Here is a 55,943-nt window from a genome sequence, read left to right on the forward strand (position 1 = left end):
CCTTGCCCTTGCGACCCAGCATGATCTCGGAAATCATCACCGGCAGCCCCACCAGCAAGGTGGCAATCACATAGACCAGCAGAAAACCGGCGCCGCCGTTCTCACCCGTCAGGTAGGGAAATTTCCAGATATTGCCCAGCCCGACGGCTGAACCCAGGGTGGCGGCAAGGACACCGAATTTACTGGTAAAGCCATCTCTGGCCTGGGGAAGGATTTGACTCATGCTTGTCTCACTGTGCGCATCATGCGAAGGATAACCCTGATTTTAGGGCAGGAATTTTCTGAGGATTAATCCGGCTTGCCAAGGTATTTTCGTGAAAAGAGCTGGTGAGAGCACAATTAGCCAAACTTAATTAAATGAACCGGCTATTTGATGAATAAAAAATGCCGCCTCAAGGGCGGCATTTTTGTCAAAGCTTAATCAAATCAAGCTTTGGCAATATCGTCCGGACCGATCTGGCCGATTTCGGCGACTTTTTTGTCAGCCAGCAGCCAGAGGGTGAACTTGTGCAGTTCCGGATGATGAGCCAGTGCCACCAGGAAGGCACCACCTACTTCACGATAACCCAGTTCATAGTTCTTCAGGGTGGTCGGGGGAACGCCCAGCAGATCGGCAAACTTCGGACGGCTCAGACCGACCGCTTCACGGATCTGACGGATCTTCTTACCAACAGTTACGATATTTGAATTCATATTGTTCCATACTCCGTACGGCGGATTGACTCCACCTTTATTTTTCGCGACGACTCGTAGTCAAGTGTATCAGTTTTGAACGGACTCGTTATGGTCGAGCCTCTATCTTTAATCAGCGTCTTTCGACGACAACCCTTGCAAACATCGGGGATGGTAATCGCTCAACCGTCTCAGGTAAACAGTCTCGAAAAGAAACCTTTATTGTTGCTGCAGGAATAACTCGTATAATCCGCCAGCTATCCCTAAAGAGTAGGAACTCATGGCGCTCCCCGGCATAATCTCCTGTTTACACCCGGTTTCAACACCCGCAGAACTCACCCGCCAATTGATGCAAGGCCAGCAGACACGCGCCGAAGCCTTCTGGGTGCCTGCGACCATGCATGAGCAAGCAGCAGCGATTTTGACTGCGCTCGATGACAAGATCAGCCTGTTTCTGGAACGACCCGTAACAGGGCTGACCCTGCGCAGCCACGATGGCATCGTACAAGAAAAGGAGTATTTGCTGCTCGGTAACGGCCAGCGTCTTACCCTTGCCAACGAGCAGGGAGACGGGGGTCTGGTCCCCGCCAGCGGGCTTGCCGAAATGGCCAAATGGCTGGAGGCGGGACACCTCCATTTTTGCTGTTCAGCTGCGGTTCAGCCTGTGGCCAGGGCCATCCTCAACATTTGGCCCCTCGACCCTTACCTTGCACGTCATTTTTTGCACAGTTTTACACCCTTACTGTGCGAAGCAACCGAGGCCGATTATCTGGCGGTGTTCCAGGCGAGGGAATCTCCCTCCATGGCGCAACCTGACTGGGTTCAGGCCTATATGAAACTCGAAAAGAAGCTGCACAGAGCCTATTTGGATCACTAATTAATTTGGATAAACAGCCAGTTATCCACACGACATAATTTGCCATATGGATTATGTGTGAGCTTGATCATGTTTTGAAATCGGCATAGAGTGCGCCACGTCATCGGAATGACATCGGCTGTTCGTGAAGGGTTGAAGGCATTGCTTACGCTGCCGCCCGCTCGCTTGTGCACCAGGAATGTGTGCCTCCCGGATGGAACCGGGATCCCTGCCAGACTCAACGCTGTTGTTCGGCAGAGCCTGCAGCTTACATAAATTAAAAAGTGCGAAGCACGTGAACAACGTGCCATCTCAACGAGGATTTTTTATGATGAAAATGGCTCCTTCCCTGATCGCCATCGCTATGGCTACCATGGGCGCAACTGCAGCTCACGCCGCTGACGACATCTACTTCGGTGCCGGTGTCGGTGCTGCCCACTTCAACGGTCTGAACAAGATCGAAGGCGTGAACACTGGCGAAGAAGACGCGGCTGCTGCCAACGCCTTCGTTGGTTACAACTTCACCGAAAACTTCGGTACCGAATTCGGCTACCAGTACGCTGGCCGTGGCAACACCGATGGCAACCGTTACGAAAACCAGGGTGCCACCCTGTCCGGTATCGCTCGTCTGCCGCTGGGCGGCGACTTCTCTGCCTTCGCTGAAGGCGGCGCCTACTGGGCTCACACCGACGGCATGGGCACCAGCGATACCAAAGTATCCCCGCTGGCTGGCCTGGGCGTGACCTACAAGGTCAACGACGCACTGGATCTGCAAGCTCGCTACCGCTACATGTGGGACGTGGCTGACCTGCACGCCGGTGACGCTCCTGACGACGTACGCTACAAGTCCAACCAGAGCGTTGCGACCCTGGAAGCCGTATACCACCCGTTCCGTTCTTCCTACGTAGCGCCGGCGCCGGCTCCGGTTGTTGAAGAAGCTCCGGCTCCTGCTCCGCAGGTTGTTGAGAAGAACTTCGCCCTGAACTCCGACGTGCTGTTTGCCTTTGGCAAAGACAGCCTGAAGCCGGAAGGCGTTGCAGCCCTGAACGGTCTGTATCAGCAAATCGTTGAATTCCAGCCGAAAGATGGCAACGCTGTTGTCGTTGGTTACACCGACCGCATCGGTTCCGACGCTTACAACCAGAAGCTGTCCGAAGCCCGTGCCCGTACCGTTGCCAACTTCCTGGTCAGCAAGGGTATGGCTGCCAGCAAGGTTGCAGTAGAAGGTCGTGGCGAAGCCAACCCGGTTACTGGCACCAAGTGCTACGCCGTCAAGGCTAAAGCTCAGCTGATCTCCTGCCTGGCTCCGGATCGTCGCGTAGAAGTTCGCGTCTCTGGCGTACAAGAAGTTCAGCAATAATCTGACTCTGTTCAGATGATGCGAAAAGGGGATGCCACGGCATCCCCTTTTGCTTTTCCGCGTTCTATTGCTTGGCAGTGAACGCAACAAGACACGACACTTTCTGTCAAAGCACCAGCCCCGCCACACGCCCCGCTTTTTCGCTCAACCCCGCACTACCGCTGGATATCTGTACAGAAACTTGATCAAAGCGAGTCAAAAGAATACAGTAACCCCGCTTGTAAGGTATTGGATGAACTATTAAAAGTGCTTTTTGTCCGGTTAGTTGTCCATGAGGCCAAGACTTCATGAGTATCCAGGAACCGTCTCTTTTTTCATTCAAGCCAACCGTGGTTCACCATGGAGGTCGCAGCTGAATTGTCATTTGCGACCGGTATAACTGAAAGAGTGCGCAGTACGCCCTAGCACGGCAAACTCAACGAGGATAAAACGATGAAAATGAAAATGGCACCCACCCTGATTGCTCTGGCCATTGCGGCCATGGGAACTTCCACCGCTCAGGCCGCCAACGACTGGTACACAGGTATCGGCGCAGGTTGGGCTTATGGCCACGACCTGAACGACTTTGGCAAAGACGCTGACAAAGATGCCACCGCGCTCTCCCTGTTTGGCGGCTACAACTTCACCGAAAACTTCGGAGCCGAGCTGGGCTACCTCTACGCCGGCAAGGGTGGCGTCGATGGCGTTGACTTCAAGACCCAGGGTGCCACCCTGTCCGGTCTTGCCCGTCTGCCGCTGAACGACATCTTCTCCGTGTTTGCCGAAGGCGGTGCCTACTTCAACCACGTCAACGGCAACGGCAGCAGCGACAATGGCGCTGCGCCGCTGGCCGGTCTGGGCCTGACCGCCAAGCTCTCCGACCTGATCGATGTGCAAGCCCGCTACCGCTATATGTGGAACCTGGGTGATGAGCAGAAAACCTGGGAAACCAACATGAGCGTGGCCACCCTGGAACTGGTAATGCACCCGAACCGCACCTCTTATGTTGCGCCTGTCCCGGCACCGGCGCCCGAGCCGGTTCCTGAGCCCGTGGTCGTCGACAAAAACTTCGCCTTGAGCTCGGACGTGCTGTTTGCCTTTGGCAAATCCACCCTGAAACCGGAAGGGGTTGCCGCGTTGAATACCCTGTATCAGCAGATCGTCGACGTGCAGCCGAAAGATGGCAGCGCCGTGGTCGTCGGCTACACAGACCGCATCGGTTCTGACGCCTACAACCAGAAGCTGTCCGAAGCGCGCGCCCGCACCGTGGCCGACTTCCTGGTCGGCAAAGGTCTGCCTGCCGGCAAGGTCGCCATCGAAGGTCGTGGCGAAGCCAGCCCGGTCACCGGCACTCAATGCAACGGCATCAAGGCCAAGGCACAGCTGATCGCCTGCCTGGCCCCGGATCGTCGCGTGGAAGTGCGCGTCACCGGCGTACAGGAAGTGAAACAGTAAGTCACTCTGGTGGCAGATGAAGGAGGCCTGATGGCCTCCTTTTTTATTGTTTTGTGATCGCCGATCACCCTCCCCATTTTGTGACCTTGTCCCGTGCATTGCGATCCTGGATACCACCTAAGTGGTTAAAAACCCTGCATCGCCTATAAATAGTGGTGGTTGTACACAACAGGGCTGGAGCCCTGCGACACCAGACATCGACGAGGATACGCGATGAACATAAGAGTGAAACCTGTTTGGATTGCATTGGCATTGGCGACCACCGGGGTACAGGCTGCACCGGTCAACGACTGGTATGCCGGGGTTGGTGGCGGCTGGGCCATCGCCCACGATCTGGGTGATTTTGGCAAGGATGCGAGCAAGGACGCCACCGCGCTCTCCTTGTTTGGCGGCTACAACTTCACCGAGAACATGGGGGCAGAGCTTGGCTACCTGTCGACCGGTGACTGGGACGTGCAGGGCAACAACTTCAGCAGCCAGGGTGCCACCCTGTCAGTGATAGGCCGCTTGCCCCTTGGCGACATCTTCTCGGTATTTGCCGAGGGGGGAGGTTATCTCTATCACGTCAAGTCCATCAACGGCGGGGACGACAATCTGGCACCGCTGGCCGGCCTTGGCCTGACCGCCAAGCTGCACGACTGGGTCGATATCCAGGCGCGCTACCGCTACCTGGTCCGGGTCGGTGACGATCCCGACAACGATAAACTGAACAGCGGTACCCAGCGCTGGGTGAGCGACATCAGCACCGCCACCCTGGAGCTGGTGATCCACCCCAACCGCAGCAAACCGGTCGAGCCTGTCGCAGCCCCTGTGATCATCCCGCCGCCCCCGCCCGCTCCGGAGCCGGTGGATCAAACCTTCAACCTGAGCTCGGATGTATTGTTTGCGTTCGGCAAGGCAGAGCTCAAACCGGAGGGGATGCAGGCGCTGGAGTCGCTCTATCAGCAGATAATGGACGTCAAACCCAAAGATGGTAGCGCCGTGGTGATGGGTTACACCGACCGTATCGGCTCGGATACCAACAACCAGACGCTGTCGGAGGCTCGCGCAAGTACGGTCGCCAACTTCCTGATTGGCAAGGGCCTGCCCGCCGACAAGGTCAGCATTCAGGGCAATGGCGAGAGCAACCCGGTCACCGGCACTCAGTGTGATGCCATCAAGGCAAGGGCTGCACTCATTGACTGCCTGGGACCGGATCGCCGGGTAGAGGTCAGGGTCACCGGCACTCAAAGTGCCACCGAGGCGCCCGTCGCAGAGCCAACTGCGCAATAAGCCGCGTCCAGCAACGAAGATAGCAGCCAGACGTGTGAAAGGGGTACCGGACAGGGAAATCTGTGAAGGTGCACAAAAAAGGGATGCCGAAGCATCCCTTTTGCTTTTCCTCTGAGCGGAAGATCAGAAGGAGGTGCGGCGATAACGGCGGTATTCCGGTCGCCAGAAGTTGGCCTCGATGGCTTGCTCTATCACCTCGTCCGGGGTCTGCACCGCCTTGCCCTGCAGCATGGCGGTCTTGGCCACCATCTTGGCGATGTAGCGGGAAACCTTGTGAATGTCAGCCAGATCCGGCAGCAAGGAGCCCTCCTCCCCTTTCACCAGCGGTGAACACTCCGCCAGCGCGCGGCTGGCCGACATCAGCATGGCGTCGGTCACCCGGGTGGCACCGGAGGCGATAACGCCAAGGCCAATCCCCGGGAAGATGAAGGAGTTGTTGCACTGGGCGATGACATAGCGCTTGCCCTTGTGCTCCACCGGTGCAAACGGGCTGCCGGTGGCCACCAGCGCCTGACCGTCGGTCCAGCGGATCAAATCGGCCGGTGTCGCCTCTACCCGCGAGGTGGGGTTGGAGAGCGGGAAAATGATGGGGCGGGCACAGTGCTTGTGCATGGTCTTCACCACCTCTTCGGTAAACAGCCCCGGCTGGCCGGAGACGCCGATCAGGATGTCCGGATGACCGTGCTCCATCACCTCCAGCAGGGAGATGTTGTCCCCCACCGGCCAGTCTTTGATCCGCTCCACCGGCTGGGAGAGACGGCGCTGGAAGTCGAGCTGGTTGGGGATCTTGTCGGTGATGAGGCCGAAGCGGTCCACCATGAAGACCCGGCCACGGGCCTGGGCGTCGGTCAGCCCCTCAGCTTTCATCTGCGCCACTATCTGCTCGGCGATGCCACAACCTGCGCTGCCCGCCCCAAGGAAGGCAACCCGCTTCTCGGAGAGCTTGGCACCGGAAGCCTTGCAGGCGGCGATGAGGCTGCCGAGCGTCACGGCGGCGGTGCCCTGGATGTCGTCGTTGAAGCAGCAGAGCTCGTTCTTGTAGCGGTTGAGCAGCGGCATGGCGTTGTTCTGGGCGAAGTCCTCAAACTGCAGCAGTATGTCCGGCCAGCGGCGCTTGACCGCCTGAATGAAGGCGTCGACGAACTCGGCGTACTCTTCACCCGAGATACGCGGATTGCGCCAGCCCATGTAGAAGGGGTCATTCAGCAGCTGCTGGTTGTTGGTGCCCACATCCAGCACCACCGGCAGGCAGTAAGCCGGGGAGATGCCGCCGCAGGCGGTGTAGAGCGACAGCTTGCCGATGGGAATGCCCATGCCGCCGATGCCCTGATCGCCGAGACCCAGGATGCGCTCGCCGTCGGTGACCACGATCACCTTGACGTTCTGTTTGGTGGCGTTCTGCAACATATCATCGATCCTGTCCTTGTCCGGATAGGATATGAACAGGCCACGAGCGCGGCGGTAGATGTTGGAGAACTCCTCGCACGCCTTGCCCACGGTCGGGGTATAGATGACCGGCAGCATCTCAGTCAGGTGGTTATGCAGCAGACGGTAGAAGAGCGTCTCGTTGGTATCCTGGATGTTGCGCAGATAGATGTGCTTGTCCATGTCGTTGCCAAACGCCATGAACTGGCGGTAGGCGCGCTCGGCCTGCTCTTCGATGGTCTCGATATTCTGGGGCAGCAAGCCTTCGAGGTTGAAGTTGCTGCGCTCTTCGCTGGTGAAGGCGCTGCCCTTGTTGAGCAGCGGGGTCTCCAGCAGGGCCGGACCGGCATAGGGGATGTAGAGGGGACGTTTCTGGTTATTATCTTCAAACATGGATCGGGTACCTAAACGATGACCTGGACGAAGGAGTCCGCCGATCCTATGGGCTTGCGCCATTAATTTCAAAGAGTTTGCACATCCGTTGCAAAAGGTTTGCGACCCAGGCGACGAAAGGCGCCGGGGGTCAGACCAGTGAGTCGGCGAAAGCGGTTGGCAAAGTTGGCACCGTCGCTGTAACCGACCCGGCTGGCCAGCTCGCCGAGCGGCCAGTTGGTGTAGAGCAGCAGCTGGCGCGCCTTGTTCATTCTGAGTTCGGTCACCTTCGCCATGGGCCCCATGCCGAACACCTGCTGACAGAGCCGATGCAGATGGGGCACGGAGCAGGCCATCTGCCGGGCCAGCAGCGCCACGCTCCAGGGCTCGTCGAGACGCGCCTCCACCCGGCGAAACAGCGCCTGCAACCTCAGCTCCGGGGTGCCGCGCACCTCTCCCTGCAAGGTGCGTTCGAGCAGCGCCAGCAACAGGCTGAGCAGTTGGGGTTGCAAGGGTGAACGTACCCCCTCCCCCTGCATCAGGCTGAGCAGGTGATAGAGCTGATCCCCCTCATCCCCCTGCCAGATACGGTGCCCAAGCCGGTGCAGATGCTGCCAGCGCGGTACGTCGTCCAGCAGGATCCAGCTGGTGCTCCAGCGCACGCCGGTAAGCTTGAGGCCACCCGGCACGGCAGCGGGCAGGAAGATGAGCGATCCCGCCGGAATGGGCTGCTCCCCGCCATCGCTGAGCAGCGCCCCCCCCTCATCGTGGCTCACCATCAGGATGTGAAACTCGGGCCGGTTGCGACGAATAAGGTAGTGCTCCCGGATGTTCGAAAGCCCGGTCAGAAAGATGCCCGCCTCGCCGAGCAGGGGCAGCCCTTCACGACCCAGCATCCGCTCCTCGCAGGCCGGGGCGATTTCAAGACACTCGCTGACAAAAGCCATAACACCTCAATATGATAGTTTTGAACAAGAAACCCGAGAGAGGCTCACAGTGAAGTCGCTCGCCACTGCCCCTATCATACCCATGACAAACCTTGCTTTTCACATACCCGGTTAACATAAATGAATTATTGGCAAGCGATTTTAAAACAAACCACCGATCGCGAGTTCATGACGCGGCTGTGGCGGCTGGCCCTGCCAGTGTCGCTGCAATCCATGATGTTCTCCCTGCTCGGCCTCATCGATATCATGATGGTGAGCCAGCTTGGCACCACGGCTGTGGCGGCGGTCGGCTTGGGTAACCGGGTCTTCTTCTTCAATCTGCTGGTGATAGCGGGACTCTCGGGTGGCGTCTCGGTGTTGGCGGCACAATATTACGGTCGTGGCGAACTGGCCGGGGTGCGTCGCGCTCTGGCGCTGGCGCTGGTGGGCGCTCTGCTGGTGAGCCTGCCGTTTGCACTCGTCTACGTACTTGCACCGGGCAGCGTATTGAGCCTTGCCAGCCAGGAACCCGAACTGCGCGCCCTCGCCGACCAGTTTTTGATGATCACCGGCGCCACCATCCTCTGCACCGCCATCGTGGTGCCGCTGGAATCGGCGCTGCGTTCGGTGGGCAACGCGGCGGCGCCGACCCGCATTGGCATCATCGCCATCATTGCCAACGTCATCCTCAACTACACCCTCATCTTCGGCCATTTCGGTTTCGAGGCCATGGGGGTGGCAGGCTCGGCCTGGGGTACCACGATTTCACGACTGCTGCAGACAGCCCTGCTGTTGTGCTACGTGATGCGTCAGGAGCCCCGCCTCATTCCGCGCAGGCAGGACTGGTGGGATGCCTTTCGCCGCAAGGAAGTGGTGCGCTTCACCCTGATCGCCCTGCCGCTCTTGTTCCACGACGGGCTCTGGGCCTTTGGCATGCTGATCTACGGCTTTCTCTACGCCCACCTCGGCACCGACTCGCTGGCCATCATGACCACGCTGGGGACGCTCGAGAGCATCCTCATCTCTCTCTTCTTCGGACTGGCGGTAGCCTGTTCCACCCTGCTCGGCCACCGGCTCGGGGCCGAGGAGTACGAGACTGCCTGGCAGCACTCCCAGCTGTTCCTGCTGCTCGCTCCCATCGGCGCCCTGCTGGTAGGGATCGCGGTCTGGCTGTTGCAGACCCACCTGCTGCTGTGGGTCGGCAACCTGCCGAGCGAGTTGATGGGAGAGGCGGGTCAGGTGCTCGCCGTCATGTGTCTGGGCATGCTGCTCAAGGTGTTCAACATGGTGGGGATCATAGGGGTGCTGCGCTCGGGAGGGGATGTCAACTACAGCATCTTCATCGACATCGTCGGCATGTGGTGCATCGGCCTGCCGCTCGCCTGGGTAGCGGTCACCCAGCTTGGCTGGCCCCTCTCCTGGGTGGTGGCCGTGGTGCTGCTGGAAGAGCTCAGCAAGGTGCTGTTGGTGCAACACAGGATCCGCCAGCGCCGCTGGCTCAGAAATCTGGTGATAGGATAAAGGGGCGCGGGAAGGGGGAAAATGCGGGGTCATATCAATGACAGAAAATCCCCGTTTGCAGTATGCTGGCCCCCTCTTCAATCAGTGACAGGGTGCCGCTATGTGCAAGTGTTCAATGCCCCTGTCCCGTAGTCGTTTCAGGAGACGAGCATGCAACCACAGAAAGAGCTGATCACCGAAACTGCCCTGCTGGAGATGGCCAACGGCATCATCAAGAGCCACGAAGACTTCATCCACGGCATGCGCGCCGACTCGGTGGAGCAGAAGGGGGAGATTCTGGTGTTCAAGGGGGAGTTCTTCCTGGCCGAAGATGGCACCCCGACCGGCAAGACCATGGCGGTGTTCAACATGTTCAAGCTGCTGGCCCAGCAGCTCTCAGGCAAGTACCAGCTGAGCTGATCGCTCCCTTGCCAGTGACCACCAGATGCCGCCCTCAGGCGGCATCTGTCTTTGTGAGTGTGGGCAGTGCCTGCTTGTCGGCCAACTCCCCCACCACGCAGTTGCGTCCCGCCATCTTGGCCATGTAGAGACACTCGTCGGCCCGATTGAGCAGATCCTCTATGCTCTCGCCGCGCAGGGCCAGGGTCAGGCCGATACTCACTGTCACCTCCAGCAGCTCGTCGGAGGTGGGACTCTTCACCAACCGCGCTTCCACCGCCACCCGCAGTCGCTCGGCGACCCGCTTCGCCTGGGCCAGCTCGGCGCAGTTGGGCAGCAAGATGGCAAACTCCTCGCCGCCATACCGTCCCAGCACCATGCCGGGCTCCAGTTGCTCCGCCAGGGTCGCCGCCACCTCCTTGAGTACCGCATCCCCCGCCAGATGGCCGAAGGTGTCGTTGATGCGCTTGAAGCGGTCCAGATCCAGCAGCAGGACGGCAAAGGGCCTCTGCTTGCGGATCATGTTCATCCTGGCCTTCTCCAGCTGTTTCATCAGCAGGCGGCGGTTCATCATGCCGGTCAGCTCGTCGGTGGTGGACTCCCGGTAGAGCTGCAGCAGCATGTTGAGCTGACCACACTGAACCCAGCTGCTGGCCAGGGCAAACAGCACCAGCAGCCAGATTTGGTTGAGGGTCTGCACGCTCCAGAGCGGCTGCCCCACCAGCAGCCAGTTGCCCGCCAGCATGGTGACCAGAATGCCCCCCGCCAGTTGCAGGCCGAGGGAGAGCGGAATGGGGAAGATGGCAAACAGGCTGACGAGCAGATAGGGGAAGGCCATGTAGCCCGCCTGCAACTCCTGATCCGCGCCGAAACTGTGCAGGCAGATGAGGGAGAAGAGCATCATCACCGCCATCAGATAGCCCAGCGCCAGCTTCATGCGCTCGCGCCTGAAATGGATAAGGTAGGAGAAGGGGATGAGCGGGGAGAGGGCCAGCAGGCAGAAGACCCTGGCCTGCAGCAGCTCCTCGAACTGGGCGGAGGGCAAGGTCAGCCAGTCCACCACCGCCCAGGCGGGCAGGCCCACCATCAGCAGGCAGGTGAGCAAACGCAGACGTACCGTCATGAAGCCCATGCGGGTCAGGGTAAAATCTTCGGAGTGGGCACGGGCACTCCAGAACTCCGACAACTTCAGCATCCAGAGCCTCCAAATCGCAACAGAGGGCTCATTCTACGCCGCACGGGCTCAAAATCCTATGCAACCTGCGCCATTTCAGGGCGAGCACCGTCACACAAACCGGCGGATCATAATCGCCACGCGCAAACGTTTCAACCCGTGGGAAAATAAACCGGTTTCAGCCCGAATTAGCGCTGGTCAGCGCCATTTCAATCACTAAAATAGCGCCCAATTTTCTCCCCCCTCCCCCACACATTCGAGGTATTTATGGAACAGGCTGCCGCCGTCCGCGCAACCCCAGAGGCCCATCCACCCAGGCGAGCCCACAGCGAACTGGTCTACGGCATAGACGATGTCCCGCCCCTGCCCCAGACCCTGTTCGCCGCCCTGCAGCATATGCTCGCCATGTTTGTCGCCATCATTACCCCGCCCCTCATCATCGCCAATGCCCTCGGCCTCCCTGCCGCCGACACCCGTTATATCGTCTCCATGTCGCTGGTCATGTCCGGCATCGCCTCCTTCATCCAGACCCGCCGCTTCGGCCCCATCGGCTCCGGCCTGCTGTCGGTACAGGGGACCAGCTTCAACTTCCTCGGCCCCATCATCGCCTCCGGCCTCGCCCTCAAGCAGGCGGCCATGCCCACCGAGGATCTGCTGGGCACATTGTTCGGTACCATGCTGGTGGCCGCCCTCACCATGGTGGTGATGAGCCGCTTCCTCCATCTGGTCAAACGGGTGATCACCCCGCTGGTGACCGGCATAGTCGTGCTGCTGATTGGCCTGACCCTGATCAAGGTGGGCCTCATCAGCATGGGTGGCGGCTATGCTGCCCTCTCGGATGGCAGCTTCGCCAGCCACAGCAACCTCTTCCTCTCCCTGCTGGTCCTCGGCCTCATCGTGCTACTGCAACGCAGCCGCAATCCCTGGCTGCGCCTCTCCGCCATCATGATCGCCATGCTGGCGGGCTATGCCGTGGCCCTGCTGCTGGGCAAGGTCACGACTCCCACCTTCGACGGCCCGCTGGTGATGGTGCCGATCCCGCTCCACTACGGCCTCGGTTTTGACTGGCAGCTGTTCGTGCCGCTCGCCATCATCTTCGTGGTGACGGCGCTTGAGGCCATCGGCGACATGACCGCCACCTCGGACATCTCGGGCGAGCCGCTGGAAGGCCCTGTCTACATGGAACGCATCAAGGGCGGCGTGCTGGCCGACGGCGCCAACTCCATGCTGGCGGCCCTCTTCTCCACCTTCCCCATGTCCACCTTCGCCCAGAACAACGGCGTCATCCAGCTGACCGGGGTGGCCAGCCGTCACGTCGGCCTGTTCATCGCCGCCATGCTGGCCCTGCTCGGCCTGTTCCCGGCGGTAGCGAGCCTGGTGCAACAGATACCGGAACCCGTGCTGGGCGGTGCCACCATCGTCATGTTCGGCACCATAGCCGCCGCCGGCGTGCGCATCATCTCCCGCGAGGAGCTGGATCGCCGCGCTCTGATGATCCTGGCGGTGTCACTCGCCATGGGGCTGGGGGTTGCCCAGGTGCCGGAAGTGCTGCAGCACCTGCCGGAGCTGGCCAGAAGCGTGCTCTCCTACGGCGTCGCCACTGGCGGCCTCACCGCCATCGTCATGAACCTGCTGCTGCCCAAGCGCGAAGCGCGTCACTCCTGAGACGTCGCCTACCGATAGCAAATCCAAGCCCCGCACTGCGGGGCTTTACCTTGCCAGTCGCCACGGGTAGTGTGCTGGGCAGCCTTTTTTGAGGATGCCGCCATGCCCTATCGCCTGCTATCCCCCCTCCCCGACACCACTTCCCCCGCACAGATACTGGCGCAAGAACAGCACTGGCTGCGCGACTGTGCCCGTGACGGCCAGCCCCGTGCCCACCTCTGGCAGGCGCCCCAATGCCTGATTGTCACCCGCAAGGATACCCGGCTTCCCCATTACGAAGCCGCCTGCCAGCAACTTGCAGATGAAGGCTGGCCGGTTCATGTGCGCGACAGCGGTGGCACCGCCGTGCCCCACGGGGCGGGCATCCTCAATCTGTCGCTCATGCTGCCCCGCACCACCACAGATCTCGCCCACTACTACCGGCTGCTGGGGGCGCCCCTGCTGACCCTGCTGGCGGAGTACGGCCTTGAGGGAAACTATGACTTCGTGCCCGGTTCCTTCTGCGACGGCCAGTACAATCTGGTGATCGGGGGTCGCAAGATCACCGGCACCGCCCAGCGCTGGCTGGCACCGGGCCAGGATCACAACGGCGCCGTACTGGCCCAGGCCATGTTGCTGGTGGCGGGCGATGTGGATGAAGGTACGAAGATGGCGAGCCGCTTCTACGAGCTGGCGGGCGGGGAGCTGCGTTTTGTACCCGGCACCTCCACCACGCTGGCACAGCAGATCCATTGGCAGGGGAGTGAGAAATCCCTGGTAGATAACGTGCGAGGGCGGCTGGCACGACTGTTGACTGAGAGTCAAATACCTTCACCCTGACCCTCTCCCGGAGGGAGAGGGAAGGCACCATCCATGGCGCCATTTATAAAAAAGCCACGACTGCTGTCGTGGCTTTGCTTTTTTCAACGCGGATGAGGTCAGGCCATCTGCGACTGCGCCTCTGCTTCACCGTCCAGATCCCGGCTGAAGCAGTGGACTGCGGGACTCGGCGATCAAGCCATTGTGCCCCACAGAGGGTCAGGCCGTCTGCGGCTCGGGCTCGGACTCCGTATCCCGGTCCCGGCTGAAGTAGGCGCGGGTCTCGGCGATCACCACGTGACGCAGACCGATGAGGCCGATGAGGTTCGGCACCGCCATCAGACCGTTGACGATATCGGCCAGCAGCCAAATCATGTCCAGATGGAGGAAGGCGCCGCTCGCCACCAGCGCCAGATAGATGAAGCGGTAGGGCTTGATCGCTTTGACCCCGAACAGGTACTCGGTGCAGCGCTCGCCATAGTAGTTCCAGCCGAGGATGGTGGTGAAGGCGAAGAACAGCAGGCCGATGCTCACCAGATACTGGCCTATGTGAGCATCCAGTCCTTGCGCAAAGGCGGCACTGGTCATGGCCGCACCACTCAAGTCGCCACCCCATACCCCGGTCACCACCAGGGTCAGGCCGGTCATGGTGCAGATGATGATGGTGTCGATGAAGGTGCCGGTCATGGAGACCAACCCCTGCTCCACGCAGGAGTCCGTCTTGGCCGCTGCCGCTGCGATAGGCGCAGAACCCAGCCCCGACTCGTTGGAGAAGACCCCGCGCGCCACCCCGGACTGGATCGCCAGCATGATGCTGGCGCCGACGAAGCCGCCGGTCGCCGCATGGCCGGTGAAGGCACTCTCGATCACCAGCATGACGGCATCGGGCAAGGCGCTGGCGTTGTTCACCAGCACGCCGAGGCAGGCGACGATGTAGAAGATGGCCATGAAGGGCACCACCTTGCTCGACACGCTGGAGATGGACTGGATGCCCCCAAGGGTCACCAGCGCCACTACCAGGGTCAGCACCACGGCAGTCGCTTCACGGGGCACCGAGAAGGAGAGGCTCATGGCGTCGGAGATGGCATTGACCTGCGGGAAGGTACCGATCCCGAAGAAGGCCACGCCGATACCGAACAGGGCAAACAGCTTGGCGAGCGGCTTGGAACCGAGCCCCTTCTCCAGATAGTACATGGGGCCGCCCGCCATCTGGCCGTTGGCATCCTGCTCGCGGTATTTGACCGCCAGCAGGCACTCGGCGTACTTGGTGGCCATGCCGAACAGCGCCGCCATCCACATCCAGAACAGGGCACCTGGACCGCCGAGCTTGATGGCGGTGGCAACCCCGACTATGTTGCCGGTACCAATGGTGGCAGAGAGGGCGGTGCACAGGGCGCCGAAGCTGGAGACATCCCCCTGCTTGCCCTGCCCCTGATCGCGGCCAAAGACCAGTCGCAGGGCGAGCGGCAAGCGCACAATCTGCAGCAGACCCAGACGCAAGGTGAGATAGATACCGGTCCCGACCAGCAGGATCAGCAGGGGCGGGCCCCAGATAAAACTATCGATGGCGGTTAACGCCGATTGAATTGATGACATGCATCCTCCTTAAAAAACAACGATTAAGGAGGAGAAGGATGATCTTCCCATAGGTGTCGCGATCGGCCAGAGGCGATCGGATGCGGGCCAAGCCCAGGTACAACCATCCCATCCCCTCTGTCCTTTTGCCTGAGAGTTTCCGGCGCCAGCCTACCCTTGCGGGTAGTCATGGTGCCTTGCTCCTTCGGCGCCCGATTTAACGGGTCTCTCCAGAGTATCGTCCAGTAGCAGTCCACACCGGTTGCCCGGTACCTGAAAGATTCACTTCTTCGGTGGATGGTCCCCCATCGCTCTCCTGCTACCTTCATCCGAACTAGTTTGGATTAGGAAGCGGGCATGTTAATCCAAAAAATGTGAGCTGTCTCCCACTCGGCCGGCCCGCTGCGCCACTTTTTTCCCACCTCGGCCACCACAAGGAGATATGTTATTTGTTCGTTAACTATCAATAGCTTAACGAAGCCACTTTGGGCGACCCTCGACAAGGTTGCGCTACCAGATCGCATATCAGGATGATCTTTCGTCTCGACCAAAAAAACTTGCCAACATATCCAATCAAAATGCTTGCACAGAAACGCAATAAGCAGATAATCCCGCGCATAACTAAGCACTTTGCGATGGAGTTATGCATTGTGTCTGGTTGGTCCCTCCGGACCGCTCGCCTGAGCCGGCCGTCGCCGGTTCAACCGCATATGGCTTGGGCATATCACGCCCCCTAAGGATGACCAAAAGAGAATGAACGAGACCCTGGTAGCACAAGATTACCGTCAGCTGGTTGAACAGTTCGGCTCCCCCCTGCTGCTGCTCGACAAGGCAGCCGTCCGCAAACAGTATCGGGCCCTGGCTGCCGCCCTGCCCGATGTGCGATTGCACTATGCACTCAAGCCCCTGCCCCACGAGGCAGTGGTCTCTGTCTTGAAGGAAGAGGGGGCCTGTTTCGATCTGGCCACCAATGGCGAAGTGGATCTGGTGCGCAGCCAAGGGGTTCGCCCGGGGCGCTGCATTCATACCCATCCCATCAAGCGCGACAGCGACATCCGCTATGCGCTCGAGTTCGGCTGCACCGTGTTTGTCTATGACAACCCGCTTGAGCTGGAGAAGTTCATTCCCTACAAGGACGAAGTCAAGCTGCTGCTGCGAGTCAGCTTCCCGAACCCGGAGACCAAGGTCGACCTTTCCAAGAAGTTCGGCTGCACCCCGGAGCAGGCACTGCCGCTGCTGCAACTGGCTCATGCCAAGGGCATCAAGGTCATGGGGCTGTCGTTCCACGTCGGCTCCCAGGTGCCCCACGCCCGTCGCCATGTGCAGGCCATCGATGCCTGCCGCGAGATCATGGAGCAGGCCTGGGAGCTGGGGCTCAAACCCTGGGTACTGGATATCGGCGGCGGTTTCCCGGTGGATTATGACGGGGGCGAATTCGACATAGACGGCTTCTGCGCCCCGATCCGCGAGGCGCTCGCCAAGCTGCCCGCCACCGTGCAAAAGATTGCCGAGCCAGGCCGCTTCATCAGCGCACCAGCCATGACCTCCGTCTCCAGCGTGATGGGCAAGGCCCACCGTGGCGACAAGATCTGGTACTACCTGGATGACGGCCTCTACGGCAGCTACAACGGTCAGCTTTATGACCACGTCACTTACCCGGTGAGCACCCCCTATGCCCACGGCGAGCTGCACAATGCGGTGCTCTCAGGCCCCACCTGCGACAGCGTGGACGTGATCCGCGAGGGCATCATGCTGCCGGATCTCGCCATCGGTGAGCTGGTGGTAGGCCGGGTGATGGGAGCCTACACCTGGGCCTCGGCTTCGACTTTCAACTTCTTTCCCAAGGCGAGCATCCTCATTCTGGACAGCGCCCAACAAGGGCAGAAGCTGGTGGCGGTCGCCTGATAGACGTTACGGACGAATGCAAAGAGGGGAAGCCATGGCTTCCCCTCTTTCATTTCATTCCTGCCGGAGTGGCTAGATGAACTGACTGGCCAGCAACCAGCCGGTGTAGGCCACGAAGCAGGCGAGCAGCAGACCCCCTTCCAGCCGGTTGATCCGCCCCTGCCCCTTGCGGCCCAGGCACATCAGCAGCAACAACAGGGTCAGCCCCATCATCACGCTCCAGTCACGGCTGAGTACCGCCGAGTCCACATCCAGGGGGGCTATGCCTGCGGCTATGCCCACCACCGCCAAGGTATTGAACAGGTTGGATCCCAGCACGTTGCCAAGGGCCAGATCGTGCTCCTTCTTCTTGATGGCCATCAGGGACGAGGCCAGCTCTGGCAGCGAAGTGCCCACCGCCACTATGGTCAGGCCGATCACCAGATCGCTGATACCAAATGCCTGGGCTATGGTCACTGCCCCCCACACCAGCAAACGGGAAGCCCCCACCAGCAGTACCAGTCCCACCAACAGCCAGAAGATGGCCTTCTTGAGCGGCATGGCCTCACTGTCTATCTCCACATTCACATCGGCATCCAGGGCATCGCCCTTGCCACTCATGCCGGCCCAGATCGACCAGGCCATGAGCACGATGAACACGGCACCAAGGATCAAGGCATCCATGCCGCCCAAATGTCCGTCGATCAGCAGGGCGCCGGAGAGCAGGGTAATGCCGAGCAGTATGGGGATCTCCTTGCGCACCACCTGGGAAGTCACCGCAATGGGGCTGATGAGGGCGGTCAGACCCAGGATCAGGGCGATATTGGTGATGTTGGAGCCATAGGCGTTACCGAGCGCGAGGCCGGGGTTGCCCTGGGAGGCCGCCAGCGCGGAGACCACCATCTCGGGGGCCGAAGTGCCAAAGCCGATGATCACCATGCCGATCAGCAGCGGCGGCATGCCGGCATAACGGGCGGTCGCGGCGGCACCGTCCACAAATTTATCCGCACTCCAGACCAGCAGCGCCAGTCCGGCAATCAGGGCAACAACAGCCAGGGTCATAACATCTCCATCCCATCGCCTGCAAACAACAGAGCCAGGCACAGTGCCTGGCTCTCTCCAGAAGTGGGCACAGTGTAACGGGCCGACTTCCCATTTCAAGGAAAAATCAAACAGCGATTAACATTTACAGCGCCGCCAACAGACTCCCGGCATCGGAGACCTCGAACTTGCCCGGCGCCTCCACGAACAACTGCTCGACCACGCCATCGTTGGCGATGAGGGCAAAGCGCTGAGCGCGAATACCACCGAAGGCCCCCGTCTCCTTGGCAAGGCCCAATGCCCGGGTCCAGCTGCCATCACCATCGGCCAGCATGGTGATGGCGTCGGCATTCTGGGCCGCCTGCCACGCCTTCATCACAAAAGCATCGTTGACCGACAGACAATAGAGGGCGTCGACGCCCTTGGCCTTGAACTGGTCGGCCAGCACCACATAACCGGGCAGGTGGGCGTTGGAGCAGGTAGGGGTAAAGGCGCCCGGCACGGCAAACAGCACGACCTTCTTGTCGGCAAACAGGGCCTGGCTATCCCGCACCTGTTTGCCTTCCTGGGTGATGAAAGTGAATTCGCCCGAAGGCAGGGGTTGGCCAATCGCTATCATGATCTCTCGTCCATGGTGAAGGTAGGGAGACACAGTTTACCCCAGCCCATGCGGGCGAAACACACCTCCATCAGCGTCGCCATTTGAACTAACCTTGAGCAGGATCAGCCGACCAAGGAGGCCTCATGCAGAACTATTACGATGGACTGGAAATTCGCCCTTCCGCCTTGCGAGAGCAGCAGCAACTGGATCAACTCAATCACCTGCTCACCCATATCAGCCAGTATTGCGCCGGTTACTCCAGCGCCTATCGCCAGCGTCGCCTGCAGGATCTGGGCGAGCTGACCACACTGCCCCTGCTCGACGCCGCCGAGCTGTTCGCCGCCCAGCAGGCCCATCCCCCCTTCGCCGGTCTCACCGGCCGCCCCGCCAGCCAGGCGCTGCGGGTCTTCGCCTGCCCGGGCCAGCTGGCCATTCCCGAATATGCCGGCGCCGACTGGTGGGGGGCAACGCGCGCCCTGTTTGCCGCCGGCTTCAAGGCAGGGGAAGTGCTGCTCAACGGTCACGATTACCACATCAGTCCCACCGCCTTCATCTTCGACAACGGCGCCCGTCAGCTGGGGGCGCCCGTGGTGCCTTGCGGCCCCCACGATACCCGGCGCCAGCTGGAGGCGCTGCAACGCTACGAGCCGACCGGTTTTGTCGGGCCGCTGGCGGCACTGCTGGATCTGCTGGAGGCGGCAGAGCGGGCCGAGATACCGAGTGACAGCCTGCGCTGCGCCCTGCTGTGCGAGGCCTCTCATCCAGATACTGCGCCGCTGCAGGCCGTTCACGGCATACGGGCGCTCAACTGCCTGCTGTTGCAGGATGCGGGGGTGATCGCCTACGAGAGCCAGCCAGGTCACGGCTTCATCGTCAACGAGAACTGTATCGTCGAGATCATCGATCTGGCCCGTGCCGAGCCGGTCATCGGCGACAGCGTCGGCCAGCTGGTGGTGACCCGGCTCGATCTGGAGTATCCCCTGTTGCGCCTCGTCACCGAATGGCAGGGTCATTGGCTGTCCGGGGCCAGTCCGTGCGGGCGCACCAACCGACGACTCAAGCTGGTATGACAATGCAAAACGGGCAGCCAGTGGCTGCCCGTTTTGCATGAGGAGACGAGAAGCGGTTTAACGCCTCGCCTGCCAGGTGGCGATGGCGAGCAGGGAGTCGGGCGTAAATTCTGCGGTGCGGGTGGCGATCTCGGCCTGGCTCATCCAGTGCACCTCGCTCACCTCTTCGGCCTGCAAGCGCAGCGGCCCCTGATAATGACAGCTGTAAAGACCACCCCAGACCCGGTAACCGTCCCCCTCGGCATAAAAGAGCCCAAAATCCTGCAGGGGGACACCCTGAATGCCCAGCTCCTCGGCCAGCTCGCGGCGGGCAGAGGGTTCCATCTGCTCGCCCGTGGTTACCACGCCACCGGCGCAGGCATCCAGCATGCCGGGACAGAAATCCTTGCTGAGGGTGCGACGCTGCACCAGGATGCGCTCCGCCTCGTCGAGTACCAGGATATAGCTTGCTCGGTGACAGAGGTTCTCCCGCCGCACCCTGGCCCGCTCGGCCACGCCGATCACCCGGTTATCCACATCCACCACATCCACCCATTCCACGTGCAGGCCCTTTCACTCATGTCGTTCAACTGCCCGCAGTATATCGGGGCAAGGGCTTGTCATGGCAGCACTTTTTCAACGCGCACCACCAGTTGTCCCTGCTTGACGATGCCAGAAAAAGGATTCATACAAACCTTTATCGATTGTCATATCAATGTCACTCGGCAACGGCATAGTGTGCCCTGTCCAAGCAACAGGTGTTTTGTGATGAAGGTGTTCAAGAACTTGTCTCCCCGCCAGATTGCCCGCCACATCAAGAGCTTCCATCACGGCAGCTTCATGGTGGAGGCTCTGGGGCGGTTCGAATTCAGCGGCGGAAAGATCAATCTGGAGAGCCTGACCTGCCGTCAGACCATGAGTCTGGCCCGGCAGATCAATCTGGAGGTTCGCGGCCTGCGTCATATCAGCCCGTTGCAGGGGTAACGTCCATCGTCCTTTCTGTTTGTAGTCTGCTTCTATACACGCCTTTGCCCGCAGCTTAGGGCGGGCCATTTTTCAGCGGTCGTTATCGTGCCGGGTCTGCGCTCAATGCTGCAGGATCTGGGAGAGGAACAGCTTGGTGCGCTCCGACTGGGGATGGTCGAAGAACTGATCCGGCACGTTCTCCTCGATGATCTGGCCACGGTCCATGAAGATCACCCGATCCGCCACCTGCTTGGCAAACCCCATCTCGTGCGTGACACAGAGCATGGTCATCCCCTCATGGGCCAGCTCCACCATGACATCCAGCACCTCGCGCACCATTTCGGGGTCCAGCGCCGAGGTCGGCTCGTCAAACAGCATGACCTGGGGGTTCATACAGAGGCTGCGGGCTATGGCCACCCGTTGCTGCTGACCGCCGGAGAGCTGCCCCGGGTACTTGAGCGCCTGCTCCGGGATCCTGACCCGGCGCAGGAAGGTCATGGCGATCTCCTCGGCCTCCCTGCGTGGCAGTTGCTTGACCCAGATGGGTGCCAGACAACAGTTTTCCAGCACCGTCAGGTGGGGAAAGAGATTGAAGTGCTGGAACACCATGCCCACCTCTTTGCGCACCATCTCTATGTTCTTGAGATCCGAGGTGAGCGCCGTGCCCTTGACCAGGATGTCGCCGCTCTGGTGCTCCTCTAGCCGGTTGATGCAGCGGATCATGGTGGACTTGCCCGAGCCGGAAGGGCCGCAGATGACTATCTTCTCTCCCTTGCCAACCTGCAGGTTGATGTTGCGCAGCACGTGAAAATCGCCGTACCACTTGTTGACGTCCTTGAGGGCAACCACAGGATCCATTGTCATTTTGAAGTCACTCCCGATATGGGTGGTTGTTCCATCTGCAGCATAGGCAACTCGTCATGCTGCGGGTGATTGGCGTCCTTGAGCACCGCCAGGGTATCCATTGTCATCTTGAAACCACTCCTAATGCTTGTGACCCGTGTTGAGCTTGTGCTCCAGATAGATGGAGTAACGGGACATGCCGAAACAGAACATCCAGAAGATCATGGCGATAAACACATAGGCCTCGGTGGAAAAGCCCAGCCAGGCCGGATCCGCCAGCGCCACCTTGGAAATGGCGAGCAAGTCGAACAGACCTATGATCAGCACCAGACTGGTGTCCTTGAACAAGGAGATAAAGGTATTCACCAGGGAGGGGATGGTGATCTTGAGTGCCTGCGGCATGATGATGAGGCCCATCACCTTCCAGTAGGAGAACCCCAGCGCCTCACCCGCCTCGTACTGCCCCTTGGGGATCGCCTGCAGCCCCCCTCGTACCACCTCCGCCACATAGGCGGCCTGGAACAAAATGATGCCGATGAGCGCCCTCAGCAGCTTGTCCAGTTCCACCTCGCTGGTCATGAACAGCGGCAGCATGACGGATGCCATGAACAGCACGGTAATGAGCGGCACCGCGCGCCAGAACTCGATATAGACGGTGGAGAGGCTGGCGATGACCGGCATGTGGGAGCGACGCCCCAACGCCAGCAGGATCCCGAATGGCAGGGCGACCGCTATGCCCACCACCGCCAGCACCAGGGTCAGCATCAAGCCGCCCCAGCGGTTGGTTTCCACCACCTCGAGACCGGCCCCGCCGTAGATCAGCAGAAAGGCGATGACGGGAAACACCAGCAGGGTAAAGAGCGCCAACCAGCCCTTGCGCGGGGTGCGTGGCCAGATCAGCAAGGCCAGCAGTGCGGCCAGCCCGACGAAGGCCAGGTTGATGCGCCAATACTGATCCCCGGGATAGAAACCATAGAGATATTGCCCCAGCCGGCTTTCGATGAAGATCCAGCAGGCACCGCTCGCAGTGCAGTCAGCACGGCTGCTTCCCTGCCAGCTGGCCGAGAACAGCGCCCAGTCCAACGCCGACCAGAGAGCCGGCAGCAACAGGTAGGCCAGCACCAGAGTCAGCAGGCCGTTCCACCAGTTGGGGAACAGGTTCTGCCTGAGCCAGGCGAGGACGCCCCGGCGGCGGTTGGGCGGCGGCAGCGCTTCTTGCAACTCGTTCACAAACATGGCAACTCCCTAGCGCTCGACCAGCGTCATTCTGCGGTTGTAGATGTTCATCAGGACTGACGTCGAGATGCTGATGATGAGATAGACGCCCATGGTCATGGCGATCACCTCGATGGCCTGCCCTGTCTGGTTGAGGGTGGTGCCCATGAACACAGAGACCAGATCCGGATAGCCGATGGCGGTGGCCAGCGAGGAGTTCTTGGTGAGGTTCAGGTACTGACTGGTCAGCGGCGGAATGATGACCCGCATCGCCTGAGGTATGACCACCAGCCGCAGGGTCTTGCTGGCTGACAACCCCAGCGCGGACGCGGCCTCCGTCTGCCCCTTGCTGATGGCCAGGATACCGGATCGCACTATCTCGGCGATGAAGGCCGCCGTGTAGATGGTCAACGCCAGCAGCAGGGCCGCCAGTTCGGGCAGCACGGTCAATCCGCCCCGGAAGTTGAACCCCTGCAAGGCCGGTATGCTCCAGGAGAGCGGACTCCCCGCCAGCAGGAAGCTCATGCAGGGAAGCAGGATCACCAGCCCTGCCGAGCAGCGCCAGACCGGGAATATCTTGCCGATCAACTCCTGGCGCCGACGCGACCAGCGCCGCAGACCCCAGCTCAGCAACAAGGCCAGCAGCAAGGCCCACAGCACATAGCCGAAGCCGTCCTCGAACAGGGGCTTGGGGAGATAAAGACCGCGCACATTGAGGAAGGCAAGATCACCCATCGCCACGCTTTGGCGCGGCGATGGCAGGGTACGCAGCACGGAGAAGTACCAGAAGAAGATCTGCAGCAGCAGCGGAATATTGCGAAAGGTTTCGATATAGACGGTGGCAATCTTGGCCACCAGCCAGTTGCTCGACAGGCGAGCGATCCCGAGCACGAAGCCAAGCAGAGTGGCAAACAGAATGCCGAGCATCGACACCAGCAGGGTATTGAGCAAGCCGACCACGAAGGTACGGCCGAAGGTGTAGGTTTCGTCGTAGGGGATCAGGCTCTGCAGTATGCCAAACCCGGCCGTGTTGCCCAGAAAATCGAAGCCTGTGGTGATGCCACGGGTCGCCAGATTGGTCAGGGCATTGTTGATGATGTAGAACAGGAACGCCATAACGGCCGCTATGGTCAGGCACTGGAAGATCAGCGCCCGCACCTTGGCGTCATACCACCAGCGGCCCTGTTCCTTCCTGTGGTTTGATGCGTGCAGCGCCATAAGGATGACTCCGACAAAGCCAGGGCAAGGGGAAAGTGGGGGGCCAAGCCCCCCGGGCGACTATCGACTCAGAAGCTGTTCACAATCTGTCGCGAGATCGCAGCGCAGGAACCGGAGTGTATGTAATACATGAGCACTCTTTACCCCACACAAGCGAGCAGCACATGAACCTTGATCACGGCCTCGCAGCAAGATTATGAACAGACTTAGCGGATGGGCGGGGCATACATCAGGCCGCCCTTGTTCCAGAGTGCGTTGATGCCGCGATCTATCTTGAGGGGCGAACCTATCCCCACGTTGCGATCGAACGACTCGCCATAGTTGCCGACCTGCTTGACGATGTTGTAGGCCCACTTGTCATCCAGCCCCAGCACGCTGCCCTTGGGCTCTTCCAGCCCCAGCAGACGGCGGATGTCCGGATTGGTGGATTTGAGCATCTCGTCCACATTGGCGCTGGTCACGCCAGCTTCCTCGGCATTGAGCATGGCGTAGAGACTCCAGCGCACCACCTTGAACCACTGATCATCCCCCTGCCGCACCGCCGGGCCCAGCGGCTCCTTGGAGATGACTTCAGGCAGCACCACGGCCTCATTCGGTTTGGTCAGCTTGATCTTGAGAGAGTAGAGCTGGGACTGATCCGAGGTCAGCACGTCGCAGCGACCCGCTTCGAACCCCTTGACGGTCTGATCCGAGGTATCGAACACCACAGGGGTATATTTCATGCCGCCGTTGGCACGGAAATAGTCCGCCAGGTTGAGCTCTGTCGTGGTTCCTGACTGGATGCAGACCGCAGCACCATCCAGCTCCTTGGCGCTCTTGACCCCGAGGGACTTGTTGATCAGAAAACCCTGGCCGTCGTAGTAGTTCACCCCGGCGAAGGTCAGGCCAAGCGAACCGTCCCGGGTCAGGGTCCAGGTGGTGTTGCGCGACAGCAGATCCACTTCCCCCGATTGCAAGGCGGTGAAGCGCTCCTTGGCGGTGAGAGAGACATATTTGACCTTGCCGGCATCCCCCAGCACGGCGGCGGCCACGGCGCGGCAGACGTCCACATCCAGACCCGTCCAGGTGCCCTTGGCATCCGGGTTGGAGAAACCGGGCAGCCCATCACCGACCCCGCACTGCACGAACCCCTTCTTCTTGACCGCATCCAGGGTGCCGTCTGCCCAGGCATTCGCTGCCGCCAGCGACAGCACTATCACCATACCCGCCTTGTGTATCTGCTTCATGTCACTCTTCCCTGTGGTTTGATTCAAACTGGCACCCAAACCCTGCAAGATGCCATAGCTTTTCCTGCTTTTTCGCAGCTTATCCAGCCAGTCAAAAACCTGTCAATCGGTGCAACCAAGCTCGTTTCTGGTGCAGCAGCACAAAATGTTCGAACGGGCCGATATACACCTTATGAATAAAAAATAGACCCTTGTCGACCAAATAGCATACTGAAATGGCCCGCCCATACCATGTGGATTATTTTTTCGGAAAAATGAGTCTGCACAATCATGGGGCAGCATATTGATTGTTAACCATTTCATTAGTATCGGTTTTTGACCAAACTGTCCGGTTCTGGACGGCGGAAGCCGGGCACAGGCATAGCGGCCAGAAACCCTTTATCAAAGAGCCTCTGGCCGGTCGGACAAGGGGATGAGAATGTGGGAAGGAGAGCGGATTCAGTCGCCGCGCGGGCCATTTTCGATGTCGGTGATGACGCCGTTGCGCACCGTGACGAAACGCATGAACTCGTTCTTGCCGAAGTTGTAGGTCCAGCGCTCGCCATATTTGACCTGCACCAGATTGCCAAACTGGTTCTCCTCGTTGCGGCTGAGCTCCTCACGCAGCATGGGTTCGCCGCACTTGAGCAGCATCTCGGCAGTGCTGTCCCCTTCGGTGATGAGGGCATTCTTGCAACGCATCGCATCGGCGCTGGCCGGTATGCTCAGTAACAACAGGGCCAGGGCGGCCCCCAGATTCAGATGTCGCTTCATTGGCTATTCCATTTAAACAGGGCACTGCCCAGGGTGAGACAACAGAGGGTAAACAACAGGATCCAGCCGAGCGGCGCGGCCACCTCGGCCCAGCCGGCTCCCTCCAGCATGACGGCACGGGCCGCAGTGATGATCTGGCTGAGCGGCAGCCAGGCCGCCAGCTGTTGCAGCCAGACCGGCGCCCCTTCCAGCGAGAACCAGACCCCGGAGAGGAACATCATGGGCATGCTGATGACGTTGAGCAGACCGCTCGCCAGCTCCTCGTTCTGGATGCGGGCGGCGATGAGCAAACCCAGCGACGCCATGGCCGCCCCGCCCGTCAGGGCGATCAGCAGCAGTAACCAGCCTGAACCGAGCAGGGGCACGCCAAGCAGCCAGTACGCCACCAGAAACACCAGCAGGCTCACTACCAGGGTGATCACAATACGCGACAGCAACTGGGCACAGAGAAACTCGGCGGCAGAGAGCGGCGTGGCCCTCAGCCGCTTGAGCACACCGTTCTTGCGATAGCGGACTATGACGAAGCCGACACCGAACAAACCGGAAAACATCAGGTTCATGCCGATCACCCCGGGCAGCAGCCAGTCCCCATAGCGGATCGCCTGCCCGCTCAGGGTCTCCTTCACCAGCGGCCGGGAGATCGCCTGGCGCAACAGGTATTCGGCCATGGCCCCCTGACCGGCGTCCGGGTTGACCCAGTAACGGTCCGAGTCGGGCGAGAGCAGCAGATCCAGCTGATGATGGCGCACTTTGAGCTGGCCCTTGCGCTCGTCGTCATAGGGGATGAGCTTGAGCAGCGGAATGGCCTTCAGGGGGGCGTAGGCCGCCGTCAGCTCGCCCACCACGCCCATCTGTACCAGCGGCTTGGGCGGGCCGGAGAAGATGAGGGAAAAGCCTACCACCAGCAGCAGCGGGAAGGCCAGGTTCCACACCAGGGCCGCCCTGTCGCGCACAAACTCCAGATTGCGGGCATAAAAGAGCGCACCGATCCGCTTGATGGCCCCCTTCATGTTCCGCTCCTCGGCCACCGCAAGGCACGCGGATAGCAGCGCGCCTCGACACGGCACGTCATGACTGCGCTCATGCGCCACTCCTCAGGCTATGGCCGGTCAGGTGCAAGAAGAGATCTTCCAGGTTGGGGGATCGCACCTGCATGCCGGTCAGCGGCACCCCCAGGTTCAGCAGTTGCGGCAACAGGAGCGCCACATCGGGGCAGGTCAACTCAACCTGATCGCCGTGAGGCAAGAGCGGATAGCCCAGACCGGCGAGGGCCGGATGATCCGGCAGACGCACCAGCACCCCATCGAAATGGCGGGCCAGCAGGGCGGCCGGGGTATCTAGGCTGAGCAGATGGCCGTGATCGACGATGGCGATGCGATCGCACAGCTGCTGCGCCTCGTCCATGTAGTGGGTAGTGAGCACCACCGTCTTGCCCTGGGCCTTGATCGCTTCGATACGCTGCCAGAAGTGGTGGCGGGCCTGGGGATCCAGCCCTGTGGTGGGCTCATCCAGAAACAGCAGCTCGGGGTCACCGAGCAGGGCCAGCGCCAGCAGCAGGCGCTGACGCTGGCCGCCGGAGAGCTTGCGGCTGTCCCGGTCGATGAACTCGCCAAGGGCGCACAGTTCGATGAGCTGCGCCTGGGGCAAGGGATTGGGATAGAGGCTGGCGAACAGGCGCAGGGTATCGTGCACCGTCAGAAAATCCTGCAGCGCCGTGTGCTGAAACTGGATGCCGATGCGGGAGCGGTAATCGGGACCGCGCGGGGCGCCGTGAAACAGGATCTGGCCGCGGTCCGGGGTGAGGATCCCCTCCAGCAGCTCTATGGTGGTGGTCTTGCCTGCCCCGTTCGGGCCGAGCAGGCCGAAACAGCAACCGGCGGGAATGGCGAAGCTGAGCCCGTCCACCGCCTTGACGCCGGGAAAGTGCTTGATGAGGTCAATGACTTCTATGATGGCAGTCATGCGTGTTTTCCAGAGTGACCGGGAACGCCAAGCCCTGACTATATCCAAATCCCCCGCAAAGGCACATTGTCTATCGACGGGGACCCGCCAGACAGGGCGCCTCAAACAGAAACGGCGACCCTGAGGTCGCCGTTTGCATCAAGCCAGCCGGATCACAGGATGTCCAGCAGCTCCACTTCGAATACCAGGGCGGAGTAGGGCGGGATGGAACCGGCACCACGGGCGCCATAGGCCAGATCCTGCGGAATATAGAGCTTCCACTTGGAACCAACCGGCATCAGCTGCAGCGCTTCAACCCAACCGGCAATGACGCCGGTGACCGGGAATTCGGCCGGCTCGCCACGGGCGACCGAGCTGTCGAACACGCCACCGTGGGTGAAGGTACCGTGGTAGTGCACGCGCACGGACTGACCGGCTACCGGCACGGCGCCATTGCCTTCTACCATGACTTCGTATTGCAGACCGGAATCGGTCACCTTGACGTCGGCGCGCTTGGCGTTGTCGGCTAGGAAGGTTTCGCCATCGGCGGCGGCAGCCTTGGCAACGGCTTCCTGCTCTTCCTGCATGCGAGCTGTGATCACCTGGAAGGCATCATTGATATCGTCACGGCTGACCGCGAACTCCAGACCATTCAGGGCATCTGCCAGACCTTGCTGCAGGGCCGGGATATCCAGACCGGCGAAGGCTTGCTGCGCCAGCTGATCACCCATGTTGCGGCCGATGCCATAGCTGGCCTTCTGTTCGATAGAGTCGTATTGGGACATTGAGATGTTGCTCCAGATCCAAGTAATAAAGAGGCGGGATGATATCAGACTTTTTGGCGAGGTGCTGCCGGCGACGGCCCTGATTTCCCCGCCGGTGGGAGGAACTTCACACAAGAAGAGCAGGATCGCCGCCCATCGGCGGCGATCCTGTCAGGCACAATGGCGCGCTGAACCGTTGGGCTCAACCCCCACTGGCGGTGACATCAGCGCGATCCAGCAGGGCCTGCACCGCTGCCACCTTGGCGCCGTCGGTGATATTGACCCGGCCGTCATCAGAGGTGCCCATGTTGACCCCGTATGGAGAGACGCCATGCCGCCGCGCGGCACGTATCAGGTCTTGTCCAGCAAAGCCCGCACAGCCGTTACCTTGGCACCGTCGGTGATATTGACCCGGCCATCATCCGAGGTGCCCATGTTGACGCCATGGGGCACCATGCCGCCACGCCAGCCCATGCCGGACATGTGCACCTCGCTCACCCCGGTGAACTCCAGGATGGTACGCACGTTGTAGGCATTGACCCCGGCGCCGGGCATCAGGCTGGCACGGCCTGCCAGGGCCTGCTGCATGGCCTGCAGGGTTTCCAGCCCCGCCAGCGCGGTCGGCGCATGACCCGAGCTCAGGATGCGCTCGCAGCCGGCTGCGACTATCGTCTCCAGATCCAGCCGCCAGTCGGAGGAGAGGTCAATGGCGCGATGGAAGGTGACGCCAAGCGGCCCGGCCGCGTCCACCAGCTGGCGCAACTGGTCGGCGGGCACCCGCCCCTCTTGATCCAGCAAGCCGATCACCACCCCCTGCAACCCGGCGGCGCGGGCGGCGGCGATATCCAGCAGCATCAATTCAAACTCGGCGGCGCTGAAGCAAAAATCCCCGGCGCGGGGGCGGATCATGGCGTAGACAGGAACGCTGGCGTGGCGTGCGGCCAACTGCATAAAACCATAAGAGGGGGTCAGGCCACCCAGCCCCAGCGCAGAGCAGAGCTCGATGCGATCCGCGCCTGCTTGCTGGGCGGTGAACAGGGATTCCAGGTTGTCGATACAAATTTCAAGACGGGTCATGATGACTCCTTTATTGGAGAGATCAGACAGCACATCTGATCTCATAAATTGAGCAAGGCCGCGCCGCGCACCCCGCCGGCGCCACCGAAGCGGGCCTGGCGGATCTCGGGCAGGGCGACACCGGGCAGCAGATGGCCGGGCAGACGCAGCGGCAGCTGTTGGTACAGGGCGGGCAAGCCACTCAGGCCGCCCCCCAGCACCACCACCTCGGGATCAACCACAGAGATGGCGGTCGCAAGCCCCGCGGCCATGATCTCCAGCCAGCAGTCGATCGTGGCCACCGCATGGGGCTCATGGGCCTCGAAGCGCCCCACTATCTGGTGGCCGCTGGCGCGCTGGCCATGAAAATGGTGATAGAGCCGCTCCAGCCCGGTGCCGGATGCATAGGTTTCAAAACAGACCAGGCGACCGCAGCCACAACGGGGACGAGGCAGGTCGGGATACTTCATCAGCATGGTGGCCGGTAGCGGATAGTGACCAATCTCCCCCGCCAGCCAGTTGCGGCCCTGGATCAGCTTGCCCGCCAGATAGACGGCGCCGCCGATGCCGGTGCCTATGGTGACGCCCAGCGCGCTGTCGGCCGCGCCCGCCGCGCCCTGGTGTGTTTCCGACCAGAGGAAGCAGTTGGCATCGTTGTCCACCTTGACCGGACGCCCCAGCAGCTCGGCCAGATCGGCGCCCAGATGGCGACCATTGATGGAGGGCAGGTTCGCCGCCACTATGCTGTGATCGTGCCGATTGAGGATGCCGGGAAAGCCGATGCCCACCGCGCCTCTCGCGCCGAAACGGGCGTCCGCCTGTTCGACCCGGGCACGGATGAGCTGCTGCAGCCCCTCGTAATCGTTGCCGGGCGTGCTCATGCGCTCCTCATGGCAGAGGTTCAAGGCGCCGTCATAGACGGCGAACGCTATCTTGGTGCCACCAATATCAAAGCCGTAATACATGCCCACACTCCCTTGTCGGTGAGTCACCTCACCTCAGCCTGTCCAGAGCAGCACATTGTATTAATTCGCAAAAAAAATAAAGTGACCGGGGGCGAAAAATGGGAGAGAGATCAAAGCAAACGGAACATTTTCCGTTGCAGGCAAGCCTGGCCAAGGCTCATCAGGGTGCGCTCCTGACCGTCGAAAACGAAGCCGCGCCGCAGGTAAAAACCCTCGCCGATCCGGTTGCCATCGAGCAGCCACAATCTGACGCTGTCGCAGCCGGCGCGACGCATCTGCATGGCCACCGCTTGCCACAGTCGCTTGCCATGACCCTGACGCCAGTGATCGGGATGCAGGTAAAAAGCGCGGATCAGGGCGTTCGGCACGGTACCATCCAGCACGAGTTGCCAGTAGAGCAGACCGATGACCACCTCATCCAGACAGAGCAGCATGGGCCTGGGGCCGGATTCGGCGAGCCGGCTCTGCCAGATCTGCAGGTGTTCAGTCACCGAAAGCTGGGCCAGCATGTCGGTGCCGAGCACGTCGCCGTAAGCGGCGAGCCAGCTGGCTCGCTGCATCACCGTCATGGCAGGGGCGTCATCGGGTCGCGCCATGCGCAGACTTATGCCTTGCATTGGGGCTCCAGACCGGACGCACGAGCCTGCTCATAGAGCGGCACGGCTTCAGCCTGCTGGGCCTGCAGCTCGGCGATCCGGTTCTCGTTGCTGGGATGAGTGGAGAGCAGTTGCGGCTGCGCCTTGCCACCGGCGGCGGCACTCATGTTCTGCCACAGGGGAACGGCTTCGGCGGGATTGAAGCCGGCGCGGGCCATCAAATCCAGACCCAGCCTGTCTGCCTCGCTCTCCTGTTCGCGGCCATAGGGCAGCATGACGCCCACCTCGACCCCGAGCCCCAGCGCCGCCATGGTGGCGCCGCGATATTCGCTGCTGCCCATGGCGATGTCGGCGGCCGCCAGCCCAAGGCCGGTCAGCTGGCTGCGGGAAAGTCGTTCGTTGGAGTGCTGGGCCAGCACGTGGGTCAGCTCATGACCGATGACGGTGGCGAGCTGATCCTGATTCTTGGCGACCTTGAGCAGACCGCTGTAAACCCCGATCTTGCCGCCGGGCAGGGCGAAGGCGTTGACCTGCTTGGAGTCAAACACCACCACTTCCCAGCTGGTGATACCGTACTGGCTCGGCACCTGGGCGGTCACCGCCTTGGCGACGCAGGAGACATAGGCATTCATCCTGGCATCCTTGCTCACCTTCTCCTGCTTCTTCATCTGCTCGAAGGAGTCGGCCCCCAGCTGGCTCATCTGCTGGGGCGAGAACAACAGCATCTGGCTACGACCGGTAGGAGACTGGGCACAGCTGGCCAGCAGGGTGGAACAGAGTGCTGCCAGGCCGAGCTTGAACAGGGGAGATGTCATGGAGGTGTCCTTCACCATAAAGATGCCCTATTTTCGGAAATGCGGGCGTCCGGCGCAAGTCGACAAATCATGCTGTTCGGCGAAAGCGGTCACATGTCGCCAATGTGGATCCACTCAAAAAGAAAACGGGCCCCGCGGGGCCCGTCTGACAAAGGAAACCGGCTTACATGATGCCCAGTTTCTTCAGGTCGGCTTCGACCACCTTGGCCGGTACCGGTACGTAGCCATCTTTGGCGACTATGTTCTGGCCCGCCTTGGAGAGCACCATCTTCAGGAACTCTTGCTCCATCGGGGAGAGCGGCTTGTTCGGATGCTTGTTCACGTAAACGTACAGGAAGCGCGACAGCGGGTACTTGCCGGTGATGGCGTTGTCGGCGGTCGCTTCAATGAAGGTCTTGCCATCCTTGGAGAGCGGTACGGCGCGCACGCCGGAGGTGACATAACCGATACCCGAGTAACCGATGCCGTTCAGGGAGGAAGAAACGGACTGCACCACGGAGGCAGAACCCGGCTGCTCGTTCACGCCGCTCTTGAAGTCACCGTTGCACAGGGCGTGTTCCTTGAAGTAACCGTAGGTGCCGGAGACGGAGTTGCGACCGAACAGCTGCAGGTCCTTGCTGGACCAGTTACCGGTCAGGCCCAGATCGGCCCACTTGGTGGCCGCCTTGGGTTCACCGCACTTGAGAGTGCTGGAGAAGATGGCATCCAGTTGTGACATGGTCAGCCCCTTGATGGGGTTGTCCTTGTTGACGAACACGGCCAGGGCATCGACCGCGACGCGGATGGCGGTGGGCTTGTAGCCGTAGCGCTTCTCGAACGCCTCTTCCTCGCCGGACTTCATGGCGCGACTCATGGGACCAAACTGGGCGACGCCCTCGGTCAGCGCGGTCGGCGCGGTAGAAGAACCGGCGGCCTGGATCTGCACGTTGACGTTGGGGTACATGCGCTTAAATTCTTCGGCCCACAGGGTCATCATGTTGGCCAGGGTGTCAGAGCCGACAGAGGACAGGTTGCCCGAGATACCGCTGGTCGGGGTGTAATCCGGCAGATTCTTGTCCACACCGTATGCCAGGGTGCTGGCAGAAAAGAGGGCAGCAGCGGTAAATCCGATCACACCAGCCAGTTTGTTGAGTTTCATCCAATCTCTCCAAGGTTGCAGAAGGCAGTCCATCAAAACACGGGTTAACTTGGCTCACCGCCGGTCACGCCGAGCGATTCGCTGAGTGTCATTTCATACCCTCTTCCCCCAGTCCAGCGGTGGCAGAAGGCAATCGTCAATCTGGGGCCGAAAGTTGTAGCATCCCGAGTACCGCGATCGGCGGGGCGCGTTTCGTACTCTACCTGTGCCAAGCCGGCAACAGGTCCGTTCTCAAGACCGCGCCAGTATCTGACCTGGCAGTGACAAATTTATGGACTTAATGTGACACTTTAATGACATGGCAAAGCTTTTGAACAAATGAAAAGAGGGCCGCCATCGCAGCCCTCCTTTTACTTCTAATAAATTGTTTAACAAGACTATTTCAGCACCACCATACGGGCCGGAATGAGGAAGCTGAAGCGGCTGCCAAGGCCGACCCGGCTCTCGATGTCGAGCTGGGCGTCGTGGTGACTCAAGGCATGCTTGACGATGGCAAGGCCCAGCCCGGAGCCGCCGGTGTGGCGCGAGCGGGCTCTGTCCACTCGATAGAAACGCTCGGTGAGCCGTGCCAGATGCTCGGGCGGGATCCCCTCCCCCTCATCCTGCACCACAAACAGCGCCATGGCCCCCTGCTTGCGCCACTCCACACTGATCTTGCGCCCCGCCGGGGTGTAGTGAATGGCGTTGTAGACCAGGTTGGAGACGGCGCTGCGCAACTGCTCCCGATCCCCGCGCACAAAGAGGTTGGGCTGCACCTGAAATGCGATCTGATGGGCCCGATCCCCCGACAGCGCCCGCGCTTCCTGCTCCAACAACCCCAGCATGGCGGGCATGTCCACCAGGTGGGAGAGATCCACCGAGGGTGCCGCCTCGATACGGGAGAGGGTGAGCAGCTGATTGACCAGGTTATCCATGCGGATGGTCTGCTCCATCATCACCCTGTGCGCCTTGGCCCACAGAGCGGGAGGCGGCGGCTCTTCGGTCATCTCCAGATACCCCTTGAGCACGGTAAGCGGCGTGCGCAGTTCGTGGGAGACGTTGGAGATGAAGTGCTTGCGGGTCTTCTCCAGGCTGCGCAGCCGGGTGACATCCCGCACCACCAGCATGGCCTGATCTTCGGCATAGGGCATGATGCGAAACTCGAGAAACTTCTCCTCGTTGATGGGCGAGGTCATCTCGAACGGTTCGTCATATTGTCCCTTGCCCAGGTAGGCCCCGAAGGCGGGATTGCGAATGAGGTTGCCGATGTGCTGACCGGCATCTTCCGGCCAGCGAAAACCGAGCAACTGCTCCGCCAGCCGATTGCACCAAAGGATGCTGCCGTCGGTGCGAAATACCACGGCCGCGTCGGGCAGGGCTTCGGCCCCTTCCCGAAAACGGCGAATAAGCCCCGCCAGCTCGCGGCGACGGGCGCGGTGACGCTGCTGCAACTTGTAGATGCCGTTGAAGATGTACTCCCAGCTGCCACTGCCGTTGGGGGGCACCAGACTGCGATCGTGCCACAACCAGTCCGACAGCCGTTTCTGGAAGCGATAGTGCCAGCCCAGGTGCAGCACTGTGGCCACCAACAGGCAAAGAGTGAGGGTGTCCGTCAACCAACCGACCAACACGAAGGGCGCATAGAAAAACGCCATCCGCCACAACTGTCGCCGCCAGGCGTAAGGTTGCAACATAACTTCCTCTACAGACGGGTTGAGAAGCGATAGCCTGCGCCGCGCACCGTCTGAATCAATCGATCGTGACCCGTCTCTTCAATAGCCTTGCGCAAGCGACGAATATGCACATCCACGGTTCTGTCCTCGACGTACACATTGGTACCCCAGACATTGTTGAGCAGCTGCTCACGACTGTAGACCCGTTCGGGGTGGGTCATGAAGAAGTGCAGCAGCTTGAACTCGGTCGGCCCCATATCCAGCGCCTTGTCTTCGGCGCTGACCCGGTGGGAAACCGGATCCAGCTTGAGCCCCTGCACCTCGATCACCTCGTCCACCGAGGTGGGAGAGACGCGGCGCATCACCGCATGCAGGCGGGCGGTGAGCTCCTTGGGCGAGAACGGCTTGGTGATGTAGTCATCGGCCCCCGCCTCCAGACCACGCACCTTGTCCTCTTCCTCACCACGGGCGGTCAGCATCACCACCGGGATCTGGCGGGTCACCTCATCCTGCTTGAGCTGCTTGATGAACTGGATGCCACTGCCACCCGGCATCATCCAGTCCAGCACGATGAGTTCGGGGTAAGGCTCGCGCACCTTCGCCAGTCCATCGGCGTAATCTTCAGCTTCAACCGTCTCATATCCTTTCTGCTCCAGCACGAAGCAGAGCATTTCACGGATCGGTGCTTCGTCCTCGACCACCAGAATTCGCTTAGCCATATCCCTTCTCTCTCCTCTGTGAAGATGGGTGCGCCAATTATTAGAACTTTCTGTGACATTTTTATGACTACAGCGGGCAGCGGGATGATAAACGTTTTCACGAATCCTTGGCAGCAGCCCGCTGCAGCAGGTCCCAGCGATTGCCACTGATGTCCTCGAACACCACCACTGTACCGTAAGGCTCATGCCGCGGTTGTTCACAAAAATGAACACCATGGGCTTGCATGCGCTGGTAATCCCGCCAGAAATCGTCGGTTTCGAGGAACAGAAATACCCGGCCGCCTCCCTGCTGGCCGATGGCGGCCCTCTGCTCTGGCGTAGCCGCACGGGCCAGCAGCAGTGCCGATCCTGGCGCACCGGCTGGTGCCACCCGCACCCAGCGTTTGCCCGATTTGCCAGGCTCGTCGAGGGGCGAGTCTTCCAGCAGCACAAAACCCAGCCCCTGGGTAAAGAAGGTGATGGCTTCGTCATAGTCGGCCACCAGCAGGGCCAGTGCACCTATATGTTGTGACATGCGGTCTCCTCAACAGATAAACAAAAGGGACACTTGGTCCCGACTGGCACGCATCATAACGGCTGGAAGGCCATGCCTCCAGCCGCAATGCCCCGCTCGAAGAACTGGCGCTTCGCCGGTGGCCGGGCCTGCGAGCTACGCCACCTCGACCCGGTTGCGACCCCGTTTTTTGGCCTGATAAAGCGCTTCGTCGGCCCGTTTGAGGGCCTGCTCCAGCGGATCCCCTCGCCGCTCCGCCACCCCGAACGAGGCCGTGATCGGCAGTGCCAGCGGCCAGTGCGGATAGGCCACCAGGGCGGCTCGCAGCCGCTCCGCCAGCGCCTGGGCACGAGCCTGTTCGTAGTGCAGGCAGACCAGCACGAACTCCTCCCCGCCCCAGCGCACCAGTCGGCACAGACTATCGCAGTGACGCAGGACTTCACTCACCATGTGCTTGAGTACCTCGTCCCCCATCGGATGGCCGTGGCCGTCGTTGACCCGCTTGAAGTGATCTATGTCGATGTAGATGAAAGAGAGCGGCATCTCGCCGAGCTCGGCCAGCAGCTTGTTGCCACCGAGCCGGTTGAGGGCGCCGGTCAGGGGATCGTACCTGGCCTCCTCCTCGGTGCGCCGGGTCTGCTCACAGAGACTCTGACTGAGCGCCTCCGCCGCCTGCCGGGCCTCACGGGCCTTGCGCAATCGATCCCGCATCAACAGGTGTTGTATCAGAAACAGCAGCAGGCCGTAGCCCAGCCAGCTCAGCAGCAGGGGACGATAGAAGGATCCCGGCTGCACCCAGCGACCATGGAACTCCATCTGTTCCAGCACCAGCCGGTAGTGGCCAGGCTGCATGCCAATGCCGGAGGCCAGCTCGACGGCATAGACATGGCTCAGGTCCGGTCCCTGCTGTGCCAGCGGTATCATGTACTGTTGCACCCACCAGGTGGCCGGGGTGAACACCTTGAGCGACACATCCTGCACCCGGCCGTAATCATCGGGGCGGAAAATCACCTCGTTGAACTTGTGGGAGGCCGGATCCCCGGCCCTGGAATAGGCGGGGTGATAATTGCGCAGGTAGAGCCGCCAGATTTGGGGTCCCTCCCCCTCGACCCGGAGCCGGATGCGCACCCCGTCAAAGCGGGAAAGATCGATCCCCTGTTCCGGTTTGGTCAGGGTCAGCACCAGCTCGCAGAACGGAAAGGCATACCCGGTACGCAGCTGGCAATCGATGGCAGGTTTCTCCGCCGCATTATTGTGCGCCGAACCACCTCCGGCCGACAGCAGGGTGGTAACCGACTGCCCGCCGTGGACCCCGTCATCCTGCGCAGTGACGGACAGGCGGGCATTGCTCACCATGTCCAGCCGCCGATCGGGCCCGAATTCAAACAGCAGGATCGCCAACAGGCTCAATCCCAGCAATATCCAGAACAGCACATTGGCTAGACGAGAATAGGAAGGGGTCATATACGCTCCGCCCGACTAGGGGCTCTGACTCTATACCCCGTGATCCGACACGCCCGGCTCCCGTGGTTATTACACGCCCCGGCACGGGCGCCATATCCTATTTTTTCAAGCAGACACTGGTGAACAGGCCTGGGCGAAGCCGTACCGATCCGACTGGGAGATACCAATCCGGCAACCCAGAAAGACGCGCGCTTGCCAATCAGATGTGAACACAGGATAAAGCACTCCATACCATCGAAAAATAACGAAAAATCAATAAAAAGGGCCCTGATGGACCCATCTTACACAAGGGAAATGGCGAGCGACAGCACCCTCAGTGCCCCTCGCGCAGCGTCCGGTAGAGGGTGGTGCGGCTGATGCCGAGGTGGCGCGCCGCCTCGCTCACGTTGCCCCCGCAATCCGCCAGGGTTTGCTGCACCCGCAGCCGGTTCTGCTGGCGCAAGGTGTGGGTACTCGCCTCCAACGAGGGCGCTGCCGATACGGCGGGCAGATGCAGGTGCGAGGGCGCAATCCAGCCCTGACCTTCCGCCAGCACGCAGGCCACCTCCAGCGCCTGCTTGAGCTGGCGCACGTTGCCGGGCAGGGGATGAGCCAGCAGCTGCTGCGCTGCTTCATCCGTCAGGCGCAGCGCCGGATCCATCTCCGCCAGCAGCCGCTGGATCAATCCCTGACGCTCGCCCTGTGGCCATGCCCGCAGCGGTGTCAGCTGCTGGCGCCAGCCGCAGATCCGATAATAGAGATCCTCGCGAAACGTCCCTGCCTGCACCATGGCAGCCAGATCCCGGTGGCTGGCGCTGACCAGCCAGAAATCCACCGGCTCAGGTCTGTGGCTGCCGACCGGGATGACGGCGCGCTCCTGCAACACCCGCAGCAACCGGGTCTGGGCCAGCAGCGGCAGCTCGCCAATTTCATCCAGCATCAGGATGCCGCCGTGGGCGGCACGCAGATAACCCTGACTGCCCTGGCTGCGGGCACCACTGAAGGCCCCGCCCACATAGCCAAATAGCTCGGCCTCCACCAGATCCGCCGGCAGGGCACCGCAGTTGACGCACACCAGGGGGTTGTCCTGCCGGCTCGACTGCCCGTGCAACGCGCGCACCAGATGCTCCTTGCCGCTGCCGGTCTCCCCCTCGACAAGCAGTGAGATACCGCGCTCCAGCATCTTGAGCGGCACCTGATGGACGTGCGAGCCGCCGGCATCGGCCGGCAGGCCGGGCTGCGTGGCAACGGGATTGGCCTCCGGCACCAGTCGCAATCCGCGCCGATCCCGCAGCAGCTGCTTGCCGTCGAAGGGGTGCTGGCCGAGCCAGAGCCGTCCGGCCCGGTTGGCGCCGAGCAGCTCGCCCCCCTCTCCCAGCAGCAGGCGGGCAGACCAGAGACTCTGGGGCTCGAGATCCACCAGCCAGCCCGGCTGGCGCGCCAGCAGCGCGTTTTCGAGCGTCATGGCCAGCAGCCGCACTGTGCCCAGCATGTCGCCATCGTGGTGGGCCGCATCGGTGGAGATGTCGAGTACCCCGAGCAATTGCCCGTCCGGCCCGAGCAGAGGGCAGGCGCTGCAACTGAGAAAGCTGTGCTGGGCGAAGAAGTGCTGGGCCCCCAGCACCTGTACCTCGCTCTGCTCGGCGAGCGCAGTACCGATGGCGTTGGTGCCCTTGCTCGCCTCCCCCCAGCGGGCGCCGCTGCGCAAAAAGATGCGCTCGGCATGGCGGGCGAAGCCGTCATCGCCACTGGCGGCCAATATGGCCCCCTCGCCGTCACACAGCAGCAGGCGACAGGGTCTGCCCGCCAGCAACTGGCCAAACAGCGGCAACACGAAGCGCTGGAAGCTGGTGATAAGTGCCCTGTGCGCCTCCTGGCGGGCCGACAGCTCCCCCTGAGGCAGCAGATCCAGCTCGGCGCTCTGCTGGCGGAGCAGACCCTGATGCAGGCAGCGCTGCCAGGAACGCTGGATCGGACTGGGGCCGGGACTGGATTGAAGTTGCTCGCTCATCACGCCTCCTGTTCACAAACGGCACGACTGTCACGGCAACTGTCCAGAAACGGCACAGTGTCATCGCTACAGCCGGGGTCATTGGTTAATCAAGATACGCTGCCACACCTCATTTGATAACGTTTTTGTAACTTTTTGCCCGCTGGTCAGACCCTTTGGCATGGCCCTTGCGATGACTCAGGCGTACCAGCCCGGCCAGCCAGCGTGTGCAGCCGGGTAGGACCTTCACACACACAAGGATGATGAGATGATTTATACCGCTCCCGGTCAGGCAGGCGCCCTGGTCAACTTCAAATCCCGTTACGACAACTTCATCGGTGGTGAGTGGGTGGCCCCCCGCGCCGGCCGCTATTTCGAAAACATCTCGCCGGTGGATGGCAAGGTGTTCTGCGAAGTGGCCCGATCCGACGCCGCCGACATCGAGCTGGCACTGGATGCCGCCCACAAGGCGTTTGCCAGCTGGAGCAAGACCAGCGTCACCGAGCGCAGCAACCTGCTGCTGCGCATCGCCGATCGCATCGAACAGAACATCGAGGTGCTCGCCGTCGCCGAGACCTGGGAGAACGGCAAGGCGGTACGCGAGACCCTGGCCGCCGACCTGCCGCTGGTGGTGGATCACTTCCGCTACTTCGCCGGCTGCATCCGCGCCCAGGAGGGCTCGGCCGCCGAGCTGGATCAGCACACCGTCAGCTACCACTTCAAGGAGCCCATCGGTGTGGTCGGCCAGATCATCCCCTGGAACTTTCCGCTGCTGATGGCGGCCTGGAAGCTGGCCCCCGTGCTGGCGGCCGGCTGCTGCAGCGTGCTCAAGCCCGCCGAGCAGACCCCGGTCACCATCATGCTGATGATGGATCTCATCAAGGACATACTGCCCCCCGGCGTGGTCAACGTAGTCAACGGCTTCGGCGCCGAGGCGGGCCAGGCCTTGGCCACCAGCGATCGGATCCAGAAGCTGGCGTTTACCGGTTCAACTGAAGTCGGCGCCCATATCCTGCGCTGCGCCGCCGACAAGCTGATCCCCTCCACCGTCGAGCTCGGCGGCAAGTCCCCCAACATCTATTTTGCCGATGTGATGCAGCACGAGAGCAGCTACATCGACAAGGCGGTGGAAGGCATGCTGATGACCTTCTTCAACCAGGGCGAGGTGTGCACCTGCCCCTCCCGCGCCCTGGTGCAGGCCAGCATCTATGACGACTTCATGGACAAGGTGCTGGCCCGCGCCCGCACCATAGTGCAAGGCAACCCCCTCGATACCACTACCCAGGTGGGGGCACAGGCATCCCGCGAGCAGTTCGACAAGATCCTGAGCTACATGGAGATCGGCCGCGGCGAAGGAGCCAAGATGCTGATCGGCGGCGGCCCGGCCAAGGTGAACGGACTGGAGGGGGGCTTCTACATCCAGCCCACCATCTTCTCCGGCCAGAACAAGATGCGGGTGTTTCAGGAGGAGATCTTCGGGCCGGCGCTCGGGGTCACCACCTTCAAGGACGAGGCGGATGCACTGGCCATTGCCAACGACACCCAGTATGGCCTGGGGGCGGGCCTGTGGACCCGCGACAGCAACCTGGCCTGGCGCATGGGGCGCGGCATCCAGGCAGGCCGGGTCTGGGTCAACTGCTACCACGCCTACCCGGCCCACGCGGCGTTTGGCGGCTACAAGAAGTCGGGGATCGGGCGCGAGACCCACAAGATGATGCTGGACCACTACCAGAACACCAAAAACCTGCTGGTGAGCCACGACATCAATCCGCTCGGCTTCTTCTAAGCCCATCCTGTCATCAACAAGGGCGCCTGAGGGCGCCCTTGTCGTTGCTAGAGCAGTGCCTGCGCGCTGCCGATGCCCAGCTGCTGGCGATAGCGCTGGGGCGAGCAGCCCAGTTCCCGGTTGAACATGGCGATGAAGGCCGAGGTGGAGCCGTAACCGAGCCGCCAGCCAATCTCCTGCACCGGCAATTCCCCCTTGAGCCAGGCCAGCGCCTTGATCAGCTTGAGCCGGGCCCGCCACTGGCCGAAGTTCATGCCCAGTTCGCGCACGCAGCGCCGGGCCAGGGTGCGCTCCGTGCTGTGCAGTTGCTCGGCCCACTGGGCCAGGGTGCGCGGATCGGCGGGATCGCTGTGCAGCGCCGCCAGCATGGGGGCCAGCAGCTTGTCCTGGCTCATGGGCAGGTAGCTGTCCTGGCAGCGAGTGCGAGTCAGCTTCTCCACCAGCAGCTCGGCCTGGCGCACATCCCACTCATCCTGCATGTGGCCCAGCTTGCGCTCGCAAAAATCCGCCAGCATGGCCCGGATCAGTGGCGTCATCTCCAGCAGACGCGGCTCCGCCGGCAATCTGGCCGCCAGGGCGTGATTGACATAGATGGAGGTGTAATCGAGGGCCTGCTGGTTGTAGGAGGCGTGCTCCAGATCCGCCGGCACCCAGATGAGGTAGTCGGCGGGGGCCACCAGCCGGTGATCGTCCAGCACGATTTCCATCACCCCCAAGCTTATCAGGCTAAGCTGGCCCCAGGGGTGGCTGTGGGGCGCGCAGGCGCTCTCGGCCTGGATCTGCTGATAGCGCAGATAGAGGGGGTTGGGCTCGGGCAGATGCAGATCCGTCGGATGGTAGTGACGTATGGCCATGGCGGGCGGATTGTCCTTTGCGCGGGATGGATTGTCAGTTTTACGTTACTTGATAACAGAAAGACAAGGGTAGACTGGCTATCTCGATAATAAGGAGCCTTTAATGCGACTCTTCTTCCCGCTGATGTTCCCACTGATGGCCGTACTGATCTGGGCCACCAATACAGTGGTGTCCAAGGCCGCCGCCGATGTGCTGGATCCTGCCGCCATCTCTTTTTACCGCTGGGTGATCGCCGCTCTGGCGCTGACCCCCTTTTGCCTGCCGCAGCTGTGGCGCCGCCGTAGCGAAATCCGCCCCTGGTTCGGCAAGCTACTGGTGCTGGCGGCCCTTGGCATGGTGCTCTACCAGTGCCTCGCCTATTACGCCGCCCACACCACCTCGGCCACCAACATGGGGGTCATAGGTTCGCTCATCCCGCTGCTGACCCTGCTGCAGAGCGCCCTCTTCTTCGGCCAGCGCCCCGGCAAGCAGGCGCTGCTCGGCATGAGCATCTCCCTGTTCGGGGTGTTCTGGCTGCTGAGCCAGGGCCAGCCGCTGGCCCTGCTGCACGACGGCATCAACCCGGGGGACGGGCTCATGCTGCTCGGCTCCGCCAGCTACGCCCTCTATGGCCTGCTGATCCGCCGCTGGCAATTGCCGTTTGGCCCCTGGCTCAACCTCTACATGCAGATACTGCTGGCTGTGCTGCTGCTGATCCCGGTCGCCCTCAGCGCAGACTCCCTGGCAGTGCCCGCCGAGGGCTGGAGTCTGGTGCTGTTTGCCGGCCTAGCTTCCTCCCTGCTGGCCGCCTACTGCTGGATGCGCGGCCTCGCCTGCATGGGGGCGGAGCGCACCTCTGTCTTCATGAACCTGATGCCGCTGTGCACCGCGCTCATTGCCGTCATCACTCTGGGGGAGCCCATTCACGGCTATCACCTGCTCGGCGGCGGCCTGATCCTGACCGGCGTCATGCTCTCCCAGTTCAAACCCAGGGTGCGCCCCGCCCTCGCCGGAGAGACATAAACCGGCACTGTAACGTGTGTGCAACACAAAACAAAAGGGAGCCCAGGCTCCCTTCTTGCATTGCATCTTCGCGCAAAAAACGCCGGCTCAGTTGCCCCGGCGCCAGTGGTAGCGCCGCTCGGGCCGGCCACGCTGACCATAGTTGAGATCCACGTCGACCCTGTCTTCGGACTCCAGATACTCCAGGTAGCGGCGCGCCGTGGTGCGGCTCAAGGAGAGGCGCAGCGCCACCGTATCGGTGGAAAACGCGGTATCCGGCTCGCCCGCCAGCAGCTCCAGCACCTGGCGCAAGGTAATGGCGTCGATCCCCTTTGGGGTATCGCGCACCTCCCTGGCCTGGGGGCGCCCCTTGCCCATCAGCCGATCCAGATCGCTCTGCTCCAGGGATCCGCGCTCGCAGATGCGCCTGTGCAGGGTGAGGATCTCGTCCAGACTCTGCTGGATGCGAAACAGCCGCAGCGGCTTGATGATGTAATCCTGCACCCCCAGGTTGAGGGCCTGCTGTATGGTCTCAACGTCGCAGGAGGCGGTCACCATGATGACGTAAGCCTCGCGGTTGTGGCTGCGCAGCCGGTTCACCCACTCCAGGCCGGAGCCGTCAGGCAATGAGATGTCCACCAGCAGCAGCTGTGGCTCGGTCGCACGCATCATGAGATCGGCCTGGGTCAGACTCTCGGCCCGACCCAGCAGGGAAAATCCGGGGGTGGAGGAGACCAGCTCGGCCAGAATGGATCCAATCCGTTCGTCATCCTCGATCACCAGAGTGAAAATGGGCTCCATAGATCACACCAATTGGTTTTTATTCAAGTAGATACCGAACAGGGTTGTCTGTTCGGCGGTGCGGCGCCATTCTATCACACCCCCTCGCCTGGCCACCGTCTCCTTGACCAGGAAGAGGCCGACCCCGTGATCGCCGGTCTGGCGGCTGATGCCGTAATCAAACAGATGATCCGCCAGCGCCTCGTCTACCCCCTCGCCGCTGTCCTCCACTTCGATCACCAGCCGGCGGCCGAAATCATTGAGAGAAATCAGCACCCGCGGCGGACACAGCTTGCGCCGGGCCCAGGCGGCGCGGATGCCGTTGTCCAGCAGGTTGCCGATGAGGGTAATGAGATCCGCCGACACGGCCGCCGGATACTCCGCCAGTGCCGAGTCGGGATCCAGCACCAGCTCCACCCCCAGCTCCCGCGCCCGGCTGAACTTGCCGAGGATGAGCCCAGCCACCGGTTTGTCCTCGATGGCCCGCAGCAGACCCTGCAGCATGGTCTGGCAAGCCTCGCTCTCCTGCTGGATGAGCTCCACCGCCTGATCCACGTGGCCCAGCTGCAGCAGGCCGGAGAGGCTGCTCAGCTTGTTGGCGAACTCGTGGGTCTGCATCCGCAGCATCTCGGCATACTGGCGCAGGTGGGTCACCTGCATGCCGAGGCTGCCGGTCACCTCGGGGCGACTGAAGATGAGCAGGCGCCCTGGCACCTTGCCCTCCACCGCCTGCCAGCGCCCCACGAACGACTCCCCGTGCACCGTGAAGCCGAGTTCGGTCTCAAGCTGGGTCAGGGCCGGAGCCAGCGGCGGCGACAGCTCGGCCAGCGACTGACCCAGCAGGGAGTGCCGCCCTGTGCCAGGCAGACGCAGCTGATAACAGGCAGCGCTGTTGAGCATGCGAATGTTGCCCCCGCTGTCGATGGCGATCACCCCCTCGGAGATGTGCTCAAGCACCAGCTCCTGCAGCACGAAGCGGTTGACGATGGCCTCGGGCTCCAGATCCAGCAAGGTGCGGCGCAGCAGGTGTTGCAGCCAGAGCGCCAGCAGCAGGCCGCAGCCAAACACGGCGCCGATGGCGCTGATGAGCAGGGTGATCCGCTCCAGATAGATGCTCTCCACCTTCTGCATCAGGTAGCCCACCACTACGGCGCCTATCGCGCTCCCGTCCGCACCTATCACGGGGGAGAAGCAGCGGATGGCCGGTCCTAGCGTACCCACATCCTTGGAACAATAGCTGCCCCGCTCGTTGAGGGCCGGCCAGATATCCTCGCCACGGAATTTCTGCCCCACCAGCTCGGGTTTGGGATGACTGAGGCGACGACCATGTTCGTCGGTCACCACCATGTAGGCGGCATCAGTGCGGCTGCAGATCCCCTGTACATAGTCGCGCAGGCCGGGATCGCTGCCCAGCTGCAGGGCCTGTACCACCCGGTTGTCCGCCGCCAGCACTCGCGCCAGATCGCTCCCCTTCTCCTCCAGGTTGCTCTCCAGCAGATGGCGGATAAAGAGGGCGAGCAGACTGCCCAGGATCAGGATCAGCAGCAGTGAGAGTCCGAGGGACAGAGTAACCAGTTGGTGGCGCAGTTTCATCGATTAGCCTTGCAACATCAGGACGCGGACCAATAGTGCGGGCGCCACCAGGTCTGGTCAATCAGTGGCGCAGGATCACCGCTAAAATCGGCCAGGCCCTCCTCGCGGGCGGTAAGGGCCACCGCCCTGGCGACCGCGCGGGCCACTTCCCCTACCTGCTCTATGGGGGGCAGCAAGCGCCCCTCGGCCAGCGGATAGGCGCCCACCGCACGCACCGCCGCCTGCAGCATGCCGTCGCTGATGCGACGTGCCTTGACCGCGCAGGCCCCGAGGCCAATGCCCGGGAACACATAGACGTTGTTGCACTGGGAGACCACTCGCGCCTCCCCCGCCACCGTGACAGGGGCAAAGGGGCTGCCGGTGGCGAGCAGGGCGCGTCCTCCGGTCGCCTGCCACACCTGTTCCGGCGTCGCTTCGGCGCTGCGGGTCGGGTTGGAGAGCGGCAGGATAACCGGCCGCTCGCAGACGGCGCCCATGGCTGTCAGCACGGCCTCATCAAACAGGCCACCCTGTCCACTCACCCCGATCAGCACGCCGGGACGCAGCAGCTCAATGAGCGCAGGCAGCTCGGTGCAGGCCTCTTGTGGCGGGCGGGCAAACGGCTGCTGGGATGGCGTCAGGTTGGCGCGATCCAGGCAGACCAGCCCGTCCTGATCAAACAGCTGCACCCGCTCCGGGCCGCCCGCCAGCCGGGCCAGCATGGCGGCGATGCCGCAACCCGCCGAGCCGGCGCCGACAATCAGCACAGGGGTGTCGGCCAGCCGACTGCCCGCCTGTTGCAGGCCCGCCAGCACGCAGGCCGAGGCGACCGCCGCCGTACCCTGAATGTCGTCGTTGAACATGCACAGCTCGTCTCTATAGCGGGCCAAGAGGTTGGCGGCATGTTTGCCGGCGAAATCTTCAAACTGCAGCACCACCTGGGGCCAGCGTGTGCGAATGGCCGCCACCACCCGATCCATGAAGTGGTAATAGGATTCGCCATCCACCCGGTTGGCCTGCCAGCCGAGGTAGGAGTCATCCTCCAGCAGCTCGGGATTGTTGGTGCCCACATCCACGCACAGCGGCAGGGTGCGCGCCGGGTCTATGCCGCCGGCGGCCGAGTAGAGCGCCAGCTTGCCGATGCAGATCCCCATGCCACCGATGCCGAGATCGCCGAGCCCCAGCACCCGCTCGCCATCGGAAATGACAATGACATCTACCTCCTGCTCCACCGCGGCGAAGATGGCGTCCAGATCGTCCCTGTCATGCCAGGAGAGGTAGAGACCGTGGCTGCGCAGATAGAGGTCGCTGTGGCGCTGACACGCATCCCCCACTACCGGGGTGTAGATAATGGGCAGCAGCTCCGGCAGGTGGTGGCGCACCAGATCGTAGAACAGCACCGGGTTGTCTTCTTGCAGCTGGCGCAGCAGCAGATGCTGATCGAACGGGCTCTGCATGGCGCAGACCAGGCGATAGATGCGGCGCCGTTGCTGGGCCAGGGACTCCTCCTTGTGAGGCATGCGCCCCATCAATCCCTGTCGCTTGCGTTCGGCATAGGGCAGGCTGGTACCCATCATGATGTCGTTCATTGTTGATTCCTTATGCCAGCAGCGAGATGAGCAGGGTGGCCAGGATCAACATGACGGCGCCCCCGAGACGGGAAGAGATCTGGGCAAACGGCATCAGCTTCATGCGCTGGGCCGCCGACAGTACCGCCACATCGCCCGTGCCGCCCATATTGGCCATGCACAGACCGCCGGTGATGGCCGCCTCGATGGGATAGAAACCTATCATGCGTCCCACCAGGGCCGCCCCTAGGGCACCGCCAACCACGGTCACCAGCACCAGCACGAAGTAGCTGATGGAGAAGGCGCTGATGAGCTCGGGGATGCTGGTGTAGGCAACCCCTATCCCCACCAGCAGGGAGGGTGTCAGATTGCCGACCACGAACTGGTACCAGTCGGCGGCCGCCTGCTCGTAACGGCGCGGCAGCACGCCGCTCACCTTGATGATGGCCACCGCCAGTATCATGAGCGCGAAGGGGTGCATGGGAATGAAGTTGCCGAGCAGTGAGCCCAGCACGAACATGCTGGAGCTGATGAAGAGCCCCATGCCGAGACTCTCCAGGGTCGGTGCCTGAACCTGCTCTTCGGCCACGCTCTGGCTGCTCTCCTTGATCATCAGCCGGCCGTTGCCGGTCAGGGAGGGGTAACGACGGCCGAGACGGGCCAGCATGGTGCCCACCAAGATGGCCAGGGTGTTGGCGATCACCACGGCGGGCACCATGCGTGACAGCAGATCGGCGCTGGACATCTGCATCGGGCCCGAGAGGATCTCCACCAGCGGCACGGCGCCGGCACCCATGCCACCGCCCATGATGGGCAGGCCGATGAGCAGCACCGCATTCTTGAAGCCATAGCCCATCAGGGAGCCGACCAGGCCGACGCTGAGCAGCGCCAGGGTCACGCCCCCCAGGATCACCGGCAGGTAGCGCATGGCGGCATTTTTCAGCAGGGCACTGCTCATGCCGAAGACGGAACCAGTCACCAGGCTGGCGATGAAGAAGTTGAGAAAGCCCCCCTCCTTCATGAAGCCGATGATCACCTGACCCGCCTCGATTGGCAGGATCCGATATTCAAACAGGGCGGCGCCGCCGAAAATGGCGAGTATGGTGCCGCCCCCCAGGTATTCACGTATGGGGGTGATGCGCTCGCCCAGCTCGGTCAGCAGGGTACCGAGCACGAACATCAGCGCCAGCGCGCCAACCATGCCGAGCGGCAAGGATCCATTCCAGCCCGAAAAGAGTACGCAGGTGGCAAGCCCGAGGAAGATCATCATGGGCATGCCGGCAATCTGTCGGTCGCCAAACAGCGCGACTCTGGTTTGTGGGGTAGAGAGGTTTTTCATTGTTATGCTCCAGCGTGTGGTGTGGCGCTACTCTAATGATCCTCCCCTTCCCTGTCGGTTAGCCCGATTGCAAAGGCATATAAAAACATTAAAACCTTAAACGCTATGGCCCCAAAACGGCCATAAAGTACCCTTGCCAGCATTATTCACAAACATTGAACGGCGCTGGCCAGACGCAGAAATAAAGAGTGATGTCGGCATGACACCACGAACTGACGGGACGAACATTAAACGACGATTAAATTTAAACCACCAACAGGCAAGAAATAATTGGATGGCGGCTGGATGATGGCGGCCCCATATATAGGCAGTGCCTTCATATCAGAACGGCGACAACGCGGGTATGGCGCCAACGCTCTCCCATGAGCTGAGACTGGCGGATCACCAAGTCCCGGGCGCCACTGGCAAAAGGGTGTTCCAGGACAGGGCCATATAGGTTTCACCCGTGTGCGACGCGACAGCCGTGCCTTCCAGGGCGATAAATGAGGCAGACGGGACAGTGCATGCCCCCAGTATCAGGCACACCTGAATGGCCAGTGCCTCATTTCAACCTGCTTTTTTTCGCTATTCGGCTAATAACAATGGAATATTGTCGGGGTCAAATTCATGACAGATATCACTCGCTTCCAAGCTGAGCCCATAATGCCCATCGGCAACATATTCCACATCCACCAGCAGACTCTCGATGGAGAAATGGGGGTCACCCGATTCATATCGTTCCACAGCTATCGTCTCCCTGTTTAGCTGACCCATCAATATTAGTGGATAAAAAACAGGCTGCCGAATTTATATGACATCCTGTTGACCAAAAATAATAGCAGGCGCGACTCTTTCCTTATTTTCATTCCACCAGCCAGCCCACGTTTATTTATCCCGTCAGGGTATGCCATGGGATTTCACGCGCCTTTCGCTCATTCCAAGCCAGAAAAGCCTCTTGTGAGGCTTCTTCATTCATCAAAAAAAGTGCCATAAGAAACCTGTTTTCATTTTTTCTAAACAAGATCCCGATCACACTATTTACTTAGCCTGCTAAATAACTACAATGCTTAGCAGGCTAAGTAAATGGAGACCACCACATGATGAAGGATCTGGAAATGTTGCGCGAGTTGTCCCTCGCCGAACGAGTCGGACGGCTGCATCGACTGTGGCGTACCGTGGCCGATCTCGAGCTGGCACCCTTGGGTCTGACCCATCCGCGCTGGACTGCACTGTGGAAACTCAGTCGTCTCGGTGGTCACCTCAGCCAGAAGACGCTCGCCGAGGCGCTGGAGATAGAGCTGCCCTCCCTGATGCGCACCCTGGGTCTGCTGGAAGAGCAGGGACTGGTGGAACGCCACAGCTGCAGCCAGGACAAACGGGCCCGCATCGTCACCCTGACGCCAGCGGGCAAGGCGCTGCTCGACCAGATCGAGGATCGCATCATGGACATTCGCCGGGACCTGCTCACCGGCATCAGCCAGCGAGAGCTGGAACAATTTGAAGACATAGTGCACCGGATCTCCGCCAACGCCCTCGGCAAGATAGGTTCACAGAGTGAAGAGAGAGAATAAGATGACCCCGGATCAACAATTCAAACGCTGGATAAAATGGGCCATGGGGTCCTTCATACTGGTATTTGGCTACTTCCTGCTGGCCGACCTCAAGATGCCGCTCACCCCGCAAGCCATGGCCACCCGCGTCGTGACCAAGATGGCCCCCCAGGTCAGTGGCAAGGTGGCACAGGTCGCCGTCGGCAACAACCAGCATGTCAAACAGGGGGATCTGCTGTTCACGCTCGATCCCGCGCCCTTTGAACTGGCCGTCGAACAGGCTCGGCTCGCGCTGGATCAGGCCGAGCAGCAAAACCGTCAGCTCGACGCCACCCTGAACGCCGCAGCCGCCGACTTCAACTCGCTGCAGAGCCAGGCCTCCCAGAAGCTGCGGGAAGCCGAACGCATTGACGCCCTCTATCGCCGTCACATGGTGTCGGAGCAGCAAAAAGATACCGCCGACAGCGCATTTCGCACCGCCCAGGCCAACCTGATGGCCAGCAAGGCCCGCATGACCCAGGCCAGGGTGAACCGTGGCCTGCCCGGCGATGACAACCTGTTGCTGCGTCAGGCGCGCAACCACCTCGCCCAGGCCGAGCTCAACCTCGCCTACAGCAAGGTGCACGCCAGCCAGGATGGCATCATCACCAACCTGCAACTCAAGCCGGGCAGCTTCGCTGCGGCGGGGGCCCCGCTGCTGGCGCTGGTCTCCGAGCAGGTGGACGTGATCGCCGATTTTCGTGAGAAGAGCCTGCGTCACGTGGCTCAGGACAGCCAGGCGCTGGTTGCCTTCGATGGCGAGCCGGGCAAGCTCTATCCGGCCCGGGTCACCAGTCTGGATGCCGGAGTCAGCGCCGGCCAGTTCGATGCCAACGGTCTGCTGGCCAGCCCCACCGAATCGGATCGCTGGGTGCGCGATGCCCAGCGGCTGCGGTTGCACCTGACACTGGATCAGTTGCCAAGCCACCTGCCAGCCGGTGCCCGCGCCACAGTACAGCTGCTGCCGGACAACGCGCTAAGCGCTCTGTTTGCCCGTGGCCAGATCCGCCTGCTCAGCCTGCTGCACTACATCTACTAAGGTGGCGGCGATGAATTTGTGGCACAGACCCCTCACCGCCAACGAGCTGCGCCAATGTCTGCGCATCGCCTTTGGCTGCACCCTTGGCTTCCTGCTCTGCAAGCTGTTTGGCTGGAACTATGGCGTCTTCTATACCGTGACCCCGGTATTGCTGCTGGGCATGGTGCCGGTGATGAACGGCCATGCCGCCCGTCAGCTGATCGCGGCCGCTGTCATCTGCGGGGTGGAAGTGGGTCTGCTGGGAGGGCTGTTTGGCGGCCATCCCGGCCTGATGGTCCCCATCGCCTTCCTGCTGTTTCTCTATCGCTTCGCCGCCATGTCACGGGGCAGTCTGTTTCTGTTCGGTGCCAATGGCGTGCTGAGCCTCAGTATCATGCTGCACTTTGCCAGCTACCCGCAGACCGATCTCAACGACCTCATCTTCAACAATCTGTGGTCCAGCGTGCTGTCGGTGCTCATCGCCTACCTGATGACCGCGCTGATCCCGGATGTGGAAGATCGGCCAAAACCGGCCGCGGCCCCCAAGGCGCCACACAGGATGCGACACGAGGCCCTGCTCGGCGCCAGCATAGCCACCCTCTCCTTCATGGTGTTCCAGATCCTGGACTTGCGGGACTCCATGTCCGCCCAGGCCACTACCTTGCTGCTGCTGTTTCCCATGCACTGGAACGGCGCGCTGAGCTACGCCCGCAAGCGGGCCATGGGCACCCTGCTCGGCGTGACCTTCGGCCTGACCAGCCAGATGGTGCTCTACGACTGGTCCGGCTTGCTCCTGCTGGTCGCCCCCATGCTCTGGCTCGGTGCCATGCTGTTTAGCTATGCCCATGTGAAGGAGGCGAATGGTTCAGGGGTCGGCTTCGGCGCCCTCAGTACCCTCGGCATCCTGTTTGGCCAGTACCTGACACCCGGCAACGATCTGGTATTCAGCGCCCTCTATCGAGTGAGCAGCATACTGTTTGCCATCGTCGCCACCCTGCTGGCCTGTTATCTCATCCACCGATTGCTTAACCGCTTCGAGGCGACTCGGTTCGGTTATTGACCCCCTGTTGTTAGCTCAAGGATGTGCTGTTTTTCGCCCCGCTATGCCTACCGGGGCGTTTTTTGCCTCGCGTTGGTCGGCGCCGTCGGCCAGCCCCAGCAACTATGCTTGCTAGGGCAGTCGGCACAGGGAAAGAGGCCATGGACAGGTACTTCAAGGAGGGACTGCAGAAGATCAAAAACAATGGTACCTACGAGGCGCTGGTACGGAACTTCGAAGCCAAGCTTGGACTCCATTGAATAATTTTTCAGCGGCACCGGCGATATATGACGAACCTGACCCGAACCGTGCTACTGTGACCCCTCACTTACCGGCCGATTGCACTCTGCACCTGATGACAGGCTTGTCATGCAAAAGAGTCGCCAGCTAGGGCAGCCCTTGCCCACCTCTCACCATCAACCTGACGTCGCCAGACCAGCTGTATTGACCCGATGCCATAAGGCGCATCCCTCACCGTCGCAGCCTGTTCTCACTGTTGTTATCTACTATCCACTCTTTTTTACTACGACAGCGGCCATCCCGACGAGAACAAGCTTCAAGCCAGTGGCCTGAGGCGATTTTCTGTTTGGCGCGGCCCTGCCGCCCACACAGGACACATTGACATGATTGCCTACCTCATTCTGGTTCATCGCTATCCCGATCAGTTCAAGCGCCTGTTCAAAGCGATTTACCACGACAGCAACCACTACCTGATCCACGTGGACAAGAGCTCGGGCCCAGAACTGCAGCAGGAGATTGCTCGTTTTCTGGGCAATTACCCCAACGCCGCCATGCTCCCCAGCAAGAATGCGCTCTGGGGCGGTTACAGCCTGGTGGATGCGGAGCTGCGCGGCATAGAGGCGCTGCTGGAGCAAAACAAGGAGTGGGAATTCTTCATCAATCTGAGCGCTCAAGACTTCCCGCTGCGATCCCAGAGCGACATTCACGACTTCCTGCGCGAGCACAAGGGCAAGGATTTCCTCAAAGTTGCGGATCAGCGCCAGTACAGACCCGACACCCTGCACCGCATCGATCACTATGTGACCGAAACTGCTCAGGAACTGGTGTGTGAGCCGGTGAAGACCCGCCCCTATCTGGAAGGTGTGACCCCCTACATTGGCAATCAGTGGATGATCCTGAGCCGGGCCTTCTGCGAATTCGTCAGCCGCAGCCCGGAGGTCGATCGTTTCAAGGATTTCTACCGCCACACCCTGATCGCCGACGAAGGCTTCTTCCAGACGGTGATAATGAACACCAGCTATCAGGGCCAGATAGTCAACGATGACAAGCGAGCCATCGACTGGATCCCTATGGGTGACATCAAGCTGCGCCCGCGTGACTACACGGTGCACGACGCCGAGGCCCTGCAACAAAGCGAGCACCTGTTCGCCCGCAAGTTTGATGAGAACATAGACAGCGACATCCTGGATATCTTGGAGCGCGCCATGAGATGCCCCCTCGACACACCCGTAATCCGGCAGGCTGCATTGGTATGACCATGCGATTAATCCGGACACTTACCGACGCAATCCGCCTTCGGGAAGATTGCGACTTGGACACAAGTTGTTAGGATCACGCCCGGATGACACTGATGGAGATCTCAAGATGAAACACGCCAATATTCTGTTGCTGGGCATCACGGCCCTGACCCTGCTGAGCGGTTGCGAAGGGGCCTCCACATTGAGCGTGACCGGCGGCGATCCCGTCACCTATCAGTGTGAGCAGGGCAAGAAGGTGCAGGTGAGCTACTTCGCCCTCTCCGACCAGAGCCTGAATTTCGTCAAGCTGGCGCTGCCAGATGGCAAGGATTACACCCTGCCGCAGACCGTTTCCGCCTCCGGCGCCCGCTACACCGACGATCACGAGGCCGTCTGGTGGAACAAGGGGGATAAGGGCTTTGTCGAGATGCGCGACAAGGATGGCGAGTGGCAGAGCGTCTACAACGACTGCAAACAGCAATAACGAGAAACCCCGGCCAAGCCGGGGTTTCTCGTTATTGCATGTCGATCTCGTAGCGTTCCACCACCCGCACCAGGATGGCATCCGGGTTCTGCCCGGCGGCCTGATTCAACCGCGCTTGTCGCTCACCACCAGCCAGAGCGCATGCACCATGCCGGGCAGGCCACCGAGCAGGGTCAGCACTATGTTGATGAAAAAGTGCAGACTGAAGCCTACCTGGATAAAGGCGCACACGGGGGGCAGAAAAATGGCCAGCAAGATCTTGAGCAGATTGTTCATCTCGCACTTCCTCGTCAAAGATGTTTCACGGTTCGGGATGGGCTCACCATAAACAGCCTTGGCCTCAACTGCAAACGAAACCAAGGGCGGCTCACAGCGGAGTGAAACAGGGGATCCGCTCCCCCGGTTGCTCGCGCCAGGCCTTGAGGTCATGGATCTGCTGATTGCTGCTGCCACGCCAGAGCAGACCGGGATCTGCCAGCCCCTTTTCGAACTTGCCATCCACCAGCACATCCAGCAAGGCGACCAGCTCGCACTGGGCCGGCGAGAGCTCGCCAAGCAGATAACCGGTCCAGCACCAGATGTCCTTGCCGGGGCACTCGGCCCGCACCCGTTTCACCAGCGCCAGCACCTGGGGCACGTTGGCCGGGTGGAGCGGATCACCGCCGGAGAGCGACAGCCCCCGCCGTTTGATGCGCGAATCGTTGAGATCCGTAATGATGCGATCGCTCATCGCCTCATCGAACGGCTGGCCGCCGTCGAGCCGCCAGGTGCTCTGGTTGTAGCAACCCGGGCACTGGTGCTCGCAGCCCGAAACGAACAGGGTGGCACGGGTGCCGGGACCGTTGATCACATCGACCGGATAGTATTGGTGGTAGTGCATCGCTTGTTTCCTGCCTCGTTCATGGGAAAACGGCAGCGGCCTGCCCCCTCCAATGAAAATGGCCCCTTGGGTCAGGGGCCAGCTCTTCATTACCTTTGCGCTCACATGTGTTTGACCCGGCGCTTCACCTCTTCCTGCTTGCCCGCGTTGAAGGGGCGCGCATCCGGGCTGCCGAGGTAGCCGCAGACACGGCGGGTCACCGACACCTTGGCGGGATCGTGATTGCCGCAGCGGGGGCAGGTAAAGCCCTTGGAGGTACACTCGAACTCGCCGGTGAAGCCGCAGTCGTAGCACTCGTCGATGGGGGTGTTGGTGCCGTAGTAGGGCACCTTGTCATAGCTGTAGTCCCAGACGTTTTCGAGCGCTTCCAGGTTGTGCTGGATATTGGGGTACTCGCCGTAGCAGATGAAGCCGCCGCTGGCGATGGGCGGATAGGGCGCCTCGAAGTCCAGCTTGTCGTACGGGTTCACCTGCTTCTCCACGTCGAGGTGGAAGCTGTTGGTGTAGTAACCCTTGTCGGTCACCCCGGCCACCACGCCAAACTCCTTGGCATCAATGCGGCAGAAACGGGTGCAGAGGTTCTCGCTCGGGGTGGAGTAGAGGCTGAAGCCGTAGCCGGTCTCCTCCTTCCATTCGTCGGTCGCCGCCTTGAGACGTTCGATAATGGCGATCGCCTTCTGGCGCAGGGTATCGCTGTCAAACAGATGGACTTCGGTGCCAAACAGGGCGTTGATGGTCTCGTGCACCCCTATGTAGCCGAGCGAAATGGAGGCGCGACCGTGCTTGAAGATCTCGCTGA

Annotated in this window: 55 protein-coding genes, 1 pseudogene and 1 riboswitch (2 of these 57 cut by a window edge); of the genes and pseudogenes, 19 read left to right on the plus strand and 37 right to left on the minus strand. The window is 61.3% G+C overall.

Annotated elements, in window-relative coordinates; genetic code table 11:
- Both ACW5XD_RS13145 and ACW5XD_RS13150 read right to left on the minus strand, forming a co-directional pair.
- Positions 1-223, minus strand: partial view of a sodium-dependent transporter gene (locus ACW5XD_RS13145; protein ID WP_456495268.1) — the beginning only. The gene continues 1,139 nt to the left of window position 1, outside the view; the window shows 223 of its 1,362 coding nt (coding positions 1-223); it begins with the start codon at positions 221-223; the stop codon falls past the left edge of the window.
- 203 nt (positions 224-426) lie between these two features.
- Positions 427-693, minus strand: coding sequence for a helix-turn-helix domain-containing protein (locus ACW5XD_RS13150; RefSeq protein ID WP_005298604.1), 267 nt, complete (start codon positions 691-693; stop codon positions 427-429).
- Positions 694-952: 259 nt separating this feature from the next.
- On the opposite strand from ACW5XD_RS13150, the gene ACW5XD_RS13155 reads away from it, so the two are divergent.
- The 4 genes from ACW5XD_RS13155 to ACW5XD_RS13170 all read left to right on the plus strand — a co-directional run bounded on the left by ACW5XD_RS13155 (position 953) and on the right by ACW5XD_RS13170 (position 5,594).
- A complete protein-coding gene (locus tag ACW5XD_RS13155) occupies positions 953-1,549 on the plus strand; it encodes a hypothetical protein (protein ID WP_456495269.1) in 597 nt (198 codons plus the stop codon).
- Positions 1,550-1,856: 307 nt separating this feature from the next.
- Positions 1,857-2,888 (plus strand): OmpA family protein, encoded by a 1,032-nt coding sequence (locus ACW5XD_RS13160; protein ID WP_456495270.1) that lies wholly within the window; start codon positions 1,857-1,859, stop codon positions 2,886-2,888.
- 432 nt (positions 2,889-3,320) lie between these two features.
- Positions 3,321-4,322, plus strand: a complete 1,002-nt coding sequence (ompA, locus tag ACW5XD_RS13165; protein ID WP_456495271.1) for a porin OmpA — start codon at positions 3,321-3,323, stop codon at positions 4,320-4,322.
- A 213-nt stretch (positions 4,323-4,535) separates the two neighbouring features.
- Positions 4,536-5,594 carry an OmpA family protein gene (locus ACW5XD_RS13170; RefSeq protein ID WP_456495272.1) on the plus strand — a complete coding sequence of 353 codons (1,059 nt, stop codon included), beginning with the start codon at positions 4,536-4,538 and terminating at the stop codon, positions 5,592-5,594.
- Between the two features lie 123 nt (positions 5,595-5,717).
- Here the strand turns inward: ACW5XD_RS13170 and ACW5XD_RS13175 are convergent, their stop codons facing one another.
- Positions 5,718-7,412 carry an NAD-dependent malic enzyme gene (locus tag ACW5XD_RS13175; protein WP_456495273.1) on the minus strand — a complete coding sequence of 565 codons (1,695 nt, stop codon included), beginning with the start codon at positions 7,410-7,412 and terminating at the stop codon, positions 5,718-5,720.
- A gap of 68 nt (positions 7,413-7,480) precedes the next feature.
- Complete coding sequence (locus ACW5XD_RS13180; RefSeq protein WP_456495274.1) at positions 7,481-8,338, minus strand: helix-turn-helix transcriptional regulator; 858 nt, start codon at positions 8,336-8,338, stop codon at positions 7,481-7,483.
- A 120-nt stretch (positions 8,339-8,458) separates the two neighbouring features.
- On the opposite strand from ACW5XD_RS13180, the gene ACW5XD_RS13185 reads away from it, so the two are divergent.
- Both ACW5XD_RS13185 and ACW5XD_RS13190 read left to right on the plus strand, forming a co-directional pair.
- Positions 8,459-9,838 (plus strand): MATE family efflux transporter, encoded by a 1,380-nt coding sequence (locus tag ACW5XD_RS13185; protein ID WP_456495275.1) that lies wholly within the window; start codon positions 8,459-8,461, stop codon positions 9,836-9,838.
- Positions 9,839-9,988: 150 nt separating this feature from the next.
- A complete protein-coding gene (locus tag ACW5XD_RS13190) occupies positions 9,989-10,237 on the plus strand; it encodes a DUF2498 family protein (protein WP_456495276.1) in 249 nt (82 codons plus the stop codon).
- 34 nt (positions 10,238-10,271) lie between these two features.
- Here ACW5XD_RS13190 and ACW5XD_RS13195 read toward each other — a convergent pair whose 3' ends face one another.
- Positions 10,272-11,411, minus strand: coding sequence for a diguanylate cyclase (locus ACW5XD_RS13195; protein WP_456495277.1), 1,140 nt, complete (start codon positions 11,409-11,411; stop codon positions 10,272-10,274).
- Between the two features lie 246 nt (positions 11,412-11,657).
- Between ACW5XD_RS13195 and ACW5XD_RS13200 the strand changes: the two genes are divergently transcribed.
- A complete protein-coding gene (locus ACW5XD_RS13200; protein WP_456495278.1) occupies positions 11,658-13,055 on the plus strand; it encodes a nucleobase:cation symporter-2 family protein in 1,398 nt (465 codons plus the stop codon).
- Between the two features lie 102 nt (positions 13,056-13,157).
- Entirely contained in the window at positions 13,158-13,874 is a 717-nt protein-coding gene (locus tag ACW5XD_RS13205) for a lipoyl protein ligase domain-containing protein (protein ID WP_456495279.1), read from the plus strand.
- Between the two features lie 198 nt (positions 13,875-14,072).
- Here the strand turns inward: ACW5XD_RS13205 and ACW5XD_RS13210 are convergent, their stop codons facing one another.
- Positions 14,073-15,449 carry an alanine/glycine:cation symporter family protein gene (locus ACW5XD_RS13210; protein WP_456495280.1) on the minus strand — a complete coding sequence of 459 codons (1,377 nt, stop codon included), beginning with the start codon at positions 15,447-15,449 and terminating at the stop codon, positions 14,073-14,075.
- 107 nt (positions 15,450-15,556) lie between these two features.
- Positions 15,557-15,672, minus strand: a riboswitch (glycine riboswitch).
- A gap of 509 nt (positions 15,673-16,181) precedes the next feature.
- Between ACW5XD_RS13210 and ACW5XD_RS13215 the strand changes: the two genes are divergently transcribed.
- The gene (locus ACW5XD_RS13215) at positions 16,182-17,333 is read left to right on the plus strand and encodes a type III PLP-dependent enzyme (protein ID WP_456495281.1); all 1,152 of its coding nucleotides are present in this window, start codon (positions 16,182-16,184) and stop codon (positions 17,331-17,333) included.
- Between the two features lie 72 nt (positions 17,334-17,405).
- Here the strand turns inward: ACW5XD_RS13215 and ACW5XD_RS13220 are convergent, their stop codons facing one another.
- The gene (locus tag ACW5XD_RS13220; RefSeq protein ID WP_456495282.1) at positions 17,406-18,374 is read right to left on the minus strand and encodes a calcium/sodium antiporter; all 969 of its coding nucleotides are present in this window, start codon (positions 18,372-18,374) and stop codon (positions 17,406-17,408) included.
- Between the two features lie 124 nt (positions 18,375-18,498).
- Positions 18,499-18,972 (minus strand): redoxin family protein, encoded by a 474-nt coding sequence (locus ACW5XD_RS13225; RefSeq protein ID WP_456495283.1) that lies wholly within the window; start codon positions 18,970-18,972, stop codon positions 18,499-18,501.
- Positions 18,973-19,097: 125 nt separating this feature from the next.
- On the opposite strand from ACW5XD_RS13225, the gene ACW5XD_RS13230 reads away from it, so the two are divergent.
- Positions 19,098-20,024: a phenylacetate--CoA ligase family protein gene (locus tag ACW5XD_RS13230; RefSeq protein ID WP_456495284.1), complete on the plus strand. Its 927-nt coding sequence runs from the start codon at positions 19,098-19,100 to the stop codon at positions 20,022-20,024.
- Between the two features lie 57 nt (positions 20,025-20,081).
- Here the strand turns inward: ACW5XD_RS13230 and yfcD are convergent, their stop codons facing one another.
- Positions 20,082-20,564, minus strand: coding sequence for an NUDIX hydrolase YfcD (gene yfcD, locus ACW5XD_RS13235; RefSeq protein WP_456495285.1), 483 nt, complete (start codon positions 20,562-20,564; stop codon positions 20,082-20,084).
- Between the two features lie 207 nt (positions 20,565-20,771).
- Between yfcD and ACW5XD_RS13240 the strand changes: the two genes are divergently transcribed.
- Positions 20,772-20,987 carry a DUF1107 domain-containing protein gene (locus tag ACW5XD_RS13240; RefSeq protein ID WP_456495286.1) on the plus strand — a complete coding sequence of 72 codons (216 nt, stop codon included), beginning with the start codon at positions 20,772-20,774 and terminating at the stop codon, positions 20,985-20,987.
- A gap of 102 nt (positions 20,988-21,089) precedes the next feature.
- On the opposite strand, the gene ACW5XD_RS13245 is transcribed toward ACW5XD_RS13240, so the two are convergent.
- The 19 genes from ACW5XD_RS13245 to ACW5XD_RS13335 all read right to left on the minus strand — a co-directional run bounded on the left by ACW5XD_RS13245 (position 21,090) and on the right by ACW5XD_RS13335 (position 39,817).
- On the minus strand, positions 21,090-21,833 hold the full coding sequence (locus ACW5XD_RS13245) for an amino acid ABC transporter ATP-binding protein (RefSeq protein ID WP_043134587.1): 744 nt from the start codon (positions 21,831-21,833) through the stop codon (positions 21,090-21,092).
- A gap of 120 nt (positions 21,834-21,953) precedes the next feature.
- Positions 21,954-23,048: an amino acid ABC transporter permease gene (locus ACW5XD_RS13250; RefSeq protein ID WP_456495287.1), complete on the minus strand. Its 1,095-nt coding sequence runs from the start codon at positions 23,046-23,048 to the stop codon at positions 21,954-21,956.
- A 9-nt stretch (positions 23,049-23,057) separates the two neighbouring features.
- Positions 23,058-24,245 (minus strand): amino acid ABC transporter permease, encoded by a 1,188-nt coding sequence (locus tag ACW5XD_RS13255; RefSeq protein ID WP_456495288.1) that lies wholly within the window; start codon positions 24,243-24,245, stop codon positions 23,058-23,060.
- 206 nt (positions 24,246-24,451) lie between these two features.
- Positions 24,452-25,471 carry an amino acid ABC transporter substrate-binding protein gene (locus tag ACW5XD_RS13260; RefSeq protein ID WP_456495289.1) on the minus strand — a complete coding sequence of 340 codons (1,020 nt, stop codon included), beginning with the start codon at positions 25,469-25,471 and terminating at the stop codon, positions 24,452-24,454.
- 438 nt (positions 25,472-25,909) lie between these two features.
- Positions 25,910-26,224 (minus strand): DUF2845 domain-containing protein, encoded by a 315-nt coding sequence (locus ACW5XD_RS13265; protein ID WP_456495290.1) that lies wholly within the window; start codon positions 26,222-26,224, stop codon positions 25,910-25,912.
- The gene (locus ACW5XD_RS13270; protein ID WP_456495291.1) at positions 26,221-27,234 is read right to left on the minus strand and encodes an ABC transporter permease; all 1,014 of its coding nucleotides are present in this window, start codon (positions 27,232-27,234) and stop codon (positions 26,221-26,223) included. Before ACW5XD_RS13270 ends, ACW5XD_RS13265 begins: the two co-directional genes overlap by 4 nt.
- Positions 27,235-27,304: 70 nt before the next feature.
- Positions 27,305-28,186, minus strand: a complete 882-nt coding sequence (locus tag ACW5XD_RS13275) for an ABC transporter ATP-binding protein (protein ID WP_456495292.1) — start codon at positions 28,184-28,186, stop codon at positions 27,305-27,307.
- Positions 28,187-28,338: 152 nt separating this feature from the next.
- On the minus strand, positions 28,339-28,950 hold the full coding sequence (locus ACW5XD_RS13280) for an FKBP-type peptidyl-prolyl cis-trans isomerase (RefSeq protein WP_043134579.1): 612 nt from the start codon (positions 28,948-28,950) through the stop codon (positions 28,339-28,341).
- Between the two features lie 181 nt (positions 28,951-29,131).
- Positions 29,132-29,236 carry a copper homeostasis protein CutC gene (locus ACW5XD_RS13285; RefSeq protein WP_456495293.1) on the minus strand — a complete coding sequence of 35 codons (105 nt, stop codon included), beginning with the start codon at positions 29,234-29,236 and terminating at the stop codon, positions 29,132-29,134.
- A 44-nt stretch (positions 29,237-29,280) separates the two neighbouring features.
- Positions 29,281-30,006 carry a copper homeostasis protein CutC gene (locus ACW5XD_RS13290; RefSeq protein WP_456495294.1) on the minus strand — a complete coding sequence of 242 codons (726 nt, stop codon included), beginning with the start codon at positions 30,004-30,006 and terminating at the stop codon, positions 29,281-29,283.
- A 41-nt stretch (positions 30,007-30,047) separates the two neighbouring features.
- Positions 30,048-30,950 (minus strand): ROK family protein, encoded by a 903-nt coding sequence (locus ACW5XD_RS13295; RefSeq protein ID WP_456495295.1) that lies wholly within the window; start codon positions 30,948-30,950, stop codon positions 30,048-30,050.
- Between the two features lie 110 nt (positions 30,951-31,060).
- Positions 31,061-31,567: a GNAT family N-acetyltransferase gene (locus tag ACW5XD_RS13300; protein WP_456495296.1), complete on the minus strand. Its 507-nt coding sequence runs from the start codon at positions 31,565-31,567 to the stop codon at positions 31,061-31,063.
- Positions 31,555-32,361 carry a M48 family metallopeptidase gene (locus tag ACW5XD_RS13305; RefSeq protein ID WP_456495297.1) on the minus strand — a complete coding sequence of 269 codons (807 nt, stop codon included), beginning with the start codon at positions 32,359-32,361 and terminating at the stop codon, positions 31,555-31,557. The genes ACW5XD_RS13300 and ACW5XD_RS13305 overlap by 13 nt, the downstream gene beginning before the upstream one ends.
- Before the next feature lie 163 nt (positions 32,362-32,524).
- The gene (locus tag ACW5XD_RS13310) at positions 32,525-33,499 is read right to left on the minus strand and encodes a PstS family phosphate ABC transporter substrate-binding protein (RefSeq protein ID WP_456495298.1); all 975 of its coding nucleotides are present in this window, start codon (positions 33,497-33,499) and stop codon (positions 32,525-32,527) included.
- Positions 33,500-33,876: 377 nt separating this feature from the next.
- Entirely contained in the window at positions 33,877-35,172 is a 1,296-nt protein-coding gene (gene phoR, locus ACW5XD_RS13315; protein ID WP_456495299.1) for a phosphate regulon sensor histidine kinase PhoR, read from the minus strand.
- Between the two features lie 8 nt (positions 35,173-35,180).
- Positions 35,181-35,870: a phosphate regulon transcriptional regulator PhoB gene (gene phoB, locus ACW5XD_RS13320; RefSeq protein WP_043134568.1), complete on the minus strand. Its 690-nt coding sequence runs from the start codon at positions 35,868-35,870 to the stop codon at positions 35,181-35,183.
- A gap of 97 nt (positions 35,871-35,967) precedes the next feature.
- A complete protein-coding gene (locus ACW5XD_RS13325; protein WP_456495300.1) occupies positions 35,968-36,384 on the minus strand; it encodes a VOC family protein in 417 nt (138 codons plus the stop codon).
- 135 nt (positions 36,385-36,519) lie between these two features.
- Entirely contained in the window at positions 36,520-37,827 is a 1,308-nt protein-coding gene (locus tag ACW5XD_RS13330) for a GGDEF domain-containing protein (RefSeq protein ID WP_456495301.1), read from the minus strand.
- Positions 37,828-38,140: 313 nt separating this feature from the next.
- Positions 38,141-39,817 (minus strand): sigma-54-dependent Fis family transcriptional regulator, encoded by a 1,677-nt coding sequence (locus ACW5XD_RS13335; protein ID WP_456495302.1) that lies wholly within the window; start codon positions 39,815-39,817, stop codon positions 38,141-38,143.
- A 247-nt stretch (positions 39,818-40,064) separates the two neighbouring features.
- On the opposite strand from ACW5XD_RS13335, the gene exaC reads away from it, so the two are divergent.
- Complete coding sequence (gene exaC, locus ACW5XD_RS13340) at positions 40,065-41,582, plus strand: acetaldehyde dehydrogenase ExaC (RefSeq protein WP_456495303.1); 1,518 nt, start codon at positions 40,065-40,067, stop codon at positions 41,580-41,582.
- A 47-nt stretch (positions 41,583-41,629) separates the two neighbouring features.
- Here the strand turns inward: exaC and ACW5XD_RS13345 are convergent, their stop codons facing one another.
- Complete coding sequence (locus tag ACW5XD_RS13345) at positions 41,630-42,436, minus strand: AraC family transcriptional regulator (RefSeq protein WP_456495304.1); 807 nt, start codon at positions 42,434-42,436, stop codon at positions 41,630-41,632.
- A 103-nt stretch (positions 42,437-42,539) separates the two neighbouring features.
- On the opposite strand from ACW5XD_RS13345, the gene ACW5XD_RS13350 reads away from it, so the two are divergent.
- Positions 42,540-43,439 carry a DMT family transporter gene (locus ACW5XD_RS13350; protein WP_456495305.1) on the plus strand — a complete coding sequence of 300 codons (900 nt, stop codon included), beginning with the start codon at positions 42,540-42,542 and terminating at the stop codon, positions 43,437-43,439.
- 87 nt (positions 43,440-43,526) lie between these two features.
- Here ACW5XD_RS13350 and ACW5XD_RS13355 read toward each other — a convergent pair whose 3' ends face one another.
- The 5 genes from ACW5XD_RS13355 to ACW5XD_RS13375 all read right to left on the minus strand — a co-directional run bounded on the left by ACW5XD_RS13355 (position 43,527) and on the right by ACW5XD_RS13375 (position 49,433).
- Positions 43,527-44,219: a response regulator gene (locus ACW5XD_RS13355; protein ID WP_005316875.1), complete on the minus strand. Its 693-nt coding sequence runs from the start codon at positions 44,217-44,219 to the stop codon at positions 43,527-43,529.
- Between the two features lie 3 nt (positions 44,220-44,222).
- Positions 44,223-45,791, minus strand: a complete 1,569-nt coding sequence (locus ACW5XD_RS13360) for an ATP-binding protein (RefSeq protein WP_456495306.1) — start codon at positions 45,789-45,791, stop codon at positions 44,223-44,225.
- A gap of 17 nt (positions 45,792-45,808) precedes the next feature.
- Positions 45,809-47,359: an oxaloacetate-decarboxylating malate dehydrogenase gene (maeA, locus tag ACW5XD_RS13365; RefSeq protein ID WP_456495307.1), complete on the minus strand. Its 1,551-nt coding sequence runs from the start codon at positions 47,357-47,359 to the stop codon at positions 45,809-45,811.
- Between the two features lie 10 nt (positions 47,360-47,369).
- Entirely contained in the window at positions 47,370-48,677 is a 1,308-nt protein-coding gene (locus ACW5XD_RS13370) for a 2-hydroxycarboxylate transporter family protein (protein WP_456495308.1), read from the minus strand.
- 564 nt (positions 48,678-49,241) lie between these two features.
- Entirely contained in the window at positions 49,242-49,433 is a 192-nt protein-coding gene (locus ACW5XD_RS13375) for a hypothetical protein (RefSeq protein WP_456495309.1), read from the minus strand.
- A gap of 320 nt (positions 49,434-49,753) precedes the next feature.
- Between ACW5XD_RS13375 and slyA the strand changes: the two genes are divergently transcribed.
- The 6 genes and pseudogenes from slyA to ACW5XD_RS13405 all read left to right on the plus strand — a co-directional run bounded on the left by slyA (position 49,754) and on the right by ACW5XD_RS13405 (position 54,264).
- A complete protein-coding gene (slyA, locus tag ACW5XD_RS13380; RefSeq protein ID WP_456495310.1) occupies positions 49,754-50,227 on the plus strand; it encodes a transcriptional regulator SlyA in 474 nt (157 codons plus the stop codon).
- Position 50,228: 1 nt separating this feature from the next.
- On the plus strand, positions 50,229-51,284 hold the full coding sequence (locus ACW5XD_RS13385; protein WP_456495311.1) for an HlyD family secretion protein: 1,056 nt from the start codon (positions 50,229-50,231) through the stop codon (positions 51,282-51,284).
- 10 nt (positions 51,285-51,294) lie between these two features.
- Complete coding sequence (locus ACW5XD_RS13390; RefSeq protein WP_456495312.1) at positions 51,295-52,323, plus strand: DUF2955 domain-containing protein; 1,029 nt, start codon at positions 51,295-51,297, stop codon at positions 52,321-52,323.
- Between the two features lie 152 nt (positions 52,324-52,475).
- Positions 52,476-52,562: pseudogene (locus ACW5XD_RS13395) on the plus strand (substrate-binding periplasmic protein); the annotation flags it as partial.
- Between the two features lie 363 nt (positions 52,563-52,925).
- Positions 52,926-53,798, plus strand: coding sequence for a beta-1,6-N-acetylglucosaminyltransferase (locus ACW5XD_RS13400; protein ID WP_456495313.1), 873 nt, complete (start codon positions 52,926-52,928; stop codon positions 53,796-53,798).
- 109 nt (positions 53,799-53,907) lie between these two features.
- Positions 53,908-54,264 carry an MliC family protein gene (locus ACW5XD_RS13405; protein ID WP_456495314.1) on the plus strand — a complete coding sequence of 119 codons (357 nt, stop codon included), beginning with the start codon at positions 53,908-53,910 and terminating at the stop codon, positions 54,262-54,264.
- Between the two features lie 105 nt (positions 54,265-54,369).
- Here the strand turns inward: ACW5XD_RS13405 and ACW5XD_RS13410 are convergent, their stop codons facing one another.
- The 3 genes from ACW5XD_RS13410 to nrdD form a co-directional block, all read right to left on the minus strand.
- Positions 54,370-54,540: a YqaE/Pmp3 family membrane protein gene (locus tag ACW5XD_RS13410; RefSeq protein ID WP_042867241.1), complete on the minus strand. Its 171-nt coding sequence runs from the start codon at positions 54,538-54,540 to the stop codon at positions 54,370-54,372.
- A gap of 91 nt (positions 54,541-54,631) precedes the next feature.
- Positions 54,632-55,144, minus strand: coding sequence for an anaerobic ribonucleoside-triphosphate reductase-activating protein (gene nrdG / locus ACW5XD_RS13415; RefSeq protein ID WP_456495315.1), 513 nt, complete (start codon positions 55,142-55,144; stop codon positions 54,632-54,634).
- A 101-nt stretch (positions 55,145-55,245) separates the two neighbouring features.
- Positions 55,246-55,943, minus strand: the final stretch of a protein-coding gene (nrdD, locus tag ACW5XD_RS13420) for an anaerobic ribonucleoside-triphosphate reductase (protein WP_456495316.1). Its footprint extends 1,420 nt past the window's final position; the window shows 698 of its 2,118 coding nt (coding positions 1,421-2,118); its start codon lies off the right edge, out of view; it ends in the stop codon at positions 55,246-55,248.

The sequence above is a fragment of the Aeromonas enterica genome (assembly GCF_054052465.1).

Coding starts and splice junctions, on each gene's coding strand:
- ACW5XD_RS13150 (WP_005298604.1), bottom strand. CDS start 693: ATGAATTCAAATATCGTAACTGTTGGTAAGAAGATCCGTCAGATCCGT.
- ACW5XD_RS13155 (WP_456495269.1), top strand. CDS start 953: ATGGCGCTCCCCGGCATAATCTCCTGTTTACACCCGGTTTCAACACCC.
- ACW5XD_RS13160 (WP_456495270.1), top strand. CDS start 1,857: ATGATGAAAATGGCTCCTTCCCTGATCGCCATCGCTATGGCTACCATG.
- ompA (WP_456495271.1), top strand. CDS start 3,321: ATGAAAATGAAAATGGCACCCACCCTGATTGCTCTGGCCATTGCGGCC.
- ACW5XD_RS13170 (WP_456495272.1), top strand. CDS start 4,536: ATGAACATAAGAGTGAAACCTGTTTGGATTGCATTGGCATTGGCGACC.
- ACW5XD_RS13175 (WP_456495273.1), bottom strand. CDS start 7,412: ATGTTTGAAGATAATAACCAGAAACGTCCCCTCTACATCCCCTATGCC.
- ACW5XD_RS13180 (WP_456495274.1), bottom strand. CDS start 8,338: ATGGCTTTTGTCAGCGAGTGTCTTGAAATCGCCCCGGCCTGCGAGGAG.
- ACW5XD_RS13185 (WP_456495275.1), top strand. CDS start 8,459: ATGAATTATTGGCAAGCGATTTTAAAACAAACCACCGATCGCGAGTTC.
- ACW5XD_RS13190 (WP_456495276.1), top strand. CDS start 9,989: ATGCAACCACAGAAAGAGCTGATCACCGAAACTGCCCTGCTGGAGATG.
- ACW5XD_RS13195 (WP_456495277.1), bottom strand. CDS start 11,411: ATGCTGAAGTTGTCGGAGTTCTGGAGTGCCCGTGCCCACTCCGAAGAT.
- ACW5XD_RS13200 (WP_456495278.1), top strand. CDS start 11,658: ATGGAACAGGCTGCCGCCGTCCGCGCAACCCCAGAGGCCCATCCACCC.
- ACW5XD_RS13205 (WP_456495279.1), top strand. CDS start 13,158: ATGCCCTATCGCCTGCTATCCCCCCTCCCCGACACCACTTCCCCCGCA.
- ACW5XD_RS13210 (WP_456495280.1), bottom strand. CDS start 15,449: ATGTCATCAATTCAATCGGCGTTAACCGCCATCGATAGTTTTATCTGG.
- ACW5XD_RS13215 (WP_456495281.1), top strand. CDS start 16,182: ATGAACGAGACCCTGGTAGCACAAGATTACCGTCAGCTGGTTGAACAG.
- ACW5XD_RS13220 (WP_456495282.1), bottom strand. CDS start 18,374: ATGACCCTGGCTGTTGTTGCCCTGATTGCCGGACTGGCGCTGCTGGTC.
- ACW5XD_RS13225 (WP_456495283.1), bottom strand. CDS start 18,972: ATGATAGCGATTGGCCAACCCCTGCCTTCGGGCGAATTCACTTTCATC.
- ACW5XD_RS13230 (WP_456495284.1), top strand. CDS start 19,098: ATGCAGAACTATTACGATGGACTGGAAATTCGCCCTTCCGCCTTGCGA.
- ACW5XD_RS13240 (WP_456495286.1), top strand. CDS start 20,772: ATGAAGGTGTTCAAGAACTTGTCTCCCCGCCAGATTGCCCGCCACATC.
- ACW5XD_RS13245 (WP_043134587.1), bottom strand. CDS start 21,833: ATGACAATGGATCCTGTGGTTGCCCTCAAGGACGTCAACAAGTGGTAC.
- ACW5XD_RS13250 (WP_456495287.1), bottom strand. CDS start 23,048: ATGTTTGTGAACGAGTTGCAAGAAGCGCTGCCGCCGCCCAACCGCCGC.
- ACW5XD_RS13255 (WP_456495288.1), bottom strand. CDS start 24,245: ATGGCGCTGCACGCATCAAACCACAGGAAGGAACAGGGCCGCTGGTGG.
- ACW5XD_RS13260 (WP_456495289.1), bottom strand. CDS start 25,471: ATGAAGCAGATACACAAGGCGGGTATGGTGATAGTGCTGTCGCTGGCG.
- ACW5XD_RS13265 (WP_456495290.1), bottom strand. CDS start 26,224: ATGAAGCGACATCTGAATCTGGGGGCCGCCCTGGCCCTGTTGTTACTG.
- ACW5XD_RS13270 (WP_456495291.1), bottom strand. CDS start 27,234: ATGAAGGGGGCCATCAAGCGGATCGGTGCGCTCTTTTATGCCCGCAAT.
- ACW5XD_RS13275 (WP_456495292.1), bottom strand. CDS start 28,186: ATGACTGCCATCATAGAAGTCATTGACCTCATCAAGCACTTTCCCGGC.
- ACW5XD_RS13280 (WP_043134579.1), bottom strand. CDS start 28,950: ATGTCCCAATACGACTCTATCGAACAGAAGGCCAGCTATGGCATCGGC.
- ACW5XD_RS13285 (WP_456495293.1), bottom strand. CDS start 29,236: ATGGGCACCTCTGATGACGGCCGGGTCAATATCACCGACGGCGCCAAG.
- ACW5XD_RS13290 (WP_456495294.1), bottom strand. CDS start 30,006: ATGACCCGTCTTGAAATTTGTATCGACAACCTGGAATCCCTGTTCACC.
- ACW5XD_RS13295 (WP_456495295.1), bottom strand. CDS start 30,950: ATGTATTACGGCTTTGATATTGGTGGCACCAAGATAGCGTTCGCCGTC.
- ACW5XD_RS13300 (WP_456495296.1), bottom strand. CDS start 31,567: ATGCAAGGCATAAGTCTGCGCATGGCGCGACCCGATGACGCCCCTGCC.
- ACW5XD_RS13305 (WP_456495297.1), bottom strand. CDS start 32,361: ATGACATCTCCCCTGTTCAAGCTCGGCCTGGCAGCACTCTGTTCCACC.
- ACW5XD_RS13310 (WP_456495298.1), bottom strand. CDS start 33,499: ATGAAACTCAACAAACTGGCTGGTGTGATCGGATTTACCGCTGCTGCC.
- phoR (WP_456495299.1), bottom strand. CDS start 35,172: ATGTTGCAACCTTACGCCTGGCGGCGACAGTTGTGGCGGATGGCGTTT.
- phoB (WP_043134568.1), bottom strand. CDS start 35,870: ATGGCTAAGCGAATTCTGGTGGTCGAGGACGAAGCACCGATCCGTGAA.
- ACW5XD_RS13325 (WP_456495300.1), bottom strand. CDS start 36,384: ATGTCACAACATATAGGTGCACTGGCCCTGCTGGTGGCCGACTATGAC.
- ACW5XD_RS13330 (WP_456495301.1), bottom strand. CDS start 37,827: ATGACCCCTTCCTATTCTCGTCTAGCCAATGTGCTGTTCTGGATATTG.
- ACW5XD_RS13335 (WP_456495302.1), bottom strand. CDS start 39,817: ATGAGCGAGCAACTTCAATCCAGTCCCGGCCCCAGTCCGATCCAGCGT.
- exaC (WP_456495303.1), top strand. CDS start 40,065: ATGATTTATACCGCTCCCGGTCAGGCAGGCGCCCTGGTCAACTTCAAA.
- ACW5XD_RS13345 (WP_456495304.1), bottom strand. CDS start 42,436: ATGGCCATACGTCACTACCATCCGACGGATCTGCATCTGCCCGAGCCC.
- ACW5XD_RS13350 (WP_456495305.1), top strand. CDS start 42,540: ATGCGACTCTTCTTCCCGCTGATGTTCCCACTGATGGCCGTACTGATC.
- ACW5XD_RS13355 (WP_005316875.1), bottom strand. CDS start 44,219: ATGGAGCCCATTTTCACTCTGGTGATCGAGGATGACGAACGGATTGGA.
- ACW5XD_RS13360 (WP_456495306.1), bottom strand. CDS start 45,791: ATGAAACTGCGCCACCAACTGGTTACTCTGTCCCTCGGACTCTCACTG.
- maeA (WP_456495307.1), bottom strand. CDS start 47,359: ATGAACGACATCATGATGGGTACCAGCCTGCCCTATGCCGAACGCAAG.
- ACW5XD_RS13370 (WP_456495308.1), bottom strand. CDS start 48,677: ATGAAAAACCTCTCTACCCCACAAACCAGAGTCGCGCTGTTTGGCGAC.
- slyA (WP_456495310.1), top strand. CDS start 49,754: ATGATGAAGGATCTGGAAATGTTGCGCGAGTTGTCCCTCGCCGAACGA.
- ACW5XD_RS13385 (WP_456495311.1), top strand. CDS start 50,229: ATGACCCCGGATCAACAATTCAAACGCTGGATAAAATGGGCCATGGGG.
- ACW5XD_RS13390 (WP_456495312.1), top strand. CDS start 51,295: ATGAATTTGTGGCACAGACCCCTCACCGCCAACGAGCTGCGCCAATGT.
- ACW5XD_RS13400 (WP_456495313.1), top strand. CDS start 52,926: ATGATTGCCTACCTCATTCTGGTTCATCGCTATCCCGATCAGTTCAAG.
- ACW5XD_RS13405 (WP_456495314.1), top strand. CDS start 53,908: ATGAAACACGCCAATATTCTGTTGCTGGGCATCACGGCCCTGACCCTG.
- ACW5XD_RS13410 (WP_042867241.1), bottom strand. CDS start 54,540: ATGAACAATCTGCTCAAGATCTTGCTGGCCATTTTTCTGCCCCCCGTG.
- nrdG (WP_456495315.1), bottom strand. CDS start 55,144: ATGCACTACCACCAATACTATCCGGTCGATGTGATCAACGGTCCCGGC.